General features: G+C 40.4%; 73 protein-coding genes and 2 pseudogenes. 54 read left to right on the top strand and 21 right to left on the bottom strand.

What is annotated here, in order from left to right; translation table 11 throughout:
• From KKB09_06255 to secY, 34 genes and pseudogenes are all read left to right on the top strand, one after another.
• The coding region (locus tag KKB09_06255; GenBank protein MBU4300792.1) for a hypothetical protein at positions 1-1,216 on the top strand (1,216 nt) is incomplete at its 5' end.
• Positions 1,217-1,889: 673 nt separating this feature from the next.
• Positions 1,890-2,873 (top strand): annotated as a pseudogene (locus tag KKB09_06250) (50S ribosomal protein L3).
• Between the two features lie 55 nt (positions 2,874-2,928).
• On the top strand, positions 2,929-3,729 hold the full coding sequence (gene rpl4p / locus KKB09_06245) for a 50S ribosomal protein L4 (protein ID MBU4300791.1): 801 nt from the start codon (positions 2,929-2,931) through the stop codon (positions 3,727-3,729).
• Positions 3,730-3,737: 8 nt separating this feature from the next.
• Positions 3,738-4,139, top strand: a complete 402-nt coding sequence (locus KKB09_06240) for a 50S ribosomal protein L23 (GenBank protein ID MBU4300790.1) — start codon at positions 3,738-3,740, stop codon at positions 4,137-4,139.
• Positions 4,140-4,385: 246 nt separating this feature from the next.
• On the top strand, positions 4,386-4,616 hold the full coding sequence (locus KKB09_06235; GenBank protein ID MBU4300789.1) for a hypothetical protein: 231 nt from the start codon (positions 4,386-4,388) through the stop codon (positions 4,614-4,616).
• A gap of 12 nt (positions 4,617-4,628) precedes the next feature.
• Positions 4,629-5,351 carry a 50S ribosomal protein L2 gene (locus tag KKB09_06230; GenBank protein MBU4300788.1) on the top strand — a complete coding sequence of 241 codons (723 nt, stop codon included), beginning with the start codon at positions 4,629-4,631 and terminating at the stop codon, positions 5,349-5,351.
• A 7-nt stretch (positions 5,352-5,358) separates the two neighbouring features.
• Positions 5,359-5,700 (top strand): hypothetical protein, encoded by a 342-nt coding sequence (locus tag KKB09_06225; protein ID MBU4300787.1) that lies wholly within the window; start codon positions 5,359-5,361, stop codon positions 5,698-5,700.
• Between the two features lie 9 nt (positions 5,701-5,709).
• Positions 5,710-6,114 (top strand): 30S ribosomal protein S19, encoded by a 405-nt coding sequence (locus tag KKB09_06220; protein MBU4300786.1) that lies wholly within the window; start codon positions 5,710-5,712, stop codon positions 6,112-6,114.
• A gap of 106 nt (positions 6,115-6,220) precedes the next feature.
• Positions 6,221-6,397 carry a hypothetical protein gene (locus KKB09_06215; protein ID MBU4300785.1) on the top strand — a complete coding sequence of 59 codons (177 nt, stop codon included), beginning with the start codon at positions 6,221-6,223 and terminating at the stop codon, positions 6,395-6,397.
• A gap of 47 nt (positions 6,398-6,444) precedes the next feature.
• Positions 6,445-7,080 carry a 50S ribosomal protein L22 gene (locus KKB09_06210; protein ID MBU4300784.1) on the top strand — a complete coding sequence of 212 codons (636 nt, stop codon included), beginning with the start codon at positions 6,445-6,447 and terminating at the stop codon, positions 7,078-7,080.
• 15 nt (positions 7,081-7,095) lie between these two features.
• Positions 7,096-7,911 carry a 30S ribosomal protein S3 gene (locus KKB09_06205; protein MBU4300783.1) on the top strand — a complete coding sequence of 272 codons (816 nt, stop codon included), beginning with the start codon at positions 7,096-7,098 and terminating at the stop codon, positions 7,909-7,911.
• A 12-nt stretch (positions 7,912-7,923) separates the two neighbouring features.
• Positions 7,924-8,160 carry a 50S ribosomal protein L29 gene (rpmC, locus tag KKB09_06200; protein ID MBU4300782.1) on the top strand — a complete coding sequence of 79 codons (237 nt, stop codon included), beginning with the start codon at positions 7,924-7,926 and terminating at the stop codon, positions 8,158-8,160.
• Positions 8,160-8,465 carry a translation initiation factor gene (locus KKB09_06195; protein ID MBU4300781.1) on the top strand — a complete coding sequence of 102 codons (306 nt, stop codon included), beginning with the start codon at positions 8,160-8,162 and terminating at the stop codon, positions 8,463-8,465. Before rpmC ends, KKB09_06195 begins: the two co-directional genes overlap by 1 nt.
• 55 nt (positions 8,466-8,520) lie before the next feature.
• Positions 8,521-8,829: a ribonuclease P protein component 1 gene (locus tag KKB09_06190; protein ID MBU4300780.1), complete on the top strand. Its 309-nt coding sequence runs from the start codon at positions 8,521-8,523 to the stop codon at positions 8,827-8,829.
• Between the two features lie 18 nt (positions 8,830-8,847).
• Positions 8,848-9,318 carry a 30S ribosomal protein S17 gene (locus KKB09_06185; GenBank protein MBU4300779.1) on the top strand — a complete coding sequence of 157 codons (471 nt, stop codon included), beginning with the start codon at positions 8,848-8,850 and terminating at the stop codon, positions 9,316-9,318.
• A 7-nt stretch (positions 9,319-9,325) separates the two neighbouring features.
• Positions 9,326-9,724: an uL14 family ribosomal protein gene (locus KKB09_06180; GenBank protein ID MBU4300778.1), complete on the top strand. Its 399-nt coding sequence runs from the start codon at positions 9,326-9,328 to the stop codon at positions 9,722-9,724.
• A gap of 14 nt (positions 9,725-9,738) precedes the next feature.
• Entirely contained in the window at positions 9,739-10,212 is a 474-nt protein-coding gene (gene rplX, locus KKB09_06175) for a 50S ribosomal protein L24 (protein MBU4300777.1), read from the top strand.
• A 3-nt stretch (positions 10,213-10,215) separates the two neighbouring features.
• Positions 10,216-10,938, top strand: a complete 723-nt coding sequence (locus KKB09_06170; protein MBU4300776.1) for a 30S ribosomal protein S4e — start codon at positions 10,216-10,218, stop codon at positions 10,936-10,938.
• A gap of 17 nt (positions 10,939-10,955) precedes the next feature.
• A complete protein-coding gene (locus tag KKB09_06165) occupies positions 10,956-11,480 on the top strand; it encodes a 50S ribosomal protein L5 (GenBank protein ID MBU4300775.1) in 525 nt (174 codons plus the stop codon).
• A 63-nt stretch (positions 11,481-11,543) separates the two neighbouring features.
• The gene (locus tag KKB09_06160; protein ID MBU4300774.1) at positions 11,544-11,750 is read left to right on the top strand and encodes a 30S ribosomal protein S14; all 207 of its coding nucleotides are present in this window, start codon (positions 11,544-11,546) and stop codon (positions 11,748-11,750) included.
• Positions 11,751-11,760: 10 nt separating this feature from the next.
• Positions 11,761-12,051, top strand: a complete 291-nt coding sequence (locus KKB09_06155; protein ID MBU4300773.1) for a hypothetical protein — start codon at positions 11,761-11,763, stop codon at positions 12,049-12,051.
• An 8-nt stretch (positions 12,052-12,059) separates the two neighbouring features.
• The gene (locus KKB09_06150) at positions 12,060-12,446 is read left to right on the top strand and encodes a 30S ribosomal protein S8 (protein ID MBU4300772.1); all 387 of its coding nucleotides are present in this window, start codon (positions 12,060-12,062) and stop codon (positions 12,444-12,446) included.
• A 23-nt stretch (positions 12,447-12,469) separates the two neighbouring features.
• Positions 12,470-13,003 carry a 50S ribosomal protein L6 gene (locus tag KKB09_06145; protein MBU4300771.1) on the top strand — a complete coding sequence of 178 codons (534 nt, stop codon included), beginning with the start codon at positions 12,470-12,472 and terminating at the stop codon, positions 13,001-13,003.
• A 13-nt stretch (positions 13,004-13,016) separates the two neighbouring features.
• Positions 13,017-13,508: a 50S ribosomal protein L32e gene (locus KKB09_06140; protein ID MBU4300770.1), complete on the top strand. Its 492-nt coding sequence runs from the start codon at positions 13,017-13,019 to the stop codon at positions 13,506-13,508.
• A 53-nt stretch (positions 13,509-13,561) separates the two neighbouring features.
• Positions 13,562-13,753, top strand: coding sequence for a hypothetical protein (locus KKB09_06135; protein MBU4300769.1), 192 nt, complete (start codon positions 13,562-13,564; stop codon positions 13,751-13,753).
• Between the two features lie 11 nt (positions 13,754-13,764).
• Positions 13,765-14,244 (top strand): 50S ribosomal protein L19e, encoded by a 480-nt coding sequence (locus KKB09_06130; GenBank protein MBU4300768.1) that lies wholly within the window; start codon positions 13,765-13,767, stop codon positions 14,242-14,244.
• Between the two features lie 13 nt (positions 14,245-14,257).
• Positions 14,258-14,848 (top strand): 50S ribosomal protein L18, encoded by a 591-nt coding sequence (locus KKB09_06125; protein ID MBU4300767.1) that lies wholly within the window; start codon positions 14,258-14,260, stop codon positions 14,846-14,848.
• A gap of 99 nt (positions 14,849-14,947) precedes the next feature.
• The gene (rpsE, locus tag KKB09_06120; protein MBU4300766.1) at positions 14,948-15,679 is read left to right on the top strand and encodes a 30S ribosomal protein S5; all 732 of its coding nucleotides are present in this window, start codon (positions 14,948-14,950) and stop codon (positions 15,677-15,679) included.
• Between the two features lie 4 nt (positions 15,680-15,683).
• On the top strand, positions 15,684-16,010 hold the full coding sequence (locus tag KKB09_06115; GenBank protein ID MBU4300765.1) for a hypothetical protein: 327 nt from the start codon (positions 15,684-15,686) through the stop codon (positions 16,008-16,010).
• A gap of 31 nt (positions 16,011-16,041) precedes the next feature.
• Positions 16,042-16,470, top strand: a complete 429-nt coding sequence (locus KKB09_06110) for an uL30 family ribosomal protein (protein MBU4300764.1) — start codon at positions 16,042-16,044, stop codon at positions 16,468-16,470.
• A 35-nt stretch (positions 16,471-16,505) separates the two neighbouring features.
• Positions 16,506-16,754 carry a hypothetical protein gene (locus KKB09_06105; GenBank protein MBU4300763.1) on the top strand — a complete coding sequence of 83 codons (249 nt, stop codon included), beginning with the start codon at positions 16,506-16,508 and terminating at the stop codon, positions 16,752-16,754.
• Between the two features lie 11 nt (positions 16,755-16,765).
• A complete protein-coding gene (locus tag KKB09_06100) occupies positions 16,766-17,047 on the top strand; it encodes an acylphosphatase (protein ID MBU4300762.1) in 282 nt (93 codons plus the stop codon).
• Positions 17,048-17,224: 177 nt separating this feature from the next.
• Positions 17,225-17,803: a 50S ribosomal protein L15 gene (locus tag KKB09_06095; GenBank protein MBU4300761.1), complete on the top strand. Its 579-nt coding sequence runs from the start codon at positions 17,225-17,227 to the stop codon at positions 17,801-17,803.
• 73 nt (positions 17,804-17,876) lie between these two features.
• Positions 17,877-19,268, top strand: coding sequence for a preprotein translocase subunit SecY (secY, locus tag KKB09_06090; protein ID MBU4300760.1), 1,392 nt, complete (start codon positions 17,877-17,879; stop codon positions 19,266-19,268).
• 258 nt (positions 19,269-19,526) lie between these two features.
• On the opposite strand, the gene KKB09_06085 is transcribed toward secY, so the two are convergent.
• From KKB09_06085 to KKB09_06075, 3 genes are all read right to left on the bottom strand, one after another.
• Positions 19,527-21,056 carry an alpha-glucosidase C-terminal domain-containing protein gene (locus KKB09_06085; GenBank protein ID MBU4300759.1) on the bottom strand — a complete coding sequence of 510 codons (1,530 nt, stop codon included), beginning with the start codon at positions 21,054-21,056 and terminating at the stop codon, positions 19,527-19,529.
• 225 nt (positions 21,057-21,281) lie between these two features.
• Positions 21,282-21,575 carry a tyrosine-type recombinase/integrase gene (locus KKB09_06080; GenBank protein ID MBU4300758.1) on the bottom strand — a complete coding sequence of 98 codons (294 nt, stop codon included), beginning with the start codon at positions 21,573-21,575 and terminating at the stop codon, positions 21,282-21,284.
• 5 nt (positions 21,576-21,580) lie between these two features.
• The gene (locus KKB09_06075) at positions 21,581-22,120 is read right to left on the bottom strand and encodes a site-specific integrase (protein ID MBU4300757.1); all 540 of its coding nucleotides are present in this window, start codon (positions 22,118-22,120) and stop codon (positions 21,581-21,583) included.
• Between the two features lie 461 nt (positions 22,121-22,581).
• Here KKB09_06075 and KKB09_06070 point away from each other — a divergent pair, with 461 nt between their 5' ends.
• Complete coding sequence (locus KKB09_06070) at positions 22,582-24,096, top strand: IS1182 family transposase (protein MBU4300756.1); 1,515 nt, start codon at positions 22,582-22,584, stop codon at positions 24,094-24,096.
• 258 nt (positions 24,097-24,354) lie between these two features.
• Here the strand turns inward: KKB09_06070 and KKB09_06065 are convergent, their stop codons facing one another.
• Entirely contained in the window at positions 24,355-24,906 is a 552-nt protein-coding gene (locus tag KKB09_06065; protein MBU4300755.1) for a hypothetical protein, read from the bottom strand.
• A gap of 116 nt (positions 24,907-25,022) precedes the next feature.
• Between KKB09_06065 and KKB09_06060 the strand changes: the two genes are divergently transcribed.
• From KKB09_06060 to KKB09_06050, 3 genes are read left to right on the top strand one after another with little or no spacing between them, the layout of a single operon-like run.
• Positions 25,023-25,658 (top strand): ATP-binding protein, encoded by a 636-nt coding sequence (locus KKB09_06060; GenBank protein ID MBU4300754.1) that lies wholly within the window; start codon positions 25,023-25,025, stop codon positions 25,656-25,658.
• Positions 25,659-25,703: 45 nt separating this feature from the next.
• The gene (locus KKB09_06055; protein MBU4300753.1) at positions 25,704-28,850 is read left to right on the top strand and encodes a hypothetical protein; all 3,147 of its coding nucleotides are present in this window, start codon (positions 25,704-25,706) and stop codon (positions 28,848-28,850) included.
• The gene (locus KKB09_06050; protein MBU4300752.1) at positions 28,843-29,640 is read left to right on the top strand and encodes a hypothetical protein; all 798 of its coding nucleotides are present in this window, start codon (positions 28,843-28,845) and stop codon (positions 29,638-29,640) included. The genes KKB09_06055 and KKB09_06050 overlap by 8 nt, the downstream gene beginning before the upstream one ends.
• A 112-nt stretch (positions 29,641-29,752) precedes the next feature.
• Here the strand turns inward: KKB09_06050 and KKB09_06045 are convergent, their stop codons facing one another.
• The 6 genes from KKB09_06045 to KKB09_06020 form a co-directional block, all read right to left on the bottom strand.
• Entirely contained in the window at positions 29,753-30,010 is a 258-nt protein-coding gene (locus tag KKB09_06045; protein MBU4300751.1) for a type II toxin-antitoxin system RelE/ParE family toxin, read from the bottom strand.
• Positions 30,010-30,222: a hypothetical protein gene (locus KKB09_06040; GenBank protein ID MBU4300750.1), complete on the bottom strand. Its 213-nt coding sequence runs from the start codon at positions 30,220-30,222 to the stop codon at positions 30,010-30,012. The genes KKB09_06045 and KKB09_06040 overlap by 1 nt, the downstream gene beginning before the upstream one ends.
• Positions 30,223-30,392: 170 nt before the next feature.
• Complete coding sequence (locus KKB09_06035; GenBank protein ID MBU4300749.1) at positions 30,393-30,617, bottom strand: hypothetical protein; 225 nt, start codon at positions 30,615-30,617, stop codon at positions 30,393-30,395.
• 43 nt (positions 30,618-30,660) lie between these two features.
• Entirely contained in the window at positions 30,661-31,632 is a 972-nt protein-coding gene (locus tag KKB09_06030; GenBank protein ID MBU4300748.1) for an HD domain-containing protein, read from the bottom strand.
• 72 nt (positions 31,633-31,704) lie between these two features.
• Positions 31,705-32,061, bottom strand: coding sequence for a hypothetical protein (locus tag KKB09_06025; protein ID MBU4300747.1), 357 nt, complete (start codon positions 32,059-32,061; stop codon positions 31,705-31,707).
• A gap of 138 nt (positions 32,062-32,199) precedes the next feature.
• Complete coding sequence (locus KKB09_06020) at positions 32,200-32,337, bottom strand: hypothetical protein (GenBank protein MBU4300746.1); 138 nt, start codon at positions 32,335-32,337, stop codon at positions 32,200-32,202.
• 87 nt (positions 32,338-32,424) lie between these two features.
• On the opposite strand from KKB09_06020, the gene KKB09_06015 reads away from it, so the two are divergent.
• Entirely contained in the window at positions 32,425-32,682 is a 258-nt protein-coding gene (locus tag KKB09_06015) for an HTH domain-containing protein (GenBank protein MBU4300745.1), read from the top strand.
• Between the two features lie 33 nt (positions 32,683-32,715).
• Here the strand turns inward: KKB09_06015 and KKB09_06010 are convergent, their stop codons facing one another.
• Both KKB09_06010 and KKB09_06005 read right to left on the bottom strand, forming a co-directional pair.
• Positions 32,716-32,970 (bottom strand): hypothetical protein, encoded by a 255-nt coding sequence (locus KKB09_06010; protein ID MBU4300744.1) that lies wholly within the window; start codon positions 32,968-32,970, stop codon positions 32,716-32,718.
• A 56-nt stretch (positions 32,971-33,026) separates the two neighbouring features.
• Positions 33,027-33,399: pseudogene (locus tag KKB09_06005) on the bottom strand (ATP-binding cassette domain-containing protein).
• 117 nt (positions 33,400-33,516) lie between these two features.
• On the opposite strand from KKB09_06005, the gene KKB09_06000 reads away from it, so the two are divergent.
• From KKB09_06000 to tnpA, 6 genes are all read left to right on the top strand, one after another.
• Positions 33,517-35,532, top strand: coding sequence for a minichromosome maintenance protein MCM (locus tag KKB09_06000; protein MBU4300743.1), 2,016 nt, complete (start codon positions 33,517-33,519; stop codon positions 35,530-35,532).
• Positions 35,533-35,543: 11 nt separating this feature from the next.
• Positions 35,544-35,984 (top strand): nucleoside 2-deoxyribosyltransferase, encoded by a 441-nt coding sequence (locus KKB09_05995; protein ID MBU4300742.1) that lies wholly within the window; start codon positions 35,544-35,546, stop codon positions 35,982-35,984.
• A gap of 67 nt (positions 35,985-36,051) precedes the next feature.
• A complete protein-coding gene (locus tag KKB09_05990) occupies positions 36,052-36,648 on the top strand; it encodes a nucleotidyltransferase domain-containing protein (GenBank protein MBU4300741.1) in 597 nt (198 codons plus the stop codon).
• On the top strand, positions 36,632-37,009 hold the full coding sequence (locus tag KKB09_05985) for a HEPN domain-containing protein (protein MBU4300740.1): 378 nt from the start codon (positions 36,632-36,634) through the stop codon (positions 37,007-37,009). The genes KKB09_05990 and KKB09_05985 overlap by 17 nt, the downstream gene beginning before the upstream one ends.
• 103 nt (positions 37,010-37,112) lie before the next feature.
• Entirely contained in the window at positions 37,113-37,700 is a 588-nt protein-coding gene (locus tag KKB09_05980; GenBank protein MBU4300739.1) for a hypothetical protein, read from the top strand.
• A gap of 285 nt (positions 37,701-37,985) precedes the next feature.
• Positions 37,986-38,432, top strand: coding sequence for an IS200/IS605 family transposase (tnpA, locus tag KKB09_05975; GenBank protein ID MBU4300738.1), 447 nt, complete (start codon positions 37,986-37,988; stop codon positions 38,430-38,432).
• Positions 38,433-38,948: 516 nt separating this feature from the next.
• Here tnpA and rpiB read toward each other — a convergent pair.
• From rpiB to KKB09_05960, 3 genes are all read right to left on the bottom strand, one after another.
• The gene (rpiB, locus tag KKB09_05970) at positions 38,949-39,401 is read right to left on the bottom strand and encodes a ribose 5-phosphate isomerase B (GenBank protein MBU4300737.1); all 453 of its coding nucleotides are present in this window, start codon (positions 39,399-39,401) and stop codon (positions 38,949-38,951) included.
• A gap of 87 nt (positions 39,402-39,488) precedes the next feature.
• Positions 39,489-42,089, bottom strand: a complete 2,601-nt coding sequence (gene gndA, locus KKB09_05965) for an NADP-dependent phosphogluconate dehydrogenase (protein MBU4300736.1) — start codon at positions 42,087-42,089, stop codon at positions 39,489-39,491.
• Positions 42,090-42,144: 55 nt separating this feature from the next.
• Positions 42,145-43,062 (bottom strand): ribose-phosphate pyrophosphokinase, encoded by a 918-nt coding sequence (locus tag KKB09_05960; protein ID MBU4300735.1) that lies wholly within the window; start codon positions 43,060-43,062, stop codon positions 42,145-42,147.
• A 119-nt stretch (positions 43,063-43,181) separates the two neighbouring features.
• On the opposite strand from KKB09_05960, the gene pyrF reads away from it, so the two are divergent.
• Together pyrF and KKB09_05950 are read left to right on the top strand one after the other, a co-directional pair.
• Positions 43,182-44,003, top strand: a complete 822-nt coding sequence (gene pyrF / locus KKB09_05955; protein MBU4300734.1) for an orotidine-5'-phosphate decarboxylase — start codon at positions 43,182-43,184, stop codon at positions 44,001-44,003.
• A 27-nt stretch (positions 44,004-44,030) separates the two neighbouring features.
• A complete protein-coding gene (locus KKB09_05950; protein ID MBU4300733.1) occupies positions 44,031-44,675 on the top strand; it encodes an orotate phosphoribosyltransferase in 645 nt (214 codons plus the stop codon).
• A 6-nt stretch (positions 44,676-44,681) separates the two neighbouring features.
• On the opposite strand, the gene KKB09_05945 is transcribed toward KKB09_05950, so the two are convergent.
• Positions 44,682-45,311: a hypothetical protein gene (locus tag KKB09_05945; GenBank protein MBU4300732.1), complete on the bottom strand. Its 630-nt coding sequence runs from the start codon at positions 45,309-45,311 to the stop codon at positions 44,682-44,684.
• Positions 45,312-45,392: 81 nt separating this feature from the next.
• Here KKB09_05945 and KKB09_05940 point away from each other — a divergent pair, with 81 nt between their 5' ends.
• The 5 genes from KKB09_05940 (at position 45,393) to KKB09_05920 (ending at position 49,838) form a co-directional block, all read left to right on the top strand.
• Complete coding sequence (locus KKB09_05940) at positions 45,393-46,304, top strand: dihydroorotate dehydrogenase (protein ID MBU4300731.1); 912 nt, start codon at positions 45,393-45,395, stop codon at positions 46,302-46,304.
• On the top strand, positions 46,301-47,086 hold the full coding sequence (locus KKB09_05935) for a dihydroorotate dehydrogenase electron transfer subunit (GenBank protein ID MBU4300730.1): 786 nt from the start codon (positions 46,301-46,303) through the stop codon (positions 47,084-47,086). Before KKB09_05940 ends, KKB09_05935 begins: the two co-directional genes overlap by 4 nt.
• 3 nt (positions 47,087-47,089) lie before the next feature.
• Positions 47,090-48,124, top strand: coding sequence for a hypothetical protein (locus KKB09_05930; GenBank protein MBU4300729.1), 1,035 nt, complete (start codon positions 47,090-47,092; stop codon positions 48,122-48,124).
• Between the two features lie 159 nt (positions 48,125-48,283).
• On the top strand, positions 48,284-48,565 hold the full coding sequence (locus tag KKB09_05925; GenBank protein ID MBU4300728.1) for a MarR family transcriptional regulator: 282 nt from the start codon (positions 48,284-48,286) through the stop codon (positions 48,563-48,565).
• The gene (locus KKB09_05920) at positions 48,471-49,838 is read left to right on the top strand and encodes a site-specific DNA-methyltransferase (protein MBU4300727.1); all 1,368 of its coding nucleotides are present in this window, start codon (positions 48,471-48,473) and stop codon (positions 49,836-49,838) included. Before KKB09_05925 ends, KKB09_05920 begins: the two co-directional genes overlap by 95 nt.
• Here the strand turns inward: KKB09_05920 and KKB09_05915 are convergent, their stop codons facing one another.
• Both KKB09_05915 and radB read right to left on the bottom strand, forming a co-directional pair.
• A complete protein-coding gene (locus KKB09_05915; GenBank protein MBU4300726.1) occupies positions 49,839-50,567 on the bottom strand; it encodes a hypothetical protein in 729 nt (242 codons plus the stop codon).
• A gap of 78 nt (positions 50,568-50,645) precedes the next feature.
• Positions 50,646-51,335: a DNA repair and recombination protein RadB gene (gene radB / locus KKB09_05910; GenBank protein MBU4300725.1), complete on the bottom strand. Its 690-nt coding sequence runs from the start codon at positions 51,333-51,335 to the stop codon at positions 50,646-50,648.
• A gap of 78 nt (positions 51,336-51,413) precedes the next feature.
• Between radB and KKB09_05905 the strand changes: the two genes are divergently transcribed.
• The gene (locus tag KKB09_05905) at positions 51,414-51,941 is read left to right on the top strand and encodes an HIT family protein (GenBank protein MBU4300724.1); all 528 of its coding nucleotides are present in this window, start codon (positions 51,414-51,416) and stop codon (positions 51,939-51,941) included.
• Positions 51,942-51,982: 41 nt separating this feature from the next.
• The gene (locus tag KKB09_05900) at positions 51,983-52,222 is read left to right on the top strand and encodes a hypothetical protein (protein MBU4300723.1); all 240 of its coding nucleotides are present in this window, start codon (positions 51,983-51,985) and stop codon (positions 52,220-52,222) included.
• Here the strand turns inward: KKB09_05900 and KKB09_05895 are convergent.
• The 3 genes from KKB09_05895 to KKB09_05885 form a co-directional block, all read right to left on the bottom strand.
• The gene (locus tag KKB09_05895) at positions 52,219-52,473 is read right to left on the bottom strand and encodes a type II toxin-antitoxin system RelE/ParE family toxin (protein MBU4300722.1); all 255 of its coding nucleotides are present in this window, start codon (positions 52,471-52,473) and stop codon (positions 52,219-52,221) included. The two genes, KKB09_05900 and KKB09_05895, sit on opposite strands and share 4 nt — an antisense overlap.
• Before the next feature lie 80 nt (positions 52,474-52,553).
• A complete protein-coding gene (locus tag KKB09_05890) occupies positions 52,554-53,285 on the bottom strand; it encodes a hypothetical protein (GenBank protein MBU4300721.1) in 732 nt (243 codons plus the stop codon).
• A 36-nt stretch (positions 53,286-53,321) separates the two neighbouring features.
• Positions 53,322-53,948 (bottom strand): protein-L-isoaspartate(D-aspartate) O-methyltransferase, encoded by a 627-nt coding sequence (locus tag KKB09_05885; GenBank protein MBU4300720.1) that lies wholly within the window; start codon positions 53,946-53,948, stop codon positions 53,322-53,324.
• Between the last annotated feature and the right edge of the window lie 338 nt (positions 53,949-54,286).

Genomic DNA, 54,286 nt, shown 5'->3' with positions numbered 1-54,286 from the left:
ATATGCGCCTGAAAAAATAGATAATTTTCAAAGAATGGAAAACGGGCAGGAGCTAATTAACTCATATGATTTGCTTTTCATTGTCGAGCATCCAAAATATAATGAAATATACAATCAATTAAAGCAGGCAGGAGCGATTATCGCGAGCGGCAGTTCTATTGAAATAAGCCTTGATTCAAAAAGCATACTCATTTCAATAGATCCGAACAGGATCAAAGACATGGATCTTGCGTGGCCAGCAAATCTATCATATAGGACAGAAGAGGAAATAAACTTTCAATATTTCAATATAGCGGAGCTTCCTGCATACCCTGAGCCATTGGAGCAGATAGAGCCGACAAAAATAATCATTACTGATTTCCACCCAGATACCAAGTTCAAGCAAGACTGGGAACTTGAAGAGGTCAACTTTTCATACAGCGTATTTCTGAGAAATGTTGTGAAAAGCATAATCGGGACAAGCAAAAGAAACGTTTGGCTGTCGCGCTATTCGGCAGAATTGGCAGGCGTAGTCGATCAGTATATTTCAGGCTTTCTTTTTGGAAGACAAATCGATTTTGAAGATAAAAGCAATGTAATGCGTTTGAGAAACCAGCAATTATTTGATTTTGTCGTTACGGAAGTTAGGCGGCAAATTATGAAGTTTATAGAAAACATAAAATCAAATGACGTGGTTGAAGCGCAATGGGCCAAATTATCGAATTTCAAAGAAATGAAAGTCCGGATGGAACGCTCAATAACGACCAAAAAATGCCTTTATCCGTTCATCGATTTTCCATATAAGGGCGGATTTGAAAGGCAATTTACCGAAGATCAGCTCGATAACGATTCAATGGTAGACTCATATGTAAAGTTAAATCAATATTTGCACGGTTTTTCTATAACCTACTTGAATAGCAGAGGTTATCCTGTGCCATATTATCCGGATTTCATAGTAAAAACAAAAGAGTTCATGTTAATTGTGGAAACAAAATCTGAAAAAGACGCTCAGAATGATATTGACGTAAAAAGCAAAGCAATTGCCGCAGAACAAAAGTGCAGGGAATTCTCAAAGATAAAAACAACTCCTCCGGAGCCAATAATACAGCCGAAGCAGTGGAAGTATATTTTATTGCCTCAGGACATTTACAAAGAAATGGAAGGACAAAGTTTGAGGGCAATTATAAGCAAGTGTGAAAGTAATCTTGCTTTGATAAAAATGAAAAGAGAAAATTAAAATCAAAGATACCTTTATAAATCTTACCGTTATAATATAAGGTATTCGATTTACCGTTGAATGTCATGGAAAATCTTACGATTTTCCAAGCTTTTGAACCCGATGAAAATTAGAAGGGCTCAAAAAATACACAGTCATGTGTTGGATTCTCGGCAAAAATCTTACAGAATCTTGTAAGGTTGGCTTCAAAGTCTTGGCTGTGTTTAAGTGGCACGGGTTAGCGTTTTATTGCGTTTAATGAATTATTTTTTGCGCTGGCGTTTTCAACTGAAAGTTGAAACTTTTCGAGTTCGCTAAACAGCGAACGAGATGATTTTGAATGTACAACTTACGGATTCTTAGTCTGTGTAATGGTTTTAACCCAATGCATAAAATGATCCTTTCACTTCGTTCAAGGCTTTTAAGCCCAGAGCGCATGTGAATGGCTTAAAATGGTTAAAAATCCGTTCGCGACGCCCTATGAACCATTTTGAGGATAAAGGAGTCCTTTCGCAAACTTTGTTTGCTATAGGCTTTCCAGTCAAGCTGAAAATCCTCAAAAGCCTCGAGTAAAACGAGAGGATTTGGCGTGTTGCTCTCGGCTTTTTCGAGCTTGTCTCGAAAAGCTTGCCACGATAGTGGCATGATTTTAGTCCAAATAGAAATGCAGAAAATTAGTGAGGAATGATTAAAAATGGCAAACATTCGCCGCCCGAGAAGGGGCTCAATGGGATATTCTCCAAGAAAGAGAGCAAAGCGCATTTTCCCAGTTGTTGGAAGAAAGGCGCAGTCTAAAGAAATTAAACCCACTGAGTTCGCAGGATATAAGGTCGGAATGCTTCATTTGATGATGCTTAGCGACAAAAAAGGCACTCCCATCACAAACCAGGAAATTGCTGTGCCTGCGACACTTATTGAAGTGCCTCCGCTTAAGGTTCTTGGGATTCGCACCTACAAAAACACGCATTACGGCCCGAAAGTTGCAGGCGAAATCTGGACTGATAAAACTGATAAAACACTTTCTCGAACAATAAAATCACCCAAAAAAATCACTGCAAAAATCGAAACTCTTGAAAAAAATATTTCTAATATTTCAGATGTAGTTCTTTTAGCATATACACAACCAAAATCTGCAGGCATTAACAAGAAACGGCCCGAAATAATGGAAATCGGAATCGGTGGTGAAACTGTTGATGCAAAATTCAAATATGCAAAAGAAAAGCTTGGCGCAGAAATTACAGTAACTGATGTATTCAAGCAGGGCGAATTTGTTGACAGCATAGCGATTACAAAAGGAAAAGGATTCCAGGGCTCTATTTACCGATGGGGATTAAAGCTCCTTTCGCACAAATCCCAGAAATTGCACCGAAAGGCGGGAAACCTTGGTCCGTGGCATCCGCATAAGACAAGGCCAACTGTTCCTCAGATGGGCCAGATGGGATTTCATAAAAGAACAGAATACAATAAACGTGTCCTTAAAGTCGGCACAAATGCAAAAGAAATTGCAAAAAAAGGCGGATGGAAAAATTACGGCAAAATTAATACAAATTACATCATAGTTAAAGGCTCAATCCAAGGCCCTGCAAAAAGGCTAATAAGATTGCGCAGCGCAATAAGGCCGGTGCCCGGAATTTTCGGAAATGTTGAAGTCACAAAGTTAGGGATTAATTTATCATGAAAGCGCGTTTGCGCTTTCAAGCTTTTTAATCCAAGTAAACGAGGAATGATTAAAAATGAAAGCTCATGTTTTATCAATTGATGGGAAAAAATCTGGAGAATTAGATCTTCCAGTTCAGTTTTCCGAGGGCGTCCGGGAGGATGTAATAAGAAGAGCATATCATGCGTATGAAAGCAATAACCGGCAGGCTTATGGAACAGATCATGATGCGGGAGTCAGGACATCTGCAAAATACATGGGACGGCGCGCAAGCTACGGTTCATGGGCAAATAAAGGTATGTCAAGAATCGCGAGAATACGAGTGGGTTCGGGCCATATGACAGGAACGGTCAGACTGATTCCAAGCGCAAGAAAAGGACGTGCTGCCCATTCGCCGAATCCAAACAAGATTTGGGCTCAAAAAATCAACGATAAGGAACGAAAGTTAGCAATACGGTCTGCAATAGCAGCAACAGCAAATAGTGAATTCGTTTCAAAAAGAAATCATATTTTTGAGGAAAAGCTTCCGATTGTAATGGAAAACGGTTTTGCAAAGCTCAAAAAAGCAAAGGATGTCGAGGCAGCACTTAAGGCAATTGGCCTTGAAGCTGAACTGTCGCGAGCATCAAAAAAGAAAGTTCGTGCGGGTATCGGAAAAACAAGAGGCAGAAAATACAGGACAAGAAAAGGACCGGTCATAATTGTTGCAGAAGCTTGCGAAATATCAAAATCGGCAAAAAATATTGCAGGAATTGATGTTGTTACGCTGAATAAGCTCAATGTCAATGTGCTTGCTCCCGGTGGTCAGGCAGGAAGGCTTGCTATTTGGACAGTTGATGCGATAAAAAAACTTGAAAGTGATAAATTATACATGTAGATGATCTTATGGTTGCTGAAAAAACATCAAAAACAGGCGTAAAAGCGCCAAAAGAAGCATCAGAACATAAGGCAGCTGAATCAAAAGCTGTCAAAGCCGCGCCGAAATCTGTAAAAAAAGAAGCAATAACAGCAGACCCAAAAGCTGCAGCTGATGCATGGAATATTTTAAAGTATCCTTACCTCACTGAAAAATCAACACGAATGATAGAATCGCAGAACAAGCTCGTATTCATAGTCAAAGACCGCTCGTCAAAAGCACAGATAAAAGAAGCAGTTGAGGCGGTTTTCGGAGTAAAGGTCGCGGATGTCAATACCACATCAACAATGCGCGGCGAAAAAAAGGCGTATATCCGTCTCAAGCCAGAATTCAAGGCGGTTGACATTGCGACGAAATTGGGAATGATGTAAGAGGTAGATGATATGGTTTTCGGTGGCGGTTGCGGCGGAAATTATGTTGGAAAGGAAGAAAAGCACATAGTTGTTGGTGGCGTTTAGACACATATTCATGATTATGTTAGTGGTATAAACGGAATAAACGAAATTGACGCCACACCGGAAATAACCTGCTGCAGAAAATGTACTAATGACTGTACCCTCAAGAAACTTGGCGCGGCGGGGTATGAAACACACACCAATCAAATGAAGTGATTTATCATGGGTGAACGAAACATTACAACATATACTGATGGATGCAACTGCATAAAAAAAGATACTTGCGGAGGGGTTTGCACAGGTCCGCAATATCTTGTTGAAATTTCCGGATTGTCTAAACCATTAACAGAAGATGAAAAAAATGCGGCGATTGCAATGGCGTTATTATATCCTGAAAGTATAACGAAAACAGGAATTATAGGACAAGATGGCAGGTATATAAAAATTAAATAAATTGTGATATTTATGGGTAAGCGAAACATTTCACAGGCAAGAGGGCATGGATCTCATACATACAGAGCACACAGCTTCCACTGGCTTGCAGACATGAATTATCCGTCTTTTGCATTTACTGAAGGCACAAAAATCAGCGGCAAAATTATTGATATCTGCCATGATCCCGGAAGAAACGCGCCGCTTGGAAAAATCGTTTTCGATGACGAAAAAAAGACAATCGATTATCTTTTTATTCCTGAAGGAATGAAGACAGGAGATATTATTGAATATGGCGCTACAGCCGCAATAAAGCCAGGAAACATTGTTCAGCTTTCAAGAGTTCCTGAAGGCACGGCAATATTTAATATTGAAATCAATCCGTTTGACGGAGGAAAAATGGTTAAGGCTTCCGGAAGCTGCGCGATTGTAGTTTCGCAGTCTGTCGGAAGAACAATAATAAAGCTTCCATCAAAAAAAGTAAAAGAACTTAGCCCGCGTTGCAGAGTGACCATAGGCGTACTTGCAGGAGGCGAGCGAAAGAACAAGCCAATAGTTAAGGCAGGAAATAAATATTATGCTACAAAAGCCCGCGGCAAGCTCTACCCGAGAACTTCGGCAAGAGCAATGAACGCTGTGGACCATAAATTCGGGGGTTCGCACCTTGGAGTTCCGAAAACTTCAAGCAGGCACTCGCCGCCAGGACGAAAGGTCGGTTCGATTGCTGCAAGCAGAACAGGAAGAAAGAAGAGGTAAAGATAGTATGGTCAAAATGTTCAATATCGAAGGCGTTTTTAAGTGGGGCTTTGATAAGACAACTAATGAAGTTGGTGAAGATTTTTGTGAGATGAAGGATACTAAAGGAAATCCTTACACATTAGAGAAAACCTTTTCAATAGGAGACGGCACAAGTATTACTATGCATTATCAATCACGTGATGCAGTACCTAAAGACCCCATATTTCCGCAAGAAGTCAAAAAAAGAATGGGTGCCGGACCCGAATATTTATTTCGGAAAATATGCGAAACTCGTACGGGTAGGCGCGAAATAGATGTATCTTATGACTTAGTAAAAGAAAAATCCAGTAAATTATCGAATAATTAGTTGATATTTATGGCAGAAGAAAACATCGATATTAAAAAATTCACATTCCGAGGCAAGACTCTTGAGGAATTGAAAGCCATGCCGCTCTCGGAATTCATGAAGCTTGTCAAGTCAAGGGCAAGGCGCGCAATGAAACGCGGTTTCACCGATGTCGAGAAAAAACTTATAGTCAAGGCAAAGGCCGCAAAAGAAGGCGCTTTCATCAAAACACATGCAAGAGAAATGATTGTCCTTCCTGAATTTGTCGGAAAAAGATTCGGCGTATATAGCGGAAAGGAATGGAAATCAATCGACATAAAAGAAGAAATGATTGGCCATCGCCTCGGCGAATTTTCCCTTACAAGGCGCTTTGGCAAGCACTCAGGGCCCGGAATCGGCGCAACAAAGGGAAGCAAGAATGTGGCTTTGAAGTAAAGGATAAAATGGTGCATAAGAATGAGCAAAGAACCATATATTTCAGTGAAAATAGAAGCAATAGGAAAAAAAAGACTATGAAGATGAAATTGCGTATCCCGCTGTTTTGAAAGAAAATTATTTTAAAAAAGATACAACTATTACTAGAGAAGAACTTGCCAATATTATGGTCAAAATCATGGGTGATGCAAGATCTGCTGGATTGGGTAGCGTAAATGTACGCCCCATGTTTTTGGATTTACGTCATTTAAAGAAACCTTTCCGCATGATAGATATATTATAAAAAATATAAGTGAAAATGTTAAATAACATACTCTAATGTGATATTACATGTCCAATATAAATTACCCAATCGAGACAAGCGCGGCAAAAACATCGCGCGCAGGCTTTTCAAACCGAAGGCTCTCATGGAAAGATTCGGTTGAGGTAGCTCGATTCATAAAGGGTATGAAAGTGACATCGGCAAAAGCGTTTTTACAGGATGTTATTAAAAAGAAGCGCGCAGTCCCATTAAAGAAATTCAACGACAACAGAGGCCACAAGCACGGAATGGGCCCGGGAAGATATCCTGTAAATGTTTCGCTTGCGTTTTTAGAGCTGATAAACAGCGCAGAGAAAAATGCCGAAAACAAAGGGCTTGACACAAAAGGCATGATTATCCAGTATGCTTTTGCAAACAAAGGCGCAACATTCATGAGATCAAGGCGAAATGAATTCCGCGGCCAGGAAAGGAAAAGCGCAAATGTTTCAATAATACTTCATGAAACCGGCGCAAGCAAATCAAAGGCTGCGAAAAAGCAGGAAAAGAAAGCTGAGGCAAGAACAGAAAAGCCGAAAGAGCATGCACCTAAGGTGCCAAAAGAAGCTAAAAAAGAAGAAACAAAAACAGAACATGCTCACGCAAAAACTAAAAAAGCTGCTGAACACGCACACGAAAAAACCGAAAAAGAGGAATCTAAAAAATGATGATGGGGCATAATAATGATTGAACGTAATTTCATAAAAGAAGGAATAAGAAATGCTGATATAGAGGCTTATTTGTGCCGTGAGCTCGCTCATGCAGAATACAGCCATTCGGAAATTAAAAGAACTCCTTTGAATACAAGAATCATAATTTACGCAGGAAGGCCGGGAATGGTCATCGGCAGAGCGGGATCAAATATCCAGAGGCTTACTGAAGACCTTTCGGTAAAATTCAAAATAGACAAGCCGCAACTCGAAATAAAAGAGATTGAAAGGCCTGACCTTGATGCAAGGGTTGTTGCAAAACGAATAGCTGAAGCGATTGAAAAAGGCAACAATGCAAGAAAAATTGCAAATATATTCATCAAGAAAATACTTCATTCCGGAGCAATCGGCGCTGAACTCGTCATTGCAGGAAAATCTTCCGGCGGAAGATCAAAATCAGACAAATTTATCGAAGGATATTTGAAGAAATGCGGCGATACATCAGAGAAATATGCAAACCGCGCAAAACTTACGGCATTTACAAAGCCGGGTGCTATCGGAATTAAAGTCAGAATAATGCGCGAACTGCCTGAGGAAATCAAGATGATTCCAAAGGAAAGCAAAATTGAGAAAAAACCTGCTGAAGAGCCAGCACACGATGTCAGAGTTGAAGAAGCAATCGCGGTTATTGAGGTCGCGCCTGCTGAAGAAAAAAAGGCAGAAAAAGCGCCAAAAGAAGAAAAAACATTGCCGGTAAGCCCTCCAGCGAAACTGAAAAAAGAACGAAAACCGCGCGCAAAAAAAGAAAAAGTTGAAAAGAAAGAAGAACCTAAAGAGGACGCTAAATAAATCGTGATTTTAATGACTATCTTAAAACTCAAAGATGCCCGCGAACTGCCTAAGGAAGCTATCGACAAAAAGCTTTCAGAAATCAGGCTCGAACTTGCAAAGGAACTTGGTAAAATTCGTGTCGGTGGAGTCGCAGAGAATCCTGGAAAAATCAAGGATATGAAAAAAGTCATTGCAAGAATACTTACAATCGAGAACGAAAAAAAGATATCCTTGGCTAAAAAACCAAAAGGAGGAATCAAATCATAATGCAAGACATTTGCAATAAGTGTGGATTGCCAAAAGAGCTTTGTGTTTGCGAGACCATCTCGCGCGAGGTTCAAAAAGTGCGCGTCTATATGGTAAAAAGAAGATTTGGAAAACTTTCAACAGTTATAGACGGCCTTGATGAAAAAAGCGTTGACATAAAAAAACTTGTCAGTGTGTTAAAAACCGAACTCGCCTGCGGCGGAACCTATAAGAACGGTGCAATTGAGCTGCAGGGAAAACATAAGAACAAGGCAATAAACATCCTGATAAAACAAGGTTTTAGCCAGGAAAGCATTTCCAGCTAAATGCTGGAAAGCCCAGAGCAAACAAAGTTTGCGAAAGGATCTCAAGCTGATTGATATGCCAATCACGGAAAAAAACATTGTAAGGCATGAACTTATCGGTCTCGAAGCCGAAATAATCAAATCAACTGATGCAAAAAAGCAGGGAATCAAAGGAATCATAATTGATGAAACCAAAAAAATGCTGCTTTTGCGCACTGATACAGACGAAAAGCTGGTTGAAAAAGCAGTATGCGAATTTCAACTGACTTTGCCAAACAGCAAAAAGGTTGATGTCCTTGGAAAGCTCTTTTTTGGGCGCCCTGAGGAACGCATAAAAAAGAAATTCCCGCAAAAATGGGATTTTTTTAGCATAGCTAAAAATTAAATGATCAAGTGATTTTTAATGATAACTGAAATCGATAAAAAAGAGAAAGTTCAGGAAGCAGCGAGCAAAGTTCAGAACGCTAAGGCACTTGCGCCTAAAAAAGAGCGTGCTATAAATGGCAAGGGTATTGAAGTAAAATCGGCACAGCTTAAAGAAGGAAAAACAAAAGATATTGGCGTTCCGGTATCAAATCCTCCGAAGCTCGCATGCTCAGATCCGAACTGTCCTTATCATGGACATTTAAGCATCCGAGGAAGAATATTTGAAGGCTCGGTCATCTCAGACAAGATGGACAAAGGCGTTGTCGTAGAATGGGATTATCTAATGGAACTTCCGAAATACAAGAGATTCATGCGAAAGAAATCAAGAGTACCTGCACACAACCCGCCATGTATTAATGCTCACACAGGAAATGTTGTCCGCATCGCTGAATGCAGGCCGCTTTCCAAGACAAAAAGCTTTGTTGTGATAGAAATACTAAAAGGATGATTTATTTATGAAAGCAATTTCAATCAGAATGACAAAAACCCTTCAATCGGGTTCATTTATGACCTGCGCAGATAACACCGGAGCAAAAGAACTTCAGTTGATATCTGTTTTAGGATACGGCGGCGTCAAAAAAAGACATCCCCGAGCAGGAATAGGTGATGTTGTCATCTGCAGCGTCACAAAAGGCAACCAAAAAATCAAGCACGAACTTGTCAGAGCAGTTATTGTCAGGCAAGCCGGGGAATACAAACGCGCAAACGGCATGCACGTCAGTTTCGAGGATAATGCAGCAGTCATAGTTGATGAAAAAAACGAGCCGAAAGGCAAAGAAATCAAAAGCGTGATAGCAAAAGAAGCTGTTGAAAGATTTTCAGTCATAGGAAAAGTAGCGAGAAGCGTGGTTTAAGAGGTTTATAATTTATGAAAGCACAATTTTCAAAAACATGGAATACGAGCAAGCAGCCAAGAAAGCAGCGCAAATACAGGCACAATGCTCCGCTTCATGTCCGAAGGAAATATTTATCTGCGCACCTTTCAAAGCACCTGCAAAAAGAATATGGCCGCAGAAGTGCGAAAATTAGAACCGAGGATCTTGTGAAAGTTATGCGCGGCGAATATGCGGGAAAGGAAGGCAAAATACAGAAGATGGATGTTTCAAAATCAGTTGTTTTTATTGAAGGCATATCCGGAAAGAGATCCGGCGGAAAGGAATTCAATGTTCCGATTCAGGCTTCGAATGTCCGGATAGTCGAGCTGAACCTAAAGGATGAAAGACGCATAAACGCCCTCAAAAAAATAAAGAAAACTGTGAAAAAGGCTGAAAAGCCGGCAAAAATTAAGGAAGAAAAACCAAAATCAGAAGCTAAAGAAATAAAAATGAGTCTAAATAAGTAATGGTTGATAATTATGGCACACTTAAAACGCCTTATGGCATCAAAACATTTCGCAATAGAGCGAAAGACAAAGAAATACACAGTAGCGCCAACGCCGGGGCCGCACGCAAAAGATGGCTGCATACCGTTACAGATTGTTTTGAGGGATGTGCTGGGCGTTGCAGCAAATGCAGCCGAAGTGAAAAAAATACTTAATGAAGGAAATATCCGTGTTGATGGCAAGATTATTAAGAATCCAAAATTTCCGCTTGGAATGATGGATGTGCTTGAAATACCCAAGACAAAAGATGCTTATAGAGTCATACCTGTTGAAGGAAAGCTTTCGCTGAATAAAATTGATGAGACCCATGCAAAATTCAAATTGTGCAAAATAACCAATAAAACAACAATAAAAGGCGGAAAATTCCAGATTAATATGCATGATGGAAGAAACATAATATTCGGTGAAGCAGATGCGAAGAAATACGCAGTTGGCGACACAATAAAAATATCTCTTCCAGACCAGAAAATTATAGAGCATTTTGCATTAAAAACAGGAAATCTTGGAATGATTGAAAGCGGAAAATCCGCAGGAACTGTTGGAAAAGTCAAAGAGATAATCATTGTAAAAGGAAGAGAAAGCAACAAGGTGGTTATTGATTCGGACGGTTCTGATTTCAGGACAATAAAGGAGTATGTATTCGTAATCGGTGAAAAAACGCCTGAAATTATTTTGAAAAAAAAATAAATATATGATGATATTTTATGAAAAAAGAATCAAAATCAGGTTCCATGAAGGAAATAAAGCTCGGAAAGGTAGTTGTCAATATCGGGCTTAAAGAAAGCGGAGAACCTGTCGAGCGCGCATATATCTTCGTTGAAAAACTCACCGGAAAAAAGCCGGTAAAAACGATTTCCTCGCAAAGGGCAAGAACATTCCGCTTAAGAAAAGGCCTTCCTATCGGAGTCAAAGTCACGTTGAGGGATACGGAAGCTATTCAATTTTTGAAAAAAGTCCTTCCAGCAGTTGAGAACAAAGTCAGAGAATCGTCTTTTGACAACGAAGGAAATTTCGGTTTCGGAATAAAGGAACATCTCGACATACCCGGCCAGAAATATGATCCTAAACTAGGCGTTTTCGGCCTTAATGTGAATGCAGCGCTTATCAGAAGCGGTTTTCGCGTCAAAACGCGCAAAATAAGAAAATCACATGTCGGCAAAGCGCATAGAATTTCAAAAACAGAAGCAGTTAACTTTGTAAAGAATTCATTAGGGTTGAAGGTTGTTTAAAGAAAGATAGTTGTATGATTAATGATTACTTAGTGGATGATTATGGGTGAATACAAAAAAAGCATGAAAATTTTTGCGAATAAACCGGTGAAGCTGGCAAAATTCAAAAAGCATAACCTGCCAAAGATCCGCAAATTCGGATTAGGCAATTCAGTTTGCAGGAACTGCGGAAAAAAAGGAATGGGTATGATAAGAAAGTATGATTTATATTACTGCAGACACTGCTTTCGGGAAGTTGCTAAATGCGTCGGATTTAAAAAATATTCATAAGTGATATACAATGGCAAAAAAAATCGAAGTTGTAAATGAAACGGTAAATGTCAAAAAATCCGGAATTGATTATGTCCTAATATCCCGAGTTATGATTTTGTGGGGCATAGCTACTGCACTTCAGGGCGTAATCATCACATACACCATGGCCATGCAACTGATTACAAGTATAAATGCCGGATTGGTGAGTGCGATATCATTTATTGCCTTGCCATATGAATTAAATGCCATTGCAGGTGTTTTCAATTTATTTTTTGGAATCGCGCTAATTGCGCTTGGACAAAAAGCTAAGAACTGGTGAATATATATATGTTACACGATCCTCTTGCAGATGCAATATCTGCGATAAGAAACGCCGAAAGGGCAGGAAAAAAAGATTGCATCATAAGCAAGAACACAAAATTAATACGTGAAATCTTGTCGCGCATGCAGGAAACCGGATATCTTGAGAAATTCGAAGTTATAGATTCTTCGCGAGGAGGAAAAATCAAAGCGACGCTTAGCGGAAAAATCAATGACTGCAAAGCTATTGTTCCGAGGTTTTTTGTAAAGAAAGACGCTTATGTGCAGTGGGAAAAACAGTTTTTGCCGGCATCTGGTGTCGGAATCTTGCTTGTTTCGACATCAAAAGGCCTTGTTTCGCATAAGGATGTACGCGGAAAACTCGGCGGCTCGCTTGTGGCATATGTTTACTGAAATTTGAGTGTTGTGGTGTTATTATGGTTTATCAAAGAATTGTCAAAATCGAGGGCGTAACTGTAACTCAGGAAGGCAGCACGCTCAAGATAAAGGGCAAAAAGGGTGAGTTAGCAAAAGAATTCAGGCATCCTCGCGTGGACATAAAAATTGAGGATAAAGAGCTAAGAATATCGACAAAATCTGAAATTAAAAAAGACAAAGCCATTGTCGGAACATGGGCTGCTCTAATTGAAGGGATGATTACTGGAGTCGAAAGAGGCTACACATATACACTCAAGCTGATACATACGCACTTCCCAATAACTGTAAAAGTCATCGGCAATGAAATACATATGATGAACTTTCTTGGCGAGAAATTTCCAAGAATTGCAAAAATTAACGGAGATGTAAAAGTCAACGCCCAGAAAGAATCGATAACTGTGACCGGCATTGACAAATACTCTGTCGGCCAGACTGCTGCGAGCATAGAAAAGCTCAGCAAAAACAAGCGCTCAAAAGACTCGCGCATATTCCAGGACGGCGCGTACATAATCGAAAAAGCAAAACTTGGATAAAGGTGTAATTTTTATGAAATTTGAAGATTTAATCGAAGTCCGCAAGGAAATGAAGGCGCGAAAGCCTCACTTTAAGAGGCACGACCGAAACAAGCTTGCAAGGCTTGCGCGAAGCGGATGGAGAAAATCAGTTCAGGGGCACGATAACAAAAACAGAAATCGATATGCTGGAAATGAAAAAGCGCCGACTCCAGGATATGGAAGCCCAAAGCTCGTGCGTGGAATGCATGCAAGCGGCCTTTTTGAGATCCTAGTCCACAATGTCAGCGAACTTAACGGTATTGACGCAAAGAAATACGCAGTAAGGATTGCGGCAACAGTCGGGAATAAAAAGAAGATAGATGTTGTCGAAGCAGCAAGAAAGCTGAATCTCAAGATCCTCAACCCAAAATACATCATCAAATCAAAGAAAAAATCAGTAAACGAGGACGTAAAAACAGAGAAATTAAAAGAAAAGGAATCAAAAACAGAAAGCAAACCGGAAATTAAAAGCACTAACAAATAAAGATAATCAACAAGGTTGAGATAATATAATCTGGTGATCGCATCAACACACACATGAATGAAGAAAAAATAACATTCATACACTTTGGAAAAGACAAATGCCCGCACTGCGGAACCATAGGAAATGAGGTAAAAGAAAAGGAATTCCTATTTTTGGAATGCCCTCTTTGCAGCACAAAATTCACAAATGAGATTGTGCTCCAAAAAGGAGCTATTGACAACGAAATAATATTTGACAATAATTGAATGTGATGTTTATGGATTTAAAAACTCAAAAAAGGCTTGCAGCGAATATCCTTAATTGCGGGCAGAACCGCGTTTGGATTGATCCGCAAGAGCTTAGCGAAGTCAGCGGCGCGATAACAAAAGATGATGTCAGGCGCTTCATAGTTAAAGGATTCATAAAGGCCAAGCCAAAAGTCGGTGCATCAAGCGCGCGCGCAAAAATTTCCCGCGAGCAGAAAAAGAAAGGCAGGCAGCGCGGCATGGGAAAGAGGCGCGGAAAGAAAACTGCAAGAACCGGCAAAAAAGTGGTCTGGATGAAGCGAATCCGCTCAATCAGAAAAGACCTTGTAATGCTGCGCGAAAAAGAAAAAGTCACGCGAAAGCAGTATGCAAAGCTTTACAAGATGGCCGGTTCAGGAATGTTTAAAGACAAGGCAAATCTGCACCTCCAGGTTACAAAAATGAAGGAAGCAGATATTGTAAAAGAAGAAGAAACTGTAAAAAAGCAATAAATGGATGATTTGTATGAGTTTGTTTTCGCCAAAATTCAAGAGAAGAGAACAGGGAATAACTAATTACAAGAAGCGTTTCAGCATGCTTAAGTCAAAGCTTCCGCGAGTTGTTGTACGCGTAACAAACAAAAGAGTACTCACACATGCAACAGAATTCATGGAAAAAGGAGACAAAACAACTGTGTTTGTTGATTCGGCGCATCTTAAAACTTTCGGATGGAAACATTCAATAAAATCTATTCCCGCAGCATACCTTACCGGCGTTCTGCTCGCTTCAACAATGAAGGAACGCGGCTTGAATCATGACTGCATAATTGACCTTGGCATAAAAACAAATACCAAGGGCTCAAGAATATTTGCTGTTTTAAAGGGCGCTGCAGATGCAGGACTGAAATTCCCGCATTCTACGGACTATTTTCCTTCAGATGATCGGGTTTCAGGAAAGCACATTGATACTTACAGAAAAACGGATGTGAGCAAGGATTTTGCAGATCTGAAGGCAAAAATAATGTCCGGAGCGGCAAAAGTCGTAAAATCTGAAAAAAAGAAGGCAAAATCTACAAAGACAAAAGCTGTAAAAGAAAACAAAGAGGATACGAACTAATTTATGTGATACTTATCTTGAAATTACAAAGCAATTTCAAGCTTTAAAACCCAGAGATAATGAGGATGGTTATAAATGGCACGAAGATTTCAAAAACGTATGGAACGAAGCCCAGTAGACTTGTCAAAATGGATTCCAAGAACAGATCTTGGAAGAAAAGTAATGAACGGCGAAATTAAAAGCATTCATCAGATTTTCGAGCTCGGGCATGTCATTCGAGAACCGGAGATAATCGACTACTTATTCCCGACTTTATCAGAAGAAATAATATACATTGGCGGCATGCCCGGCAAAGGAGGAGGCAAGATGAGAACGCCTCTTAGAATCACCACAAGAATGCATCGCTCGGGAAGGCGAAGAACAATTCATGCTCTTATGGCAGTCGGCAATAAGAACGGCGTTGTCGGAATCGGTTATGCAATAGGTAAGGATGCAAAAAGCGCGATAGAGAAAGCCGGAAAACAGGCGCGCCTTAGCGTAATGCTTGTCCGGCGCGGCTGCGGCTCATGGGAATGCAACTGTTGCGGAACGCACTCAATACCATTCAAGGCACTTGGAAAGCGCGGTTCTGTTAAAGTAACTTTAATACCCGCTCCAAAAGGCATAGAGCTTGGCGTTGCAGACGAAATCAAAAAAGTGATGAGGCTTGCAGGAATCCGTGATTTGTGGATGAAGTCGCGCGGAGATACAGGAACACGAGTGAACTTCGTTTTAGCAGTCTTTGAAGCATTCAGGAACCTGAACAAGCTAAAAGCAGATGATGAAGCTGCGAAAGTAACCGGAATGAAACTCGGGATAATTGATGCCGAGCCAAAGGCAGAAACAGCGTGATTCGATGAATCGCATGGATAATACGGTTGTTTTTGTACTAAGAATGCGCAATAAACGAATGAATGAGTATGTTTTTGTAACTGAAGAAAATCTTGATGTTCGGGGACATTCCACATATTTCGCGCGCGCAATTGAGCTGGGTGAAAACACAGAACCATTAAAACTGAGCGATCCCTGCGAAATAATGGGGACGCTTGTTCCTGATGAAGAATTATATAAAAAATTGAACCTTTGCGAATTCAGGGATGAAGAAACAATGAAAGTAATAACGCAGGGTAATAAAAGTTATGTTCCATATAAAAAACGGGCGTTCAACTGCCTTATGAATTAATATTTAAAAATAAACTAATTGGTGTAAATATATGTTTGTAGTACTAAGAGTTCGCGGAACTTCAAAACTAAATGGAGATGTAAGTGATACATTGAAGATACTTGGCTTGCACAAGCCGCATCAGTGCACATTTGTCCCGAATAATCCGTCTTATTTAGGTATGCTTAAAAAAGCCGAAGGATGCGTCGCATGGGGTGAAGTAACACCGGAATTGCTTGAAAAACTTATTGAAGTGCGCGGAAAATCCACTGACCCAAAAGCAAAGAAAGTCGACGCAAAGGCCGCCGCAAAAAAAATCCTTGAAGGAAAAATAAAAGAGAGCGGAATTAATCCTGTCTTAAAGCTTTGCCCTCCGAAAAAAGGCTTTGCAAGAAAGGGTGTTTTGCACGGATTCGGGCAGGGCGGAGAGCTGGGATACCAGAAGGAAAAGATAAACGAGCTTATTGAGAGAATGATATAACGTCCATAAATCTTTGGGGGATTTATCTGCAAAAAATGATAAAATATCAAATAGCGGGCATAATAATTACCATAATCCTAACATATTTTGCGCTGAATTGGCTGGCTGAAAAAGAAGCCACAGCAAAATATTCGGACTTGAAAGGCGGCATTGCCTTCGAAGAAATAAATTCGAGTAATATGTCCGAGCCGCCTAAGCAACTAAGCAAAATATGTGAATTTTGTTTGGAAACAAACGACACGGTTTATAAAACTTCGGGCGCCTGCAAGCCGTGTTTTGTATAGCCGGTGGTCTTATGCAAGTTCGCGCAACAATCATTGTTCACGGATCAGTGCAGGGTGTCGGGTTTCGCGCATCAACAAAGGCAATCGCGCAGGACATGGGCCTCAAAGGTTATGTCCAGAATCTGCCCAACGGAACAGTAAAAGTAGTTGTCGAGGACGAAGAGGAAACAATAAAAAAGCTAGTGAAAATCCTCAAATCCCGGGAAATACTGGGAACTCAAATCGTAAGCAAAGCTGATGTAAGTTACGAAGATGCAAAGAATGAATTTGATGCTTTTGAAATAAAACGATAATCTAATGATTTTAACCCAATGCATTGGGTATATGGTTAAAAATCCGTTCGCGACGCATTATGAACCATCATGCGCGTCGCTTTCGGCTTTAAAACCCAATGAAAATCCTTTCACTTCGTTCAAGGCTTTTTAGCCCAGAGTGAAAGGTGAATGGCTAAAAATGGGGAATGGTTTTAAATGGTCGTAAACAAACACAAGAAAAACAGGAGATTACGAGGCAGCCGCACTTATGGCTGGGGAAGCCCGAAGAAACACCGAGGAAAAGGAAGCAGAGGCGGGGTAGGTAATGCCGGTATGGGAAAACGCGGTCAGCACAAGATGAGCTTGCTTAATTCTCTTGGAATAAAGAATCTCGGCTCGCACGGATTTGTAAGGCCGCGCCAGAAATTGTTTGTGAAATGCGCGATAAATCTTGTTTCAATCGAGGCAAATGTTGAAAAATGGCTTGCTAAAAAGATTGCTATCGAGGAAAAAGGCATAATTATTGTTGATCTGGAAAAAGCAGGTTTTGACAAGGTTCTTGGCTCAGGAAATATTTCAAGAAAAATGATAATAAATGCACCTAAGTTTTCAGCAGGCGCGAAGAAAAAGATTGAAGCTGCCGGCGGAAAGGCCGAAGGTGAAATAATCAAAGAAGAAAAAGAAGCAAAAAAAGATAGCCCAAAAGAAGCGCATAAGGCCAAAGTCAAAGCAAAGGATACTGGGAAAAAAGCGCCAAAAGAAAAGGCAGTGAAGCCGAAAAAGGCAGATAAGTAACGCTTCGATAATTATATATAGCTTGTCAAACTAAGAATTCTCCAGCGCGTATCGATTAATGCAGGTAACTTCAATGTCTCTTGATTCAATCATTCAAAAAATTCCGGGCGTGACAAAGCCAGTTGAAAAACAGAATTTCAAAGTGCGCATACGCTGGACATTGATAATTCTTGTTCTATATTTCTTTTTGAGCGAAGTTTATATTTACGGAATAAACCAGCAGCAGCTTTCTCAATTAGCCCAGCTTGCCGCGCTTATGGGTGCGTCTTTTGGTACATTGATAACTCTTGGCATCGGCCCGATAGTCACAGCAAGTATAATGCTTCAGCTTTTTGTAGGATCTGGGATGGTTAAATGGGATATGGCCACGCATGCGGGCCGCGCAAAATTCCAGGGAACTCAGAAGCTTCTTGCATATTTATTCACAATAATTGAGGCTGCAGCATACACTTTTTTAGGGGCGATACAGCCGGTTGATTTTGCACCCTTGACGATTTTCCTTATAATATTCCAGCTCACACTTGGCGGATGGCTCGTAATACTAATGGATGAAATCGTCAGCAAATGGGGTTTCGGCTCCGGCGTCTCCCTGTTCATCGCTGCCGGAATCGGGAAGCAGCTTTTCATTGCTATGTTCAATCTTGCACAATCAGCGACAGGAGAATTTATAGGTGTTGTTCCGGCGCTTTTTGACAACATACTTCGCGGAAATATATCCTTTGGCGCGCTTTCAATATACATTCTGCCGCTTCTCGCAACGTTTCTCGTATTCGCGCTCGTAGTGTATGGACAAGCCCTTCGAGTCGAAATACCTCTAGCATTTGGCGCATTCCGTGGATTCGGCAGAAAATGGCCGCTTAAATTTATATACACTTCAGTCATGCCGGTTATTCTTACAGCAGCAGTCCTGATAAATATAGAAGTCTGGGCAAGGCTTATTGCAAAAACTGCAGTTGAAGGAACAAGCAAGATGTGTGGGCTTCTTGGCTGCTATGAAGGAAACCAGGCAGTATCTGGCATTGTTCATTACATTACACCACCACATCAGTTTATGTTTAATATCATTAATCTAAACTTCATACCGGATGAAATCATCAGAGTGATAACCTACACATTATTCATGGTTGTCGGTTCAACAGTATTTTCTCTTTTTTGGGTCAATACGTCGGGGATGGACGCGCGCAGCGTAGCAAACCAAATACTACGCAGCGGCATGCAGATTCCTGGATTTAGGCGCGACCCAAGGATTATCGAATCCGTTCTTCAAAGATATATCACGCCTCTTGCAATTCTTGGCGGCGCGTTTGTCGGGCTTCTTGCATCTATCGCAGACTTTTCAGGATCTATTGTACGAGGAACAGGACTTCTGCTTACTGTGATGATAATATATCAGATGTACGAGCAGCTTGCAATGCAGCATCTGGAAGATATGAATCCGATGGTAAGAAAGTTCTTTGAGAAGTAAGTTAACTGAAGTTTTGCGTTTTTTGGGCAGTTGAGCTCAAATATCAATTCACAAAAACTGAAATTTGAGTGTGAATTTTAAAAAACGCAAAACTTGAATAAGTTAATCTGTTTTTTACATTTCGTTTAACTCGGCGGGTTTATGAAGTCGGCGATAGCCGATTTGGGCGAGCCCGCAGGCGAACCGTAAAGCCGTTTGTTGTGCGACCCGAAGGGCAAATTGCGAAGCAATTTGAGTTGCGAGCCCGCCCCCGTCGTCTTATTCTTTCAAACTCAAGATTTTAGAACCATAAGCAGATACATATATTTGGAAATTAGCCGCGTTTGTAATTGTAAATGATTCTCCAGAAAGCTCATCTTTAAGCATATCGCCTTTCTTGAAAGGCATATCCAAAATGCTCGTCGTTTGTAGGTCACCAAAATTTATCACAACAACAACAGTTTCATTTCCGTAAGTTCTAGAATAAGCGTAAACATTATCTCCGTCTTTCCAGATATTTTTGATTTCGCCATATTTAAGAGCATTATTGGAGTTACGAATATTTAGCACTTTGCTGTAAAACTGCCATAGATCTGAATTGGTATCATAACCAGATAAATCAACAACTTGTTTTTTTGTATTTCCTGTTTCCTGCCCAGCATGTATCATAGGTACTCCTGGAATCGTTGAGATCAAAGCCATTAAAGCTTTATTCTGTTTCGGATAGACCGCTTGCACTCTTTGGGTATCATGATTTTCAGAAAAATGAGATCTAGTGCGATCGTTCTTTATATTTTCATTTATCAAATAATTAACCAAATCTTGAGAAGTTGTTTTGTTGGCAACAACATTATCGAGAAATCCATTTTTATATGTAATGGGTCCGATGGGGATTCTTGTCGCATAATCCAGCCATCCCGAAAAATACCAATTATATGATATTTCAGCATACTCATCAAAAGCAGTATCGCAGGTTTGTGGAGTTCGTTCACAAAGAGGACCTGGCAGTTCAGTGTATAATATTGCATCGGATTTTATGGCCGTAATTTTTCTTTTAACTTCTTTTAAAAGCTCGGCGGCTCCGTAATTCGAATGAATCGGTGTTCCGTTTCCCAATAACAAATTTTTCTCATCGCCTTCCTTTATGTTTACTTGCGGAGCATCAACTCTCCAGCCATCAATATTAAAGTTTTTGACATAATATTCTGCCATATTCGACATATCGACAATAAACGCTGTACTGGTTTGGTCTGTCGAATACCCCCACCTCCATTTATAGACAGAACCATCATTTTTATAATGAAGAAACATCTCGGGAGAATTCTTGTATTCTATGCTTGTATCTGGCCGGTACGATATAACTAAATCAAAAAGTATCCTCATATCGTTAGCATGGACCGTGTCGATTAAATTTTTCAAATCTTCCTCTGTCCCATAATTGGGATTTAACTCGCTATTTATCAGGCTGTAGCCGGATGTTCTGCTTTGTTGGGTTTCGATTGAATTCCATATCGGTGCAAGATATATTGTTTTAATCCCAAGTTCTTTTAATTTTGGGACTAACTGTGTCAATTCTGAGTATGTTTTTTTAGTATCAAACTGGGCGATATTCACATTATAGATAGCACCTTCGTTAAGCCAGCTTTTGTTAAATAATGTATCATGTCTTATGTTTGAAGTCGAAATATGTGTATTATTTGATATGACTGATTCATTTTTCAGGACGCTTGTCTTTTGGCCGATGCAGCCGGAAATAAGTATAATCGCTATAAGAAATGCACTCACCATACTTAGGGTTTTCAGTTTCATATATTGTTATTGCTCGTTATTCGTTATAAATGTTATTCTGTGGGCTCGCAATTTCGCACAACTCGTTATTGGGCATACAAAAGTTTGTTTTGTATGCCCTCTAAGGATAAAAAGCGTACTTTTATTTGTTTTTTGCGCGCCTATTGAGCGTTAACTATACTTTTGTTTGTTTTTTATTACGGTATTGAGCGTATTATGTAATAAAAAAGCTTGAAAATCCGATAATCAATGGTTTGGATTTTCATGATTTTTCGCGCTTTTAGGTGATGTTATACCTACTGTGGGATCATCTAGGGCATCCAACGGGCTTTTGACGTTTCGTATCAGTGCGCTTGAGACATGCGTATAAAGCTCGGTTGTCCGTACATCCGAATGGCCAAGCAATCTCTGGATTATTCGAATATCTGTGCCGTTTTCAAGCAAATGCGTCGCATAGCTGTGGCGCAAAATATGGGGGTGCACGTTTTTTGTTATGCCTGCCTTCATGGCGGCATTATCCACGATTTTTTGAATCGACATTATTGTCAAGGATTTTCGTAATTACGCAAAATTAGGTATGATTCAAGCCGTTTCGAAAGTGTTGCTGGCAAAGAAACAATCCTGTCTTTGTTTCCCTTTCCCTGCCTTACGAAAAGTACGCCTTCGCCAAATCGAAGGTCGCATTTTTTCAGATTTGCAGCCTCAGACACTCGCAATCCGCAGCCGTAAATTGTTTCCACAAGAAGCCTGTGCTTTGTATTTAAAATCGACGTTATCATTTTTCGCATTTCCTCTTTTATCAGGATTTCTGGAATTCTGTTAGACTTTTTCATATGATGTATGAATAGATCTTTTCCAAGAATATTTCTATAAAAGAACTTTATCGCACTTATTCTTTGGTTTATTGTTCTTGGTTCCATCCGCTCGGAAAGCTCTGCGAAATACCTTTTAACAGTTTCGTCAGAAGCTTGTGCCCCAACTTTATTCAGAAAACAAGACGTATGGAACATATACGACTTCACAGTCTTCTTGCTGAACCCTCGCAACTTAAGCTCAACTTCCAATTTCGAAAGCAAGTTGCCCATAGATAAAATTCATTTGCGCGGCATATATAATTAATCCCTATGTGTTGCCGATAGAAAGAATCACTATTCAGATTCCCGCTCAACCAATTTCTTGATTCTTTTCGCCTTTTTCGCGCCAATATACCATACTTTCTGCAAAAGTTTCATTTGCATTTAAGGCATATAAACAAATGTACCCATATAATCAATATGCAAATCGTAGTGAACCTCCCTGCAGCAAGCAGGCTGTCCGATAATTATTCGCCACTTCTCAAGTAAAATCACTATGCTGCAATACATTTATATACTTGTGCACCCTAAATATTATGAGGTGTAAACATGACTTATCTCGAAATAAAATCAATAAATGGGAGAAAATATCGCTATGAGCGAACAAGTTATCGTTTAGGGAACAAAGTATTTCATAAAAGCAAATACTTGGAAGCGGTTAAGCCAAAAAACAAAAAGAAAGGGGATTGCTAATGGCTTTCATCAAATCGTTCAAATCGCAAAATTGGCTTTTGCCGCCAAGAATTGAAGATATGATTCCCAAAGATCATGTTTGTTTTCTTGCAGAATCACTTGTAGAGTCACTTGATTTTTCTTTTTTTATGAAGAAATATGCTGGTGTTGGACATCCAGCATATCATCCAAGAATATTATTGAAAATATTGGTTATGGGTATTCTTGATAAAGTGCGTTCTTCAAGAATGCTTGCAAAAAATGCAAGAGAAAATATTATATACATTTATTTGTCAGAAAAGCTATCACCCGACTTCAGAACAATAAGCGATTTTCGAAAAAATAATCCCGAATTATTAAAAATTGTCTTTAAACACACATTAATTCTTGCAAAAGAAGAAGGAGCGCTTGATTTGAGCCATCTTTCAACTGACGGAAGTAAGGTAAAAGCAAATGCATCCAACAAAAAAGTTCTTACAAAACAGGAGTTGGATATTTTGGATACATTTATCAACAATGAACTTGAAGAATGGACAAAACAGGATCAAATAGAAGATAAAAAATTTGAGAATCTTAGAGGTTTCGACCAATTGCCGAACAGTAGCAAGAAAAGAATCAAAGCCACTGTTAAGCGTTATATTAAAGAAACAAAATGCTTAGGCATTGAATTTAAGCAGACGATAAACGAAAAGATAAACGATGCAAAAAAAGAATTGAAAGATAAAAATTTAGAAAAAATCAGCCTAACTGATGGCGACAGCCGTTTCATGAAAAACAAAAAAGGAAAAATTGAATTATCCTACAATGTTCAAATAACTGTTGGCAAAAACGGCATTATTCTGGCAAACGATGTTTGTCAAGATCCTAATGACCTATATCAGCTTCAGCCGCAAGTCAATATGACTGAAGAAAATCTAGGAACATTGCCAAATGTTCCGTGGAGTTTTGACAAAGGTTTTTATGAAAGCGGAAACATAAAATTTCTTTCAGATAAAAAAATTAACGGATATATTCCAGACAATTTGAATAAAACCGATAATCCTTTTGATAAAAAACATTTTATTTACGATGCAGAAAAAGACGCTTTCACCTGTCCTACAAACAATTCTCTAACATTCACTGGCGAACAATTCGATAAAAGCAAAAAGAAAAGAGTGAGGCTTTATAAAGGGCAATCGTGCAAAACGTGTTTATGCCAACAAAATTGCACCAAATCAAAAAAGGGCATTCGACGCATAAAAGTTTTTCCTTTTGAAAAAGAACGCAAAGCAATGGACGACAAAATAAAAACTCAAAATGCAAAAGAAACATACAAACTGCGTGCGGAAACAGTTGAACCTGTTTTCGGCGATATCAAAGAAAACAAAGGATTTCGTGCATTTCTTACAAGGCATCTTGAAACAGTAAAAAATGAGTTCAATCTCGTATGTGCCGCATCAAATTTGAGAAGAATTTACACAATATTACAAAAGAGAAGTAAACTAAAGCTTTCCTCAGGCACAATTTTTGTGGCTGCTAATGATCTTTGTATTTAACCTATTGTTGGACAGCCTGCTTGCAGCGGGGTATATGAAACGATAATAAAGAAACGCGCGTTAGATTCAATTCAGAATATAATTTTTGACAAGAAGGATAAAACTGCAATAGCAACAAGTTTTATAAAAACTTACCGCAATTTGCTAAATGGTGTAAACGAGAAGCATAGATAATTCCTTTTAAATGCATTTTCTTTTAAGAAACACAGACTTAATAAAACTAACAAAGGTCGGTATTGCAGCATACACCCGTTCTTATCAAACATTTGTTTTTCTCCCGTTTATGTGGGTGAGTTTGTAAGCATCCACCTCAAGATTTAATTCATTAAGTATTTTATTCAATCTCTTCTTTTCAGTAACAGAACGCTTTAGACCGCCTTTCTCAAGCAAATTTTGCAGTGCATACAGGTCTACGAGAATTTTATCCAATTCCTCATTCTTTAACTCAAATTCATTTCTAAGCTTATCTATCGTGTTCTGGCCGGATTCAATAAAGTGCCTGCCGATATACACTTCCCTTTCACTGCCTTTCAGCCAGTCAACAATATAATAGATCGCCCTTATTGCAATCATAGCAAACACAGCCCAAAAAAACAGTATTGAATCAAGCAGCAAATCAGGCATTCCGGAAATGATAATGACGCGCAGACGAATAAGATATCCTGCAAGGGCGAAAAGCATAAGGATGCGTAACACGCGCCATGGCTTTTTGAGGTAGCGCCATTCTATGAGCCGTGCGACTTCTTTTGAAAGATACAACGAATAGATAAGGAATATTGCCCCGGCTGCAACAAGAAGTTCGGAGTACATATTTGTAATAGGATGAGCTAGCATATATTCTTTATAGCTCAGTGTCAAAAGGCACATCAATCAAACATCACCGCGTATTTATTAAATTTACGAGATAATTAAAAATTGTTGATTCTATGCAGACATCAGAGAAACAAATTAATGAGGGATTGAAAACAAGATTGAATTCTTTAAAGAATGGCCGCAAGGAGTTCCACAAAATTTGGATATCCGGCGGACCCGGCGTCGGAAAGACCGCGCTTATCCACGGCCTCATAGGAGAATTAAAGTGGCGTGACAAGACAGTTGAGTGGATTGATGAAGTAATCCGGGATTGCCCTTTTCCGATTGACAAAGGAGCGAATTTCAAGACCGAAATGTGGGTAATCGAGCACCAGCATTACCGCGAGATCCAGAAACTAAAGCACATGCCCCAGTTCCTTCTATGCGACAGGGGAATGCTTGACCAGGCAGTTTACAGCACAATGCTTTTTGACGGAAAGAAAATGTCCGAAAAAGAATACAACATTATTTTGACAACAGTTCTTGAATGGATTAAGACCTACGACTTCGGAATCGTTGTAAGCCCGACAGATAAGGAAATAACCAAAGACGGCTTCAGGGCGACAGAAAAAAACTATCAGTGGGAGCTGCATAATTATTTTTTGAGCGTCCTCGATGCCCTTGGGGCGGAATACATCGTAATAAAAGGAAGCCATGAAGAGAGGATAAAACAGGTTGTTGAGCACCTGAAAAAGAAAGGGCTCTTATGAAAGAGCGCCCCACAGGTTTATATACTTCCCGCCCGAAAGTATAATATGCGCCGTTCTGAAGGGGATAGCATTAGGAAGATTCTTTTCGCATTGACTGCCATATTCCTTATTGCATACGCAGCATATGCTGCTCCGGCAAAGCCAAACTCGATAACATTCTACCAGAACGCCAGCGAACACTACGCAAATGGCGCGTTTTCCATAAACTGGACTGGAAACCTGTCGAACGGCAACATATTGAATTATTCCATATACGTCCATAACGCGTCTGGCTTTGTCATGCTGCTAAATAATACGAGCGAAAACGGAACACTTTTTTCTGTAGTTGTAAACAACGGCAATTACACATTCAACATCAGCGCGGTCAATGAAACCGGTGAAAGTGAAAACGCCACATCAACTTGGATTTTTGTAGACCTGCAGAATGCAACAATCATCCATAACAGCCCTGCAAACGGCCTGAACACAACTAACGCAACTGCAAATTTCAGCTTCAACGCAACTGACAACACAGCACTAAATTGTTCGCTTTATATTGACGGCATTCTAAAAAATACAAATTCATCAACAGCAAACAACACAGAAACAATACTTAACTCCACGCTTTCTGAAGGCAGGCATCTATGGAATATCTCCTGCACAGATCTCGCGAATAACACAAACACAAGCACTGCATACAATATTGGAATTGATCTGTCTGCGCCTTCCATTATTCTTAACTCTCCTGCAAACGGCGAATGGAATACTAACGGAAAGACAAATTTCACATTCAAAGCAACAGACGCTGTCACCGCAATCAGCAACTGCAGCCTGTGGACAAACACCACGGGAACATGGGCTGTAAACATGACCAATGATACAATTGTAAACAATACCCAAACCGCATTCATATTTGAAAGCAATGTGCTTGGCAACGGAACTTATTTATGGAATGTCGAATGCTATGACGCGGTGTCAAACAGCTCTTTTGCATTAGAGAATTATACCTTCATTATTGGCAATGCCACCGACTTTACGGTTACGGATATCAGGCTCATAAATTCATCCAACGGAAACAACCCCATTCCGGGAAGCAACCTGACAATAAACGCGACAATCAAGAATTCCGGAACGCTAAATTCAACATCAAATATGACTGTTGCGCTTTTCTGGGAAGGCTCTGCAACACCAATTGGACTGCAAAACATAAGCAATGAAACGCTTACAAACGGGAATAGCGCAAACATAACATTTAACATCTCTGGCGTAAATGTGACCGGCTATGGCTCGCATACCATTACAGTATCTGCAGATTATGGAAATTTAGTTAATGAATCTAATGAAAATAATAACGATGGCACATTCATTCTTTTTACAGGGCTCAATACAAGCGCGAACATTACAACACGAGCGCCAAAACCGGGTGATAATGTTAGCATAAATATAACTGTAAAATACCAGAACGGCAGCGCAGTTACTGGCCTCAATCAGACAAATTTTACAATATATGACATATACACATATGACAACGGCACAAACACATCGTCAAGGGTCGCAAATATTTCATATTTCAACAGTTCGCAAAATTCAAGCGGAATATATTCCATGAACATAACCACGCCTGCAAAAGACGCAAATAATCGCGCGGAATACGGAAACCACTTCATCCGCGTATCTATAAAAGACAATAAATCAATAGAATATTACGGAGAAGACAACAGAACATCCAACAATTATTCAATGAAAGCGCCGAACATGGCAATAAAATTCTATGCATCTTCGTTTGATATCGATTTAATAAATGGAGACGCAACAAGAATAATAAGCCTGCAAGTGAAAAATACCGGCACAATCGATATAAACAACATAAACATAACGGTCTATACAAATAGCAGCAGCCTCACTCTGGCTTACAACTCTACGCATGTCCGAAGCATTGCATGCAATTACAGCGCAACTCTTTTGGCAGCATCAAACGCTTCATATGAAACAGTCGCAGACTGCATAATAAGATATAATTCAACAACTATCGGAAGTTACATTCTTACTGCAACTGCCGGTGGCCTTGATACAGACGGCGCGACATACAATGCAACAGCCATAACACAAAATGTATCTGTATTAAATTCAAGCAATACAGTAGACACAGCTTCAAGCTCATCATCCGGCAGTGTTGCGATAATAAGGTATTTCACATATACTATAAACATAACAAATTACAGCAAGACAGTCATGATTGAACAGGGGGCTTCAACAAACATAATCTTTGCGATAAAGAACCTGGGAAACGGAACCGTATACAACCTGTCTGTCAGCCTCACCAATCCAGATATGGCTTCCTGGGGAAAATGGTATAATTCAACTAAAGTAAAGATGGTGGTTCCAAAAGAAACGGTTTATGTAACGACAAACATATCAGTTCCTCTTAATGCCACAGTTGCAACCTATACAATAACCGCTAACGCATCAGGCAGTGAAGCAAATTCCTTTAAACTAATAACATTTGTGCTTCTGGTGCTGCCGGGAAATGATACAAAGAAGCAGATTGATATATCGTTTGACGAAATTCTTGCGCAAATAAAGGAATTAAATATCAGCATTTCAAAGCTTCTTGAAAACACGAATAATATAAACGTGACAATTGCTTCAAAAAAGCTTGCCGAAGTTGAAAGATTAAGGCTTGAAGCCGAACAGGCCATATTGAAAGGCGATTACCTTACAGCATATAATAACAAAAAAGACATAGAAGCGCTTCTGCCAGAGATAAAACAGCTCATTTCTACCGAAACGCAGATTGTTGAAAAGAAAGAAAACCAAAAAAGAAATATGACGCTCATAGCAGCATTCATTATTTCAATTGCAGGCTTGGTCTACTATATGTGGCTTCCCGAAGAAGGCTATACTCCGGGCAAAGGATATTTCAAGAAAAATCAAACACCTTACTTGACACGCTTAAAAGATGGCATACACACCACAATTCATAAATCGGTAAGGAGCCCGTCGGATGCAGTACATGAAATGATAAATAAAGACAGGCAGGACATAAGGTACCTGAAGCCAAAAGAACAGCCATACAAATACATCCGGAAAGATGCCAAATTCAGCATAAATAAAGTATATCAAAACCTCATAAATCAATTCAAAGAACATGGAAAAGCAAAAGGAAAGCCAACATATAATTTCCATAAAAAACAAAGATGGTCTGATGATTGAAAGAAATCAAGTGATTGCCCTAATTGGAATGATTAGCTTCGGAGCTGCTGCGATTTATCTATTTCAATTGTCCGGGCTTAATGATGTGTTTCTTGAAAGCATTCTTTCAAAAACAATCGATAGCACAATGACGCAGGCACCGCTCTTGAACACAATACCTCTTGTTGCAGGAATTTTTGCGCTTGCGCTTTCTTTTGCATTTGTCGGAATTTACGCACTCATCACACAAAAAATAGATTGGATTATTGTAATTGCCAGTATGATAATGATACCGCTTTCACTCATGTTCATCGGATCATCACTTACAGGAGCTGTTTTTGGTGCAGGGCTGTTCTTATCAGCAATAATCATGCAGTATTGCCCGATAGATGATGCAAAAGCTTACAAAGAACTAAAGCCTGCAAGAATCATCCGCGGAGCTGTCGGGACATCCATTCTTCTGACAAGCGTTCTTATCGGGCTTTCTGTTTATATAACTGTATCAGGAGATGCATCCTACTCAGAGGAAGGCGTAAATAATGTTGTTGACACAATGCTGAAAATGACTATTGATGAAGAGACGCGCGCATCTGTTGAAGAAGTTCCGGGCGGAATGGATATGCTTAAAAATCAGATGCAGTCTTCTGAAGTTGTTTTTATGATAAAAACATATTACGCCCAATTCAGCGCCATAACTGCATTTACAATAATACAGGTAATTGGCATTATTTTGGCGCCAATAGCGGGAATATTCGCGTGGCTGATGTGGAAAATGAATGATGAAGGAAGAGCTGAATCAAATAATCGATAAACCCCGCTTCGCTAAAGCGAGGTTATAAATATCCGAAATCAATAACCTCTTGGCAATGATTAAGTCGCCCCAGAATGAGTTCGCGATGATTTAAGGAGTAGCTTATGAGCCGCTAATCATAAACCTTTGAGCGTTTGTCTATTTTTACAATGCCTATTATGTTCAATTTGTAATCTACTTCGTAGAGAATTCTATAATCTCCAATGCGGACCCTGAACAGCTTCTCTTTATATCCTTCAAGCATTTTGGTATCGTGAATAACCGGTTCGGTTCCTAACTCCTCAATTTTTCTGATTATCCTCTTCGCCAATACCTTGTCAGACTTCTTTAAGAAATTACATGCCTGATTCGAGTACAAGATTTTGAACATTATAATTCCAGTTCTTGCTTTAGTTGCTCGTGAGAAATAAGCCTACCAGCCGCCTTTTCTTCCCTGAACTTCAATAAGGCTTCGTAGTCCTCTTCGCACATAATGCGATCAACATCAACCATGTGTTCTCTTATCTCTTCTACTTCTTTCTGGATTTTTTCAAGCTTCTGCAAGATAAGCTGTTGACGGTCTATGCTCATAGTGTCGCTCATAGGCCTACTATATTTTTCGATAGTTATAAACCTTTTGTTTACTAATCATCCATCATCATCATAAAAGAAATAGTCGCCCGGAATGAGTGCGCGATGAGGAGCGAAAGCGCGATATTCATCGTATCCGCGATTGAGCAACGATGATTTAAGGAGTAGCTTATGAGCCGCTTTTAAGAATTCTTTTCGAGCTTTTTAAAATATACCTCACATCCGGGAGTGGGAAATATTTTTTCTACAATATGTTCGCTTTCGATACGATGTAACGGTTCATAGAGCTTGCTAATAGATATATTTAATCTCCTGGAAATTTCAGATAAAGAAGATATTGAATTCTTTTCAAAATACTTGAAAAGTCGTTCATACAAACCCCAGTTGAATGTTTTTTCTTCAGCCATAATAAAACCTATACTACTTATGAATAGTTAAATTTAAATAGCTTTATTTCAGGTATATTTCCCCCAATCTCTTTGTATAAACCCTAAAATCCTCTGTATTCGAATCCTTCTTTATGCGTATATATTGCGTGATCTTGGCGTCAAATTCATCTGCTGCATAAAGCGCGTAAGCCTCGGGAAACTGCGGCTCCTTTGCGCATCCGTTGTCCTTTTTGCCGTGGTGCGCAATAATCATGTGCACAATTTTCAGCTTCAACTGCTTCGGGAATCCCTCGATTTTGCGGATTTTTTCAAGAATCATCTCTTCACCTATCGAAGAATGGCCGCGCAGCATGCCTTCCTCGCTGACTTTAATATGGGTTGTTGTCTCGAATTCCGCGATTTTGCCGATATCGTGCAGTATTGCGCCTGTGAAAAGCAAATCCGCATCAAGTGACGGATGTATTTTTGCTTCAACTTCGCATAATTGAAGCACGCCCCAATTATGCTCAAGAAGCCCGCCGATGCAGTTGTGGTGCATATACATCGCCGCAGGAGTTGTCTTATACGCCTTGACAAAATCAGCATCATTGAAAAAGCTATCAAGCAGCGCCTTAAGATGCGAATTTTTGATTCCGGCGCGCACCTCGTCAATTTTACTCATCATCTCATCAACATTCTGGTTTGTCTCAGCAACAAAATCGCCGATATTGTATTCTGAATCTCTCGCCTTTCGCACAGTTCCTTCAGGCGGGCTTGTATTTACATTCAGCCTTCCGTTGAATTCAGAAACATTGCCTTCGACAAAAACCACGTCACCGACCCCAAAACCGTCATAGACTTTCTGGACCGCTGCAGCATCAGGGCTTCCGAAAAAATTCATCGAGATTTCGCCGGTCTTGTCCGACAGCCCGAGAGAGAACATAAATCCTTTGAACGGCTTTCCGTATTCGCGCATAGGCTCCTTGTATTTGACAGAAAAAACGCTTGAGACCTTCATTCCTTTCTTCAGTTCAGTTATAAATTGCTTTGGCATATTAACGACCTTTATTAGAATGATGCTCCGCCTTATTTAAATATGCGCGTTAGGGATTGCCGAAAGAAACATTTAATCCCCCCTGACTTCCACCCATTCGACCTTCTTTTTTTCAATCATTTCCTTGATCTGTTTTTGGCGGTCGTTCAACTGCGAGGTGTTCATCTTTATCTCGACAAACTGCACCTTGTCCTTTGCAAAAATCACGCCGTCAATGGGATTGCCAAGAAAGCGAAAATCGCGCGCGTCTCCCGGAAAGTTCTTTGAGAACGGAATCAGCTGCTCAAAAATCAGACCGTGCTTAGTTAAAATGCGCTGCTTGTTTGACGCAAATTCCGTGCGCTCTTCTTTAAGCATGCGCAGCTCCTTGAACTGCAGGAAAATCACAATAATCAGAAGCGCGATTATTAAAGCGAGGTATTCGATCATAAATGATACTTATGCGAGAAAGTTAATAAAACTGTTCAAGTTTTGCGTTTTTTAAAATTCACACTCAAATTTCAGTTTTTGTGAATTGATATTTGAGCTCAACTGCCCAAAAAACGCAAAACTTCAGTAAAACTGCTTTTATATAAGGTGCAATTTTTGCTTAAGAATGAATTCTATTGCCTGTTTTTCATCAATACATAAAGCGATTCCCTCGGCAGTTAGTTTATCAAGAGATTTTTCGTAATTATCGCTTTTGCCTAAAACTACATGTTTCATCATCGTATAATGATAACATACATTTATAAACTTTTGCGAAATCTATATATAGCAGTATCTCACTATATTAATAGGGGAGATAGACTTATGACTGACAAGCATAAAGAAAATATTCCGGTAGGCGAAATGATACTCAAGGCTCTAAGAGAATCGACGGAGCCTGTTTCTACATACAAGCTTGCGAAAAAACTAGGCATTTCCTGGTCCACCGCAAACACTCACTGCTACAAGCTAAAAGATGCTGGAAAAATTGACAACAAAGAAATTGTGCAGAAAATCGGCGCAGGAAAAAAAGTTATCTGGTTCATGAAAGATTATGATGCGCTGGCGAAGTTTTCGAAATGAATGAAGCGGTCATTTCAATCTAAGCATCTAATTCTACTCAATATCCGCCCATACTTCTTCAGGACTTCGGATTTTTGAGTCTTTTAGATAATCGTTTACAAAATATTTCTTTTCTATGGCAATGGAAGTGCCGCGAACGTCACCAAGCACTTTCATAATAACTCGCTGTTCTTTAATATTTTGGCTCTTTTTATGTCCTGCTTGTTTTTTCTGAATATATCTGACGCCAATCAAAGCATAAACAGCTAAAAGAACGCCAAAAACTATGAAAAAAAGAAATTCAAGCATATATTACATTGCATACGGGCAATATATAATGATTTGCTTTAATCCTGATTTTGTCTTTACTCACCCCAATCCTGCATTCTCTTAAAGCTCCAGATTCCGGCAGCCATTGCAATGAGAGAAAAAAGCGCGCGCATCTCAAGATTCTCTTTCCCTGTAAGAAGATCGTCAACGCTAGGCTGCTGAAAGACTATACCTATTGACTTGCGAACTTTTTCCTGCTCGCGAACGATATCAAAGCCATTGATTCGCGCAGTGCCTGTTATCGGCTTAAGGACTGTGAAAGCATAGAGATTGTAGTAGTCTTTCCGGCGCCGTTTGGGCCAAAAAGCCCGAATATTTTCCTTTTTTGATTTTTCAGTTCAGCGCGTTAACTGCCTTTAAGTTCCCATAGTGCTTGGTTAAATCAGCTGTTTCGATTGAGAATTCCATGGCGCGCTCCGCAAAATTATTGAATAAGCTCATATAAATATGAATTGTTTTTGCAACAAATTATATCGGCAACCTCTAATACAACGCTTTAAAAATATTGTGCGCGTATAAGACGTAATGACACCAGAGGATATGCAGACAAAGTTCGAAGCTTTCTTCACCAAGCAATACAATCCCCAGATTATTGCTGCTGCGCGCGAATCAAAGCCCCTTGTAGTCGACTTTGCGGACCTCGAACAGTTCGACACACATCTTGCAGACATTCTTCTTGACTCTCCCATATCTGTTTTTAAGGAATTAGACAATGCGCTTTCCAACATCGACACAGGAATGGAGCAGAAGCGCCTGGTTGTGCGATTCAAGAATCTTCCTGAAAGAGATGTTATTGAAATAAAGAACCTGCGAAGCAAGCATATAAAAAAACTGATAGCAATCAAGGGCTTGATTAAGCAGGCATCAGAAGTCAGGCCGAAAATCACTGCAGCGACTTTCGAATGCAAGTCGTGCGGCGAGCGCATTGTGCTTCTTCAGGAAAACGAGAGCATAGAAACGCCTTATGTATGCACTTGCGGAAACAGGCGCAGTTTCGACCTGATAATGCGCAAGCTCATCGACCACCAGCGTATAATAGTCGAAGAATGCCCGGAAAATCTTGTCGGAAGCGCCCAGCCGCGAAAACTCCCGGTTTATCTGCGCGACGACTTAGTGGACCCGAACTTCCAGAAAAAGGTTGTGCCGGGAAACAAAATCGTGATAACCGGAATATTGAATGACTCACCGATTCTAACAGCCCTAAAACAGGAAAGCGTAAAGCGGGACATATACCTTGACGCAAACCATATAGAAACAATAGACCAGGAATTCGAGGAAATAATTCTTACTGAAGAAGATGTCGTGGCAATAAAAGAATTCTCAAAAAATCCAAAAATATATGAGCTTCTGATTAAAGCAATGGCGCCGTCAATCTACGGATATGAAGATGTGAAGGAGGCGGTTGCGCTCCAGCTTTTCGGTGGCGTGCGAAAAGTAAGGCACGATGGAATAACAACAAGGGGAGATATACACATACTTCTGGTCGGAGACCCTGGTGCCGGCAAGTCTCAGCTCTTAAAATATGTTGTGGGCCTTGCGCCAAAAGCAAGATACATTGTCGGAAAGTCTGCAAGCGGGGCGGGCATCACAGCAACTGTTGTCAAGGACGAATTCATGCGCGGATGGGCTCTTGAGGCAGGGGCAATAGTTCTTGCGAATAATGGTATCATAGGCATTGACGAACTTGACAAGATGACTCCTGAAGACCGAAGCGCGATGCATGAAGCCATGGAGCAGCAAACGGTTACTGTCAGCAAGGCAAACGTCCAGGCAACGCTTTCCGCGAAAACAACAGTTCTTGCGGCAGCAAATCCGAAACTGGGCAGGTTCAACAATTTCAATCCGCTCGCAAGCCAAATTGACCTTCCTGAAACCCTTCTTTCAAGATTCGACCTCATTTTCGCATTCAGGGACATTCCGAACAAAGAAAAAGATACGGTTCTTGTGCGCCACATACTCAAGCTCCACCGCGAGCCCGATGTCCAGAACTCTCCGATAGAAACTGAATTTTTGCGCAAGTTCATAGCCCACGCAAAGAGCACGTGCTTTCCGAAACTTACACGTGTAGCAGAAACGGTGATAGAAAATTTTTATGTAGGCTTGCGAAACAAATACGCTGGCGAGACAAAAGAAAACACTGCGGTTCCGATAGGAGCAAGGCAGCTTGAGGCAATAATTCGTCTTGCTGAAGCATCGGCAAAGGTCCGGCTTTCGGACAAGGTGCTTGAAGAAGACGCTCAGAGGGCTGTGAATGTAGTCACGGCATATCTGATGAAGCTTGGCATCGACCCTGAAACAGGAAAGCTTGATATAGATCGGCTTGAAAGCGGAATATCTGCGAACCAGCGCAACAAGATAAGAATCATACTTGACTTAATCGAGAGCATGCAGCGCGACAGCGAGGACAAGACGGTTCTGATTGAAGACGTGCTTGCTGCGGCAGAAGAACAGGGAATCAAGGACTCAATGGACATCATACAGAAAATGAAGCGCGAGGGGGAGCTTTTCGAACCGAAGATGGGGCGGATTAGAAAAGTGTAAACGGCGATATTGTGAAAAAAGTATTTTTAGCAAGCTCAATGCGTGGTGGAAATGATAATGCGCCTTTATATTCTTTAAAACAATTACAGAACGCGCTTAAAGAAATCGGCTTGGAAGTAATCAGCATGCATCAAACCGAAGAAGGCATACTTGAAAAAGAAGATAAGCTTTCTGAAACATCTGTTTATCGAAGAGACCGTGACTGGATAAAGCAATGTTATCTCCTTGTTGCAGAGATGAGCGATGCAAGCCATGGCGTTGGTGCAGAAATATCGCATGCTATTGATGACGGTCTATGGGTTCTTGGAGTATATAATGTACCTGCTGAGCGCGTTTCTAAGTATGTGCGAGGCATGATTACAGATTACCGTCCGAAGGGTAGACACGCGCAATATTATGATATTAATGATTTCAAAAGAATTGTAAATGAATTTGTCGACATGATCGGCTGAAACGATAAATCGTAATGTATTACGATAAATCGTAACGTTTATAAATACTGCTGCATATGTAGAGCGTATGATCGAAGACATACTAAATTCAGGAGTCAGAACAAAAATAATGAGATATTTTTCAAAATTTTCGGGCACTGATTTTCAGGCAATTCAAATAGCAAAGGCTTTGAATCTCTCAGTGTCCAGAACCAGTGACTGCTTAAAATACTTGGCGGATGCGGGCGTATTGGAATCGAAAAAAGTCGGCAAAGGATCTATATTCAGACTGAGTAATTCAAATTATCTGGCAAGAATAATCTTGGAAATGTTTGAAAAAGAGAGAAAACTGGCCGATTTGGTCGCAGGCGATTTTGTATTAAATGCAAAAAAAATGAAGAATATAAAAAGCATAGTGCTATTCGGCTCGGCTTTGCGCGAATTAAAAACTAGGAGCGATATAGATTTTTTGATTGTTTTGAAAAAAGAATTAGATAGAAATAGCATCTCAAAAATAGATGCCGAACTAACAGAAAAATACGGTTTTCCGGTTTCAACAATAACTATGACAATAGCCGAACTAAAAAGAAAATCTTCTGAAGCATTTATAATCGATGTGATGGCAAACGGAAAAACCATTTTTGGCAAAAGCATGGAGGAACTTATTTATGGTAAGGGACGTTAGAAAAGACGAAGCAGCCAGCTATTTTAACAAAGCAGAGAATTTTTATGCAGCTTCGTTGGACGAATTTGAAAAGAGCAGATTCGATGTTGCAGTATTTAACGCCAGCCAGTCAATAATCCTTGCCAACGATTCATTATGTATCGCCGCGCTTGGAAGGCGTCCGAGCAAGGATCACCGGGAAGCGATACAGTTGCACATACAGGCTGCGGCAGGAAGGGAATCAAAGCGCGATATTATAAGCGAAGCTTTGACAAAACGAGGAGAATTCGGATACACTGAGAAAAACGCTTCAAAAGAAGAAGCGCATATGCTTTTGGTAAGAACGAAAAGATTTCTGGACTGGGTGAAAGAAAGAATTTGAATAATGGGATAAATTATGCTTTTGAAATGTGAAGAAAAACATGAAATATAAAATCATCTCACTTCGTTCGAAGCTTTTCATCCCCCAGGCGGATGGTGAATGTATGAAAATCGGAGTTATAGGCTCGGCAATGAGTTCGGATGATACGGTCCTGCAAAAAGCAAGGTGTGTCGGAGAAGAAATAGCGCTGCGCGGATGCTATTTGCTTACCGGCGCAACAACAGGAATTCCTTATGAGGCTGCCTGCGGCGCAAAGGAAAAGAATGGCTTTGTTGTCGGCATATCGCCTGCAGCGAATCTCCAGGAGCATGTGAAATTGCATAACATGCCAACAGAAAATCATGACATTCTGATCTTTACCGGCGCAGGAAAAAAAGGGCGCAACGTAACGTTTGTCAGGAGCTGCGACGCAGTGATTCTAATTGCAGGAAGAATAGGGACTTTGAACGAGTTTACAATTGCATACGACGAAGGAAAAGTAATCGGAGTTTTGCGCGGAACCGGCGGAATTTCTGAATTGATACCTGAGATTATAGCAAAATGCGCGAAGAAAGGCGGAACCGTAATTTATGATGACGAGCCGAAGAGGATTGTAGAACGGGTTCTGAAGGAGATGAATGAGATGAAGGAAATGAAGGAGATAAATGAAATCGGGGCAGGTCGGCAAAGAAGTGATGCACACTCATCCTGATTTCCTTTTTTTGGGTAAAAAAGCGCAGTTGTTGCCGAAATCAGGGCTTTTCTATTCTGCATAATATATCTTCTTCAATAGAAATGTATTTAAATAATAACATTCTTTTGGCGATTCCTCGCCTTTAGCGCGGTGCTTCAGTTCGAGGTGAGCCAAAAGGCGCCGAAGGCGCCATAAATAGCTTTTTTAAAACTCGTTCTAAACAGTTCTTTGCATAGCGAATTTGGTGCAGTATGAGCTCATACACGTTTTCCAACAGTGAAAAACGCATATGAGGTGTTACAAATGAATCGTGTGAGCTCTGATTTAAAAAGCTGTAGCCACAGCAAAGGCCAAAATTGGTATCATGTAATCATCATACCAAGAGCCAGATATCCGGTTTTCAGATACGAACCGACGAAAAGATTGTGCGAAGAAGGCATAAAACAGGTCTGCAAAAACAACTGTATAGACCTGTTTACTTTTGAAGTGATGCCAGACCATGTGCATCTCTTTATCTCTTGCCCTCCAAGAAAGTCGATTTTGAGAATATGTGCTGTGATAAAGGGCGGTACTTTTCATTACATAAGAGATAAAATGCCTTCTTTACAAAGATATCTGCGATTGTGGAGCAGAGGTGTGTTCTACAGAAGCATTGGCAGTGTAAGTGCAGACGCTGTAAAAAACTACATCGATAACAGCAAAGGAAATCAATGGAAAAAAACGCGAGAGATGCAGGAAACGTTGTTTTAGGCAACTGAGGTAATGCGGGCGGTAGAAACCCCGAGCTTCAGCGAGGGGTAGCCCGCATTATTCGGGTATCTCATTAGATATAACCAAGTAGTAGTTACTTATTGTATAATCTATGAAGAAGTATATGTAGATTATGCAGACATATTATGATGAGGTGTAGTTTATGTATGTAAGTACTATTGTTGATAAGACTGGAAGTGAAAAGAATGTCGTTGATCGTAAAATCCATAATTTGACGAGCCAATTAGAAGGGGAAACCCCGCAGAAGAACGCCCTGGCGTTTTAAGTTATCGAAACCAGCTAATAGCATATAAACAAATGTTAACTGAAAAGATATAAATACTCACTAATACGACACAATAACGGGTTAAGGATTTGCGCGCAATTTTTGCGAGGCATAAAGAAATTGCCTAAAATTTGCGCATCTCAACTGCAGCAGAGATGCGGGGTATTAACCCAAACTGAAAAATAAAACATTCGGCGCGCTTCGGACCGCTTTTGGCGGGCATAGATAAATTATGATTTCATGGAATTCTCTTCAATTGTCTTGATCTTATTAATTCTTCTTGCATGCCTTCCGCCTTCAAATTCAGCAGTTAGCCAGACAGAAACGATTTTTTTCGCGCTTTCCGGATTCATCGTTCGCCCGCCAAGCGTCAGGATATTGGAATCATTATGTTCTCTTGAGAGCTTTGCAGTCTTTATGTTATGGCAGGAAACCGCACGTATACCCTGCAGTTTATTGGCAACTATGCACATTCCAAGCCCCGTGCCGCAGATCAAAATGCCGCGCTCAAAATTCTTCTTAGAAACCTCCTCGCTCACAAGATAGGCAAAGTCTGAATAGTCCACAGGCTCTTCCTTATCAGTCCCAAAATCTTTGTATTCATATCCGAGCGCAGAAAGATGAGTTTTAATTATCTCCTTTAGCCGGAACCCTGCGTGGTCTGATGCTATTGCGATTTTCAGGCTCGCAAGAGACTGAAAAGCTTGAAAATCATTGATTTTCATGATTTTTTGAGTTTGCATAATTTTCCCGTACTGTGCCTGCATAACTTACTTGGCTTTCTCCAAAGCGTCTTTTATAAACTGCTCAACCGATTTTTTTTCTGAAATGGATACAAGGCCCTTTGCAGCTTCCTGAACCTGCCACACCGGCTCATAGATTCTCTTGATTTCATCTATTGAAAGCGGCGGCTCTTTTCCGTCAATCATATTCAGCATATTTTTTACCAAAAAATCATATGAAAGGGGCCCTTCCGGGGTTCCTTTCTTTAATACGGTCTTTTTATCGCCGTCAAGTTCCGCAAGTTCCCATGCGCCTCTTAGGCCCGTCTGGAACTCTTCTTCGGATGAGATGTAATTAAGGTCAAGAACCACGCTTTTCTCAAAAAACAGCCTCAAGGACTTGTATGTAACTCCTGCAGGAAAGCCTTTTCCAACCCTTATTGTTGCGAACGCATCTTTTGTAAATGCACTGCCGCTTATTTTAAATCTCGCGCAAAGCCCTGTGGGATTGACAGTATCATATGCGGGATTGACTATGTATGGTTCGATGCTTTTGCATTCCAAAAAATTCGCCCCGCAAAACTTTGCCAAAACCTCGACAGGATGTATCCAATCCAGGAATATGCCGCCGTTCTCGGGCTTAAGGAGCCACGTTCTCCGCATATCTTCCTCACGGGTTTCCTCAACAAATGTACCCGCTGCGCAAGTTATTTTTCCGTAGTTTTTTAGCGCTTCGGGCAATATTTCAGCCAGGCTCCTTGTGAGCGCTTTTGAAAGATAATGAAGATGAGGGTATACTTTTTTCTCATGGCCGTTCTTTTTTATGAAATCAATCATATCATCAAAGCCTTTTCGCTCTGTTGCAAATGTTTTTTCAACCACTGTGACTTTTCCGTGCGCAAGAGATTGCTTTGTCTGTTCGTGGTGGAATTGGTTATAACTTGCAATTTGCACAGCATCCAAATCCTTGAAGAATTCTAAAGGCAATTCTGCAACAGATGGAATCTGAAAATACCTGTCCTTGGTTATATTGTATTCATCAAGAACTGCTTTCTTATCTTCAAACCGTGTGACGCCTGCGCCCTTATGAAGCAATAATTTGTTGCTTTTTTTTATTGACGGATGCAGCCTTCTTACCCAGTGCCCTGTTCCGACAACTCCGAGTTTATACTTGGCAGAATCGTCGCCTTCTTTTGGTTCCCATTCAGTGTGAAAGCTCCCTTCCTTGTCGATTCGTTTGTAAGTGTGTGCGCCAAAAAAATCCCTCTGCGCCTGAATAAGATTTGTAGGTAGCCTTGCGCATCTGTAGCTGTCATAATACGCGCAAGCAGATGAGATACCTGTTGCAGGTATGCCGTTTTCAACAGCAAATGCTATTAGTTTTCTCCAATTGCTTTGAAGGTCGGATATTTTTTCCCGGAAATGCACATCCAAGAGCAGGTTGGAAATATTCTGATTGCCGGAAAATGCAGAGCGAATATTTTCGAGAAGTTCTGCCCGGATAATGCATCCGCCTTCCCAGATTCGCGCGATTTCCGGAAAATTCAGATTCCAGCCATGTTCTTTGGATGCGGCAGCCATCAATGAAAACCCCTGCGCATAAGCGCATAGTTTTGATGCATAAAGCGCGTCATGCACTTCTTTTGCAAAAGTTTCCTTGTCTTTTCGCGTTTTGATTTTTGGTCCGGACAGCATTTTGCTTGCGCTTTCTCTTTCTTTGTTTGAAGTGGACATGTATCTCAATAGAACCGCCATATTCAGGTTGTATGCCGGAACGCCGATATCCAAACTGCTTTGCGAAGCCCATTTTCCGGTTCCTTTCTGCCCTGCTTCATCAAGAATCAAATCAATTATGTACTTTCCGATTTCTTCGTCTTTCTTTTTCAGTATTGCCGAAGTGATTTCTATAAGATAAGAATTCAATTCGCCTTTATTCCATTCTGCAAAAATATCGCTCATTTCTTCATTTGTCAGTCCCGCGCCCTCTTTTAGCAGCTGGTATGCCTCGCCGATCAATTGCATGTCCGCATATTCTATGCCGTTATGCACCATCTTGACATAGTGACCCGCACCATCTCCTCCGATATGCGCGCAGCACGGCGAGCCGTCAAACGCTTTGGCAGCAATTGTTTCGAAGAGCGGCTTTATGTGCTTCCAGGAATACTCCGAGCCGCCAGCCATAATAGAAGGCCCAATCAATGCGCCTTTTTCCCCTCCTGAAATTCCCATGCCTATAAAGTGGATTTTTTTCTCAACAAGTGCCTTTGTCCTTCGAATGGTGTCTTTGAAAAATGAATTTCCTCCGTCGATTACGATGTCGCCTTCGCTTAGATGAAGTAAAAGCTGATTAATCACGGCGTCCACCGGGTCGCCAGCAGTTACCATAAGAAGTATTTTTCTTGGAGTCTCGAGCTTTTTTGCGAATTCCTCGAGCGTTTTCGCGCCGAGGATTTTTTTGCCCTTTGCTTTTCCTGCGATAAACGCTTCTGTATCAGAAACCGTGCGGTTATAAACTGCAACTGAGAATCCCCTGCTTTCCAGATTCAGCACTAAGTTTTGACCCATTACGCCCAGGCCGATCAAACCCAAGTTGCCTTTTTCAATAAATTTGAAGTGATGTTCTGCCATAAAAATGACCAATTCATCCAAGTAGTTTATTTAATCAGTGAATTTAAAAAATGCGCGGTTGCATATTCGGCACAAATTATTTTTGTTTTATCTCCTCTGCAATCAAATCCGCAACAGAAATCGCGCTTACTGGAGTTTCTATTGTGTCTGTGACTATGAGATAATCCGATTTTTCCTGCAAAACTTTGAGGGAATTTCCGATGAATAATCCATGTGTTGCCGCGCAGATTACTTTTTTCGCCCCCTGCGCGCGCACCTTTTCCGCCGCCTTAATCATTGTGCTTCCGGATGCAATCATATCATCAAGTATGACAACATTCTTGCCGCGAAAATCGGCTTCGCTTTTAAGTTCCTTTACCTCATATCGTTTGCGTTCCCCGCCGCATTTGCAGTCTATTGCGGGCTTTTTGCATTCAGGGCATATCTTTACCTTTTCAAAAACGGTTTTTTTGCCTGTGGCAAACTCGACTGTCTTGCCTGACTCAATATCCGGGCCGATTACCATATAATCAGTGCAAATGTTTTTTCTTATATCCTCAAGCAATGCCTTGCCTGCTGAAATATTTGTTGCCGGAATGCCGAAAAAATCGAAATTTTCCGGCTTTCTGTGAAAATGCGACTCGAGCGTAATTATCTTCTGTATTCCGACTGCCTTAAACAGTCCTGCAAGGGTTTTTAGTGACAGTGCTTCTCCCTTCTGGAACTGCTTATCCTGCCTTCCGTATGCAAAATACGGAATTATCGCAGTTATCTTTTTCGCGCCGCAATCACGGCAGGCGTCTGCCAAAAACAAAAATTCCATGAGAGAGCTATTCTGGTCCGGAAACATTGATGCAACGAGAAAAACATCACGGCCTGATAAATCCGAATCAATGCGTATGTAATTCTCGCCGTCGGGAAATTTTTTTAACGAAGCCTTGGCCATAGGTACATTTGACAAAGAAGAAATTTTTTCTGCCAATGCGCGCGAATTCGAACCGGGAATTAGAAACATCTTACACCAATACAGCGTTGTATTTAAATGTATTTAAATTCATGCTTTGAATGGATTTAAAGCTTAGAGCAAACGAAGTTTGCGAAAAGATTTAAACTTTAGCATGGAGATATAATTTAATGGATTCGCAGCTGAAACTCACTTACGAAGAAAGGGCTAAAATGGCGGTTAACCCGGCAGCCCGAAATCTTTTCAATCTGATGGCAAAGAAAAAAACAAACCTTGCGATTGCTGCAGACCATACTGATGCAAACGAAATTCTTGAGCTTGCAGAACTTCTTGGAGCAGATATTGCTGTCTTTAAGACGCACGTTGACATATGGAATAATTTTTCTCCTGAAGTTATACAGGAACTTATCGCGATTTCTAAAAAGCACAACTTCATAATTTTCGAGGACAGAAAGTTTGCAGACATTGGAAATACAGTAAGAATGCAGTATTCCGGCGGAATGTACAAGATTGCAGACTGGGCGCACATTGTCAATGTGCACCTTGTTCCGGGCCCTGCGATAATTGATGCCATCTGGAACGTTGCAAAAGAAAAAAATGACGGGATTGAAAGAGGAGTCCTGGTGCTTGCGCAGATGTCAAGCGAGGGAACTTTTGCGCAAGGAGAATATACAAAAAAATGCGTCCAGATAGCAAATACGAAAAAGGATGCGATTGCAGGATATATCGGAACAGGAAGCGATCCTTGCGAACTGCAAAAACTTTCATCCATTTCATTTGAAGGGCATGCGATACTTACGCCAGGAGTGCAGCTGGAAAGCAAGGGCGATAAACTCGGGCAAAAATACGCAACTCCCGAGGATGCCGTGCTTGCTGGAAGCGATGCGATAATTGTCGGGCGCGGCATTTACGGCTCTGGCAATCCGAAAGAAATGGCAAAAGAATACCGGGATGCCGGATGGAATGCGTATCTGAAAAGAATACGCGCATAATTTTAATTTTGGATAAATGGTAATCATATGACAATCGCAGAAGATGTTGCAAAAATATTGCTTGAGATAAACGCAGTCACTTTAAGCCCGCAAAAGCCGTACAGGTTTGCATCCGGCATACTCAGCCCGATTTACTGCGACAACAGGATTATAATTTCAGATGTCGCCAAAAGAGAAAAAATAGTTGAATACTTCATGCAAACAATAAAAGAAAATGGCGTCGATTTCGATGTTGTCGGCGGCGTTGCTACTGCCGGCATTCCCCACGCGGCATGGATCGCAGATGCGATGAAAAAGCCCATGATATACATCAGGTCAAGCGCAAAGGAACACGGGAAAAACAACACTATTGAAGGCAGGCTCAAAAGCGGGCAAAAAGTTCTCATTGTAGAAGACCTGATATCAACCGGCGGCAGCATAATAGACGCTGTTTCTGCAGTGCGTGGAGCCGGAGGGATAGTGACTCATGCCATTGCAATAATAACTTATGAGATGGAGCGCGCGAAAAACAACTTCGCACAGGCAAACTGCACTCCGGTCACACTTTCAAATTTCAGCACATTGGTCCAGGTTGCAGGCAAATTGAATTACATACCGCAGGAAGAAATCGCGCGAATTCTTGAGTGGAATAAAAGTCCTGCGGACTGGGGAAAGAAAATGGGGTTTGAGTAATGAAGTTTATTTTTTTGAATTAGTTTTATCGTTGGCATACGCAAATACACTACCCAAGCCAGATAAAAAGACCAATAATACGTACACAACATTACGCAAAGTTGTTATATCTTCTTTCTCTGATTTTAGTTCCAATACCTTTGTCTTTAAATCTCCACGCGTAGTGTACAATGTTATTCGCGTCTGATTAAATTTATTGAATTCTGTCATGTCGCGTGCCCTTTCAACAGTTGATAATTTCAAGCAATTAATCGTTACGTTCGTATATTGAGATGCTCGATTAAGGTTGCGGCACATGTCAAAATATCTGGTCTCAACACGCGTATGAAGTACTTTTGTTTCGTCGCTCATGTTGCCAAATGATGTTTCTCCCTGTTGAATAGACAAGCTGTATGAGACCATTTTATCCACTTCGGTAAGCGTATCAAGATACATTCCATAATCAATGATGGTGCTCATATTTTCTATTTGATTTTCGTAATTACCTATTTTCTGATTCACGTTAGCGATAGCAGAATATTCTATAAATGGTACGAGAAGTGCTAAGAAAATAACTACGTAAAAATAGGCTCTTTCAAAAGGGTCTAAAGACTCAAGTTTTCCAATCCAATACTCAATGGAATCACTTAAAGTCATAATCCGTAATGGATTTGAAAGTATAAATTACTTTCATAACTATTCCAACGCGTTTAAATATTTAATTCATTAATCATTCTTATGCCCGACATGTCAGTAACGCTGAAAAACATGCGCCTGAAGAGCCCTGTTATTCTTGCATCAGGAATTCTTGGCGTTACCGGAGAATTACTCATAAATGTCGCAAATGCCGGAGCAGGAGCAGTAACGACAAAAACCATATTTCTTGAGCAAAGGGACGGGAACACAAGCCCTGTTGTGGCTGAATATGAACACGGCCTCTTGAATTGTATCGGCCTTCCATGCCCCGGTATTGAAGAAAGCGCAAAAGAGATACGCATTGCAAAGGCGGCAAACATTTTATTGATTGCGAGCGTCGGCGGCAAAGACACAGACGAGTTCATTAAAGTCGCCCAATGCTGTGAAGATGCCGGCGCGGATGCGCTGGAACTCAATTTCTCATGCCCTCATGCAGAAGCGGGGCTTGGAGCGAATATTCAATATAATAGAGAACTTGCAAGAAGCGTTGTCGGAGCTGTCAAGAAAAATGTTTCTGTGCCGGTGATAATCAAGCTGACGGCAGAATTCAAGATTGCGGAAATCGCAAAAATTGTGGAAGCTGCGGGCGCTGATATGATCACCTGCTCGAATTCTGTTGGGCCCGGAATGCTGATAGATGTGCATACAGGAAGGCCCGTTCTCTCAAATAAAGAAGGAGGCGTCAGCGGGCCTGCAATAAAACCGATAGCATTAAGAGCAGTTTACCAAATTGCAAAAAACACGACGCTGCCGATTATTGGCACCGGAGGAATTTACAGCGGGAAAGATGCCCTGGAGTTTATAATGGCAGGTGCAACTGCTGTCGGGGTGGGAACCTCGATTATGCATCATGATTTAGAAGCATTCAAAAAAATCAACTCAGAAATACAGAAATATCTGGAAGATTCAGGGCATAAAAATCTCGAAGAAATACGGGGGATTGCTCTAAAATGAAAAACCCAACGCTGCAAATCGAAAAGATTGTTGACGAGACAAAAGACTGCAGAAGCTTTTTCTTCGAGAGTGAAAAATTGGCGCAAGCACAACCCGGACAATTTTTCATGGTCTGGGTGCCAGGAGTAGATGAATTTCCACTAGCAGCATCGTATACTTCTGATTCTGACGGCACTTTTGGCATAACCGTCGAAGCTGTTGGAGATGGAACTCGCGCGTTATACGACTCAAAAATCGGCGACCATATAGGCATAAGGGGTCCGTATGGAAACGGCTTTGAAATCACCGGGAAAAACATCCTGCTTGTATGCGGCGGCAGGGGAACAATCCCTCTCGCGCTTCTGGCAGAGAACGCCGCGAAAAAGGAGATAAAAATCGACGCGATACTAGGGGCAAGGTCAGCGGATAAATTGCTTTTCAAAGATAGGCTGGAAAAGGCAACGAACGTATCGATAGCCACAGACGACGGCTCAGCCGGAGTAAAAGGATTTGTAACAGGAATCGCCGATGAAATGCTCGGAAAAAACAAATACGACTGCGTATACACATGCGGGCCTGAAATTATGATGTTCAAGCTTCTTGCAATATGCGAAAAAAACAATGTGCCGATGCAGGCTTCTCTTGAGCGTTATATGAAATGCGGCATCGGAATCTGCGGCTCATGCGCGTGCGGAAGCGTAAGAATTTGCAAGAAAAATGTCATGGCGTCAAGCGAACTGAAAGAGCTAAGCGCGTTTGGAACTGAAAAACTTGACAAGGCAGGAAGAAGAGTGAAGGCGTAATTTATGAACTCGAAACCATCATACTACATCGACCCGCACGTCCACATGCGCGACGAGGAATGGGCGCACAAGGCGACAATGGCGGATGTTGTCGCTCAGGGCAAAAAAGCAGGCATCGGGCTTTTTTTTGATATGCCGAATCTGCCAAGGCCGGTCACCACGCGCGAAAGAGTCCAGGAGCGCATTAATCTTGCTGAAAAACGCGGAATTTCTGAAAATTACCGCCTTTATGTCGGACTGACTTCTGATTTAGAGCAGATAAAAAAAGCAGTGCAGATTGTAAAAGAAAACAAAAATGTAGTCGGCTTAAAGCTCTTTGCAGGAGAATCAACCGGAAACTTGGCAGTAGAAAACGAGGCAGAACAGGGGAGAATATACTGCGCACTCTCGGACGCAGGCTACACCGGCGTTCTTGCAGTGCACTGCGAGCATCCGGAAATAATAAAGCTGCATAAGCACAAATTCAACTCGTGCGAACCGTGGACATGGGCTGATGCGCGCCCTGCAAAAGCGGAATACGATTCTGTGAAAAAACAGATTGAATTCGCAAAAAATGCCGGATTTAAAGGCAGGCTCCAGATATGCCATGTTTCGCATGCAGAGACAATCAGTCTGATACGAACCGCGCTTAATGATAAGGCGCGCACATTTGACATTGGTTTTGAGCTTACGCCGCACCACATTCTGCGCTCAACAGAGCATATGAAGCTAATGAGCGTTGAGGATGCCAAAAAACACAAATGCAATCCTCCGATAAGAGACAGCGCAAATCAAAAAGAATTGCTTGATTTTTTGTTCAATCTTTCTAAGAATGACGGATTATACAATCGAGTCTATCTTGCAAGCGATTTTGCGCCGCATGCAGCAGAGGAGAAATCAAGCGAGAATCCGCCTTCAGGAATTGCTGATTTTGGGCTTTACGGAGAGCTTGAAGCCGAAGCAAAAAGAAGAGGCCTGAATGAAAATCAAATTGCCGATTTTATGCATCACTACCGGAATCAGAATATTGTGGATGCGTTTAAAGAAAAATTAAATTGATATGTATTCTCAAGAACGAATAGTGTTCTATCGGCAAACCCAACTGAATACCCTTATATACATAGAAGACAAAATATTTAGTGTCCGAAAGCTATTTATACTTAAATTGTACTAATATTGTGTTAAAGACTTAATACACTTTACACCTAAAATAGATACATGAAGCAGACATTAATTAACGGCATGTCTCTTATCAAGTCATCAGCTTACCGATATAAGATATTGAAATCAATCGAAGAACGTATTAAAACTCCTGCGGAAATTTCAAGAGATATTGAAATACGACTAAATCATGTGAGTATGTTTTTGAAAGATTTAAGAGAAAATGAAATGGTGGTGTGCCTAAATGCAGATAGTAAAAAGGGAAGACTTTACCAGATTACTGACTTTGGAAAGAATGTCCTCAAGCGAGTTGACAAAGGTGGTGGGGACGCTAAGTGAAAAAAAGATTTTAGATACTAGTTGGGATTTTAAAAATGAACACACTAAGTATGCCACCCACGGTTTTCATACGTATCCTGCAATGATGATTCCGCAGATTGCAAAGAGATTGATAAGAATTTATGGAGGCAACTCAAAAGTTCTTCTCGATCCATTTATGGGTTCTGGAACTGCTCTTGTGGAAGCCACTCTGCACGAAAATTTTAAGAAATGTTATGGTATCGATATAAACCCTTTGGCTTTGTTAATTGCAAAAGTAAAAACAACGCCAATAGCTACGCAAATTTTGAGCGATAGTTTGGCTCAAATTATCTCAAAAACCAGAGATAGTAAAAAAGCGTTGCATAATAAAACGCTTAAAATAATGGGACCAAATTTCTATAATATTGATTTTTGGTTTAAACCGCAGGCAATAGATGATTTAAACTTGATTAAATATGAAATTGAACGAATTACTACAAGCAATCCATTATTGGAAAAAGATATAAAAGATTTCTTTAAAGTCGCCTTTTCTGAAACCGTGAGAAAGGTTTCTAATACGAGAAGCAGAGAATACAAATTATATAGAATTAATTCAGAAGAACTTAAACAGCATAGTCCAGACGCAATTTCTGAATTTTTGAAGATAGCGACTAAAAATATAATTGGAATGAGTACGTATAGTCAAGCGCGATATAACTGTAATGTCGATATATTGGCGCAAGACACAAGAAATAGAACCTCAATTCCAGACAATTCTGTAGATATTATCGTAACGTCTCCACCTTATGGCGATAGCAGAACAACCGTAGCATACGGTCAATTCTCACGGCTTGCGTTGCAGTGGCTCGGATATGAAAACGAGAAAGTCATTTCTATCGACAAAGTTAGTTTGGGCGGAGAACCAACGAAAACTATGGAACATAAATTAAATTCACAAACATTAAATGATGTGCTAAATATGATTAAAATACAAGATGAAACTCGCGCAAAGGATGTTTTAAGTTTTTATGTAGATTTCAATAAATGCATAGCTGAATTAAATCGTGTAATGAAAGCTAACGGTCATTTATGCTTTGTTGTGGGAAATAGAACTGTTAAGGGTGTAAAAATCCCGACGGATAAAATAATAACTGAATTATTCCAAGCTTATGGAGATTACGACCATATTAAAACATATATACGAAATATACCTCATAAGAGAATGCCTCGAATAAACAGTCCGACCAATATAAAAGGCAACCATGCAGTTACAATGAATGAAGAATATGTCGTAATTTTACAAAAGAAATAATTATCCGAGAAGCACTTCTTTTTTCGCATATAATTCAGGTATGTACCGTTCATTTAATCTGAATCCAGTACCATGATTTCTTGAAATGCTGTTCGGCTTCAAATGCATCCTAAATTCGATTACTAATTTTCCGTCTTTGAGCAACCCTAAGAATTTATCCATGCTAATGTCTGAAAGCAGATATGCTTTGTTGAAATGGAAATATTCACCATCTTTCCTTTTTTCACTATCCGCAAGAACAATAAGTAAATTTTCAGATAATTTCTTTTTCAATTTTTCCAACAATTCATTAAAAGTATATGACCAAATCGCGCCATCATTTTTATGTGTGAGGCTCAGCAGATTGTTTTTCTCGTCTATTGCCAGCATAAAATTCTGAGGATTAAATCCATTAGTTGTAAGCGTTATTTTGAGTCCGACACGGCCGTTTACATCAGAATATCCGTATTTTCTAAGCAATTCAACATCATTCAAATGCCTTATGCTCGCTTCTTTTGTAAATAAGGTAATATTAGATGTCGCATGCGATCTTTGTGCTTTTAACTCGACCATTTTGCCATTATACGTTAAATCTCCGCCCTTAGTATTGTTTTCTTTTATCCCCATTTCAGTTTCAAGAGTAAATCCAATTCCAGTATCGCTTTTCCGGAGAGATTTTATAAACCCCTTCTTTTCGATTTCTTTCAATTTTGACTTAACTTCGATTTCAGGAATTTCAGAAACAGCCATACACAAAGTTATTTTATAATCAATATATGAGAATACCACAATATAGATACAACATTACTACAAATAGATGATTTTGTCTTAAAATAGCCCAAACTTCTTCTCTGCGTCAACAAGGCCTTCGTCGCGTATATCGAATTCTGCAAAAGTGTCTTCTGGCCTGTGCCTGTGCTTGATCAAGGTTGCGCGCCTTCTTCCGGAACCCTTTTTCTCGATGTGAATCAATGCCTTGCAGTAATATTTCGGCAGGTCTTTTCCGACAAGCTCTATGTCATCAGAGTCAAAAACCGCATATACCTGATTCGTCACAAGAACCGGAATTTTGAACTTTTCGGCCAATTGCGCAAGCGCGACAAACTGGCATGTCAATTCCTGGTTAGCTTCATTTCTTTTTTCTCCGTGCGCAGCAACCCGATAAAGCCCGACAATAGAATCAACAACAACCAACCCTGCTTTTTCCTTTGCAATCATGGCGTCAAGGCTTTTGATTATGTCGCTCTGGCTTTTGAAATCGCGCGGCTTTATAATCAGGATTTTTTTGAGGTCTTCTTCTGTGTTTTTCATCTGGAAAAATCTTTCGGGTGAAAGCCCGGACTCAGTATCTATGAAAATAGCTTTTTTTCCACTTCTGATGCATGCAACAGATGCCTGAAGAGCGAAATTTGTCTTTCCCGCACCCGGAAGGCCGTAAACATTGGTTACAATCCCTGATTCAAGGCCTCCTCCAAGAAGCTTATCAAGAGAGGCACATCCCAGCGCAAGTTCATTCATAACATGATATTGTTGCGCAACGTTTAAATTAAGTTGAACACAAATAAAGATTAGTATATACTATGCTTTGTGAGTGTTATGTCTGATTGCGTATTCTGTAAGATTATCGGAGGCGAAATCCCTGCATTCAAGATTTATGAGGATGCGAATTTTCTTGCGTTCCTTGATGTCAATCCGCGAATGAAGGGACACGCGCTGGTGATTCCAAAACACCACGCATCAACTTTGCTTGAACTGCCGGACAACCAGGTCCGCGGAATATTTCTTGTTGTAAAAAAAGTCGCTGGCGCATTGACAAAAACTCTTGGCGCAAAAGCATTCACAATCGGCTCGAATAACGGCGAGCTTTCAGGCCAGGCGGTTCATCATCTTCACATCCACATAATACCGCGATACGAGCAGGATAAGCACCATGCCGGATTCGAGGCTGCGTTCCCTGTTGACGAGGAGGAAAAGACAAGGCTGAATGAAATCGTTGCAAAAGTCGGGCGCATCGAATCAGTTACTGTCGAAAACATTCCGGAGAAAAAAGACGCGCCGAAAGAAGACGATAGCAAAAAGAAGAAAGGCGGATGGAAGTTTTTGCATACTGATACGGATGGATGAAAAAATAAAGACTTAAATACTTCTATAGACATTAGATTACTATGAAAATCATATCAACAAGGAAACAGACACCCTTTAAACTCAATTTATGCCGTACCGATTACCTTAAAATTAAGTCTGCGACCGGAATAGATCCTAATAAATTAATACTCATATCTGAAGAGGAATTAAAGCAACTTGAAACGCTGGATTTAAAAAATACAATAAATGCTTCTGAAAAAGACATTGTTGAAGGAAGAGTTTGTAAATGGGATTCTGTAAAAAAAGAGCTCGGTCTTTAAAACCAATCTTTGTGCTTTATGCCAATAATGATTATTGTGCTTCTGGTTTCATCTATTTTAAACAAAATCCGGAAGCGTTTCTCAAAATAATATTCCCAAATGCCGAAATATTCACTTCTTAAAGGCTTGCCGAAAATTTTAGGATTAACGCGTATTTTTTCCACTTTCTTTGAAAAATGCTGCAATATCTCTGAATTGAACCGCTTCAATTCCTTTTTTGCAGTCTCTGTAATTTCGACATCATACGGCATATAATTAATATGGCAAAGAAAGAATATATTTATGAATCCAAAATCACTTTGAAGCACCCCATAAATTCTCGAAAAGCATCTCAATTGACTTTATTCGTTGGCGCGCATTTTAAAAAGTTCTCGATATTTGCAACAAAAATCTCTTGTTTTGCAATTCTTGCTTCTTCTGTCTGAAATCCTATTGGCGGATATATAATACATGCTTTGTATTTTGAAAGCTGGTTTGCTTGTTCTACAGTAAGTTCATCCGGATGGTCAAAAATGTAGGTTATGTCGCCTTTTTTTAGTCGATTCTCTAATGCCTTAAGATCGACTAATTCGTTTGGTGCAAGGTTGATTAATACTGCATTAGATTTTAGTTTATCTATAAACGCCTCATTCTCATGGCAATTTGAGAAAACGGGCTCGGAATAGTCGCATGATTTAATTTGAGCCTTTGCTTTATCCAAATCCCTCATATGATTCAGGATTGATGCAAAAGCAAGTTCAGCAACAGCTTCTGTACTATAGCCAGGAATATTGCAAACAACAACATTCTTTTTTGCAGCATATTCGAAATCAACTGCATTGTAGCCCGTTGCTAAAACACCGATAAACCTTAGTTTTTTCGCTAAATCAATCAAATCTTTATCAAACTTAAACACGAAAGGATTGACAAGAACACAATCAGCATCTTCCAAATGTTTCCTGATTTCTGGGCTGTCTTTTGGAAGGGATATTCTTTTTTCGGTCAATGTGTCCATCTTTTTCCAATATGATTCATCCAATTTCGAATCACCGATGCCGATAGTAATAATTTTTTTGAATTTCATAACGTATCTTTGAACACAATAGTTTAAAAATAAGTTTCATTCCTTCTTCACCAGCGGCACAAAAATAACCTCGCCGTGAGTCGTGTATTCTATTTTTCCGTTCCGTTTTACTCCGACAAGAAGCTCCTGAAATGCAGGAGTTCCGACAGGAATCACTATTTTGCCGCCCTCTTTCAATTGCCTGACAAGCTCTTTTGGAATTTCCGGCGCGCCTGCCGTAACAATTATCTTGTCGAATGGAGCCTCTGCCGCAAGCCCTAAGTTTCCGTTGCCGACAATCACTTTGACGTTTTTTATCTTTGAGTGCGCCAAATTCTGCTTTGCAACTTCAGCAAGCTCCGGGATTATCTCAATTGAATCAACATACGTCTTTTGCCCGACAAGCTTTGAAATCAATGCCGCGCCGTATCCGCTTCCTGTGCCGACTTCAAGGACTTTCTCGCCTTTTTTTATTTCTGCAAGCTCAAGCATGATCGCATACATATGAGGCGCGCTGATGGTCTGGTAATAGCCTATTGGAATAGGCGTGTCCTCATGAGCCATATGGCTGAGCCCTTCCGGGATGAACTTCTCGCGCGGGGTTTTTTCAAACGCTGCAATCACTTCCGGCGATTTGAGATAACCGCTTCTTTTAAGGTGCACCATCAGCTGTTCTTTATTCATACGAGTATATTGGGCTTTACGATATTTATATTTTGTAATTTTATTTGAATTCTTTGTAACTGAACGCTAAAAGTTTAGTAAAGAAATTGCCTAAAATTTGCGCATCCGTTCGCGAACTCTGTTCACTTGCGTTCTCAGCTTTTGAGGACTCCTTCAATTCCTCAAAATTCGTTCGCTCTCGGCTTTTTCAACCATTCACAAACGTTATCGGGTTGAAAAGCTTGCCGCAAGAGCGGCATGATTTGAGGACTCCAAACCTCAAAATCATCTCGCCAATCGCTCGAAGCTTTTGAGAACGTTCAGTTCTCAAAATCCCAGCCGCAGCAGAGCTGCGGGGT

The sequence above is a fragment of the Nanoarchaeota archaeon genome (assembly GCA_018897155.1).
Lineage (GTDB): Archaea > EX4484-52 > EX4484-52 > EX4484-52 > LFW-46 > LFW-46.
Note: the sequence above shows the minus strand (reverse complement) of the source record. Positions and strands in the feature narration are given on the sequence as shown.

Coding starts and splice junctions, on each gene's coding strand:
- KKB09_05935 (MBU4300730.1), top strand. CDS start 46,301: ATGAAAAACCCAACGCTGCAAATCGAAAAGATTGTTGACGAGACAAAA.
- KKB09_05930 (MBU4300729.1), top strand. CDS start 47,090: ATGAACTCGAAACCATCATACTACATCGACCCGCACGTCCACATGCGC.
- KKB09_06000 (MBU4300743.1), top strand. CDS start 33,517: ATGACACCAGAGGATATGCAGACAAAGTTCGAAGCTTTCTTCACCAAG.
- KKB09_06125 (MBU4300767.1), top strand. CDS start 14,258: ATGAGTTTGTTTTCGCCAAAATTCAAGAGAAGAGAACAGGGAATAACT.
- KKB09_06205 (MBU4300783.1), top strand. CDS start 7,096: ATGATTGAACGTAATTTCATAAAAGAAGGAATAAGAAATGCTGATATA.
- KKB09_06025 (MBU4300747.1), bottom strand. CDS start 32,061: ATGATCGAATACCTCGCTTTAATAATCGCGCTTCTGATTATTGTGATT.
- KKB09_06110 (MBU4300764.1), top strand. CDS start 16,042: ATGTTTGTAGTACTAAGAGTTCGCGGAACTTCAAAACTAAATGGAGAT.
- radB (MBU4300725.1), bottom strand. CDS start 51,335: ATGAATGAACTTGCGCTGGGATGTGCCTCTCTTGATAAGCTTCTTGGA.
- KKB09_06145 (MBU4300771.1), top strand. CDS start 12,470: ATGGTTTATCAAAGAATTGTCAAAATCGAGGGCGTAACTGTAACTCAG.
- tnpA (MBU4300738.1), top strand. CDS start 37,986: ATGAATCGTGTGAGCTCTGATTTAAAAAGCTGTAGCCACAGCAAAGGC.
- KKB09_05945 (MBU4300732.1), bottom strand. CDS start 45,311: ATGACTTTAAGTGATTCCATTGAGTATTGGATTGGAAAACTTGAGTCT.
- KKB09_05895 (MBU4300722.1), bottom strand. CDS start 52,473: ATGCCGTATGATGTCGAAATTACAGAGACTGCAAAAAAGGAATTGAAG.
- KKB09_06050 (MBU4300752.1), top strand. CDS start 28,843: ATGATTGAAAGAAATCAAGTGATTGCCCTAATTGGAATGATTAGCTTC.
- KKB09_06115 (MBU4300765.1), top strand. CDS start 15,684: ATGAATCGCATGGATAATACGGTTGTTTTTGTACTAAGAATGCGCAAT.
- KKB09_06080 (MBU4300758.1), bottom strand. CDS start 21,575: ATGTCGATTCAAAAAATCGTGGATAATGCCGCCATGAAGGCAGGCATA.
- KKB09_06015 (MBU4300745.1), top strand. CDS start 32,425: ATGACTGACAAGCATAAAGAAAATATTCCGGTAGGCGAAATGATACTC.
- KKB09_05940 (MBU4300731.1), top strand. CDS start 45,393: ATGCCCGACATGTCAGTAACGCTGAAAAACATGCGCCTGAAGAGCCCT.
- KKB09_06240 (MBU4300790.1), top strand. CDS start 3,738: ATGGTTGCTGAAAAAACATCAAAAACAGGCGTAAAAGCGCCAAAAGAA.
- KKB09_06095 (MBU4300761.1), top strand. CDS start 17,225: ATGGTCGTAAACAAACACAAGAAAAACAGGAGATTACGAGGCAGCCGC.
- KKB09_05925 (MBU4300728.1), top strand. CDS start 48,284: ATGAAGCAGACATTAATTAACGGCATGTCTCTTATCAAGTCATCAGCT.
- KKB09_06140 (MBU4300770.1), top strand. CDS start 13,017: ATGAAATTTGAAGATTTAATCGAAGTCCGCAAGGAAATGAAGGCGCGA.
- KKB09_06085 (MBU4300759.1), bottom strand. CDS start 21,056: ATGAAACTGAAAACCCTAAGTATGGTGAGTGCATTTCTTATAGCGATT.
- secY (MBU4300760.1), top strand. CDS start 17,877: ATGTCTCTTGATTCAATCATTCAAAAAATTCCGGGCGTGACAAAGCCA.
- KKB09_06165 (MBU4300775.1), top strand. CDS start 10,956: ATGAAAAAAGAATCAAAATCAGGTTCCATGAAGGAAATAAAGCTCGGA.
- KKB09_06225 (MBU4300787.1), top strand. CDS start 5,359: ATGGTCAAAATGTTCAATATCGAAGGCGTTTTTAAGTGGGGCTTTGAT.
- KKB09_06190 (MBU4300780.1), top strand. CDS start 8,521: ATGCCAATCACGGAAAAAAACATTGTAAGGCATGAACTTATCGGTCTC.
- KKB09_06235 (MBU4300789.1), top strand. CDS start 4,386: ATGGGTGAACGAAACATTACAACATATACTGATGGATGCAACTGCATA.
- KKB09_05900 (MBU4300723.1), top strand. CDS start 51,983: ATGAAAATCATATCAACAAGGAAACAGACACCCTTTAAACTCAATTTA.
- KKB09_05985 (MBU4300740.1), top strand. CDS start 36,632: ATGGTAAGGGACGTTAGAAAAGACGAAGCAGCCAGCTATTTTAACAAA.
- KKB09_06040 (MBU4300750.1), bottom strand. CDS start 30,222: ATGAGCGACACTATGAGCATAGACCGTCAACAGCTTATCTTGCAGAAG.
- KKB09_06130 (MBU4300768.1), top strand. CDS start 13,765: ATGGATTTAAAAACTCAAAAAAGGCTTGCAGCGAATATCCTTAATTGC.
- KKB09_05960 (MBU4300735.1), bottom strand. CDS start 43,062: ATGTTTCTAATTCCCGGTTCGAATTCGCGCGCATTGGCAGAAAAAATT.
- KKB09_05920 (MBU4300727.1), top strand. CDS start 48,471: ATGCAGATAGTAAAAAGGGAAGACTTTACCAGATTACTGACTTTGGAA.
- KKB09_06060 (MBU4300754.1), top strand. CDS start 25,023: ATGCAGACATCAGAGAAACAAATTAATGAGGGATTGAAAACAAGATTG.
- pyrF (MBU4300734.1), top strand. CDS start 43,182: ATGGATTCGCAGCTGAAACTCACTTACGAAGAAAGGGCTAAAATGGCG.
- KKB09_06155 (MBU4300773.1), top strand. CDS start 11,761: ATGGCAAAAAAAATCGAAGTTGTAAATGAAACGGTAAATGTCAAAAAA.
- KKB09_05885 (MBU4300720.1), bottom strand. CDS start 53,948: ATGAATAAAGAACAGCTGATGGTGCACCTTAAAAGAAGCGGTTATCTC.
- KKB09_06045 (MBU4300751.1), bottom strand. CDS start 30,010: ATGTTCAAAATCTTGTACTCGAATCAGGCATGTAATTTCTTAAAGAAG.
- KKB09_06185 (MBU4300779.1), top strand. CDS start 8,848: ATGATAACTGAAATCGATAAAAAAGAGAAAGTTCAGGAAGCAGCGAGC.
- KKB09_06230 (MBU4300788.1), top strand. CDS start 4,629: ATGGGTAAGCGAAACATTTCACAGGCAAGAGGGCATGGATCTCATACA.
- KKB09_06160 (MBU4300774.1), top strand. CDS start 11,544: ATGAAAATTTTTGCGAATAAACCGGTGAAGCTGGCAAAATTCAAAAAG.
- KKB09_06150 (MBU4300772.1), top strand. CDS start 12,060: ATGTTACACGATCCTCTTGCAGATGCAATATCTGCGATAAGAAACGCC.
- KKB09_05990 (MBU4300741.1), top strand. CDS start 36,052: ATGATCGAAGACATACTAAATTCAGGAGTCAGAACAAAAATAATGAGA.
- KKB09_06195 (MBU4300781.1), top strand. CDS start 8,160: ATGCAAGACATTTGCAATAAGTGTGGATTGCCAAAAGAGCTTTGTGTT.
- KKB09_06065 (MBU4300755.1), bottom strand. CDS start 24,906: ATGTACTCCGAACTTCTTGTTGCAGCCGGGGCAATATTCCTTATCTAT.
- KKB09_05980 (MBU4300739.1), top strand. CDS start 37,113: ATGAAAATCGGAGTTATAGGCTCGGCAATGAGTTCGGATGATACGGTC.
- KKB09_06210 (MBU4300784.1), top strand. CDS start 6,445: ATGTCCAATATAAATTACCCAATCGAGACAAGCGCGGCAAAAACATCG.
- KKB09_06055 (MBU4300753.1), top strand. CDS start 25,704: ATGCGCCGTTCTGAAGGGGATAGCATTAGGAAGATTCTTTTCGCATTG.
- KKB09_06035 (MBU4300749.1), bottom strand. CDS start 30,617: ATGGCTGAAGAAAAAACATTCAACTGGGGTTTGTATGAACGACTTTTC.
- KKB09_06030 (MBU4300748.1), bottom strand. CDS start 31,632: ATGCCAAAGCAATTTATAACTGAACTGAAGAAAGGAATGAAGGTCTCA.
- KKB09_06220 (MBU4300786.1), top strand. CDS start 5,710: ATGGCAGAAGAAAACATCGATATTAAAAAATTCACATTCCGAGGCAAG.
- KKB09_06010 (MBU4300744.1), bottom strand. CDS start 32,970: ATGCTTGAATTTCTTTTTTTCATAGTTTTTGGCGTTCTTTTAGCTGTT.
- KKB09_05915 (MBU4300726.1), bottom strand. CDS start 50,567: ATGGCTGTTTCTGAAATTCCTGAAATCGAAGTTAAGTCAAAATTGAAA.
- KKB09_06105 (MBU4300763.1), top strand. CDS start 16,506: ATGATAAAATATCAAATAGCGGGCATAATAATTACCATAATCCTAACA.
- rplX (MBU4300777.1), top strand. CDS start 9,739: ATGAAAGCACAATTTTCAAAAACATGGAATACGAGCAAGCAGCCAAGA.
- KKB09_06020 (MBU4300746.1), bottom strand. CDS start 32,337: ATGAAACATGTAGTTTTAGGCAAAAGCGATAATTACGAAAAATCTCTT.
- KKB09_06180 (MBU4300778.1), top strand. CDS start 9,326: ATGAAAGCAATTTCAATCAGAATGACAAAAACCCTTCAATCGGGTTCA.
- KKB09_06070 (MBU4300756.1), top strand. CDS start 22,582: ATGGCTTTCATCAAATCGTTCAAATCGCAAAATTGGCTTTTGCCGCCA.
- KKB09_05890 (MBU4300721.1), bottom strand. CDS start 53,285: ATGAAATTCAAAAAAATTATTACTATCGGCATCGGTGATTCGAAATTG.
- rpsE (MBU4300766.1), top strand. CDS start 14,948: ATGGAACGAAGCCCAGTAGACTTGTCAAAATGGATTCCAAGAACAGAT.
- rpmC (MBU4300782.1), top strand. CDS start 7,924: ATGACTATCTTAAAACTCAAAGATGCCCGCGAACTGCCTAAGGAAGCT.
- rpl4p (MBU4300791.1), top strand. CDS start 2,929: ATGAAAGCTCATGTTTTATCAATTGATGGGAAAAAATCTGGAGAATTA.
- KKB09_05905 (MBU4300724.1), top strand. CDS start 51,414: ATGTCTGATTGCGTATTCTGTAAGATTATCGGAGGCGAAATCCCTGCA.
- KKB09_06100 (MBU4300762.1), top strand. CDS start 16,766: ATGCAAGTTCGCGCAACAATCATTGTTCACGGATCAGTGCAGGGTGTC.
- KKB09_05950 (MBU4300733.1), top strand. CDS start 44,031: ATGACAATCGCAGAAGATGTTGCAAAAATATTGCTTGAGATAAACGCA.
- KKB09_06075 (MBU4300757.1), bottom strand. CDS start 22,120: ATGGGCAACTTGCTTTCGAAATTGGAAGTTGAGCTTAAGTTGCGAGGG.
- KKB09_06135 (MBU4300769.1), top strand. CDS start 13,562: ATGAATGAAGAAAAAATAACATTCATACACTTTGGAAAAGACAAATGC.